Source organism: Streptomyces sp. NPDC085524 (assembly GCF_044541755.1).
GTDB lineage: Bacteria > Actinomycetota > Actinomycetes > Streptomycetales > Streptomycetaceae > Streptomyces.
This window is the reverse complement of sequence record NZ_JBITTH010000019.1, coordinates 1-55,165: the sequence shown is the minus strand read 5'-3', so window position 1 is coordinate 55,165 and position 55,165 is coordinate 1. Positions and strand designations below refer to the sequence as shown.

Below are 55,165 nucleotides of genomic sequence, written 5' to 3'. Positions count from 1 at the left end.
GGTTGCCGAAGTGCCGGATCCCGACCAGGGTGTCGGGGACGGTGGGGCCCTCGTGGTCCTGTCCGTGCCCCGGGACACCGCACGGGATCTCGTGGGGGCGGGCTCCGTGGCGCGGCTGGCGGTGACGTTGTGCTGATTCGCACGCACGCCCAGTCAAGTCACCTCCAAGTGGGCGTCGATTGGACACGCCGGGCCTGGACTGCCGTAGCTTTCGGAACCGTTGACTCCGTGTTCGGCAGATTCGAAGAAAGGCTCAGTGGTGGGCGAGAAGAAGAAGGAGAGCGTCCTGGCGGGCTTCAAGGCCTTCCTGATGCGCGGCAACGTGGTCGACCTGGCGGTCGCCGTGGTCATCGGCGCCGCGTTCACGAACATCGTGAACTCGATCGTCAAGGGGATCATCGGCCCGGTCGTGGGCGCGGTCGGCACGAAGAGCCTGGAGGGCTACAAGACCTGCATCAAGGCGCCGTGCGAGATCGGGAAGGACGGGCAGCCCACGGGCGTCGAGATCCTCTGGGGCTCGGTGCTGAACGCCACGCTGACCTTCGTGATCACCGCGGCGGTCGTGTACTTCCTGATGGTCCTGCCGATGGCGAAGTACCTCGCCAAGCAGGAGCAGCGCCGCAAGGCCCGGGAGGGCGTCCAGGAGACGATGGAGATCACCGAGCTGGAGGTCCTCAAGGAGATCCGGGACAACCTGGTCGCCCAGCGGACCGGCGGCGCCAACGGCACGAGCGTCGCTCCGGGATCGCGCGACGCGTTCTGACGGGCCCGCCGGCTCAGATGTGGTGCGGGGGCTTCTCGTCGAGGAAGCGGGCCAGGTCGGCCGCGCTTCCGCCGGCGGGCGGCCGCTCGCCCCAGCCGCGGTCGGTGTCGTCCGAGGACTGCTGGTCCAGGGGGTCGTCGAAGACCAGCCTGGGCTTGGGCTTGCTCTCCGGCCTGGGCTCCGGCTTCGCGGCGGGCTCGGGATGCGGGTCGGGGGCGGCGGAGGTGCTCATGGCTCCAGGGTACGGCCGCCCCCGGCGCCCGCTCCGCTCAGCTCGGGGCCTCGGCGCCCTTGCGGGCGTAGAACCACCAGCAGACCGCCAGGCACGTGGCGTAGAAGCCGATGAAGATCCACAGCGCGTTGGTGACGGCCATCGCCGCGAACATCGCGGGGATGAAGAAGAAGCCGTAGGCGGCGATGGCGGAGGAGAAGCCGGTGACGGCGCCCGCCTCCATCTCGGACTGCTTGAGCGCTGCCGCCTGCGCCTCGGGGCCCTTGCCCTCCGCCTCGCGCATGTGCTGGTCCCGGAAGATCACCGGGATCTGCCGGAAGGTCGAGCCGTTGCCCAGGCCGGAGAAGGCGAAGGCCGCGAGGAAGCCGATGAAGAAGGCCCAGAAGCTGCCCTGGTCGCCGCCCGAGGGCAGCGCGAAGATCACCACGACCAGGGAGGCGGCCATGCCGACGAACGACAGCATGGTGACCCTCGCACCGCCGATCCTGTCGGCGAGCCAGCCGCCCGCCCAGCGCATGAGCGCGCCGATGAAGGGGCCGATCCAGGCGTAGGTGGTGGCCTGGTAGCCCTGCGACTCGAAGTTGTTCTTGATCAGGAGCGGCAGGCCGGCGGCGAAGCCGATGAAGGAGCCGAAGGTGCCGACGTAGAGCCAGGTCATCAGCCAGTTGTGCTTGCGCCTGAAGATGATCTTCTGCTGGCTGAAGGGGGCCGCGGCCACCTTGAGGTCGTTCATCAGGAACCAGGCGAGCCCCGCCATGATCACCAGCAGCGGCACCCACAGGAAGGCGCCGTTCTGCAGCCAGATGTCCGTGTCGTTCTTCGCGTCGTGCTGCGGGCCGCCCGCCGGGGCGCCCAGCACGGCCGCGGTGACCACCAGCGGAGCCACCAGCTGGACCACGCTCACGCCGAGGTTGCCGAGCCCGCCGTTGAGGCCGTTGGCACTGCCCTTCTCCCGCTTGGGGAAGAAGAAGCCGATGTTGGCCATCGAGGAGGCGAAGTTCGCGCCGCCGATGCCGCAGACGGCCGCGATCAGCGCCAGCTCCCAGTAGGGGGTGCCGTTGTCCTGGAGGGCGAAGCCGAGCCACAGCATCGGCGCGACCAGGATCAGCGTGCTGAAGGCGGTGAACTTCCGCTCGCCGAAGATCGGCCCGATGAAGGTGTAGAGGATCCGGAAGGTACCGCCGGTGATGCCGGGGATCGCGGTCAGCCAGAACAACTGCGACTTGGAGAAGCCGAAGCCGACGTCGTTCAGCTTGACGACGGTCACCGACCAGACCTGCCACACCACGAAGCCGAGCATCAGCGCGGGGATCGAGACCCACAGGTTGCGCTGGGCGACCCTGCGCCCGGTGGACCGCCAGAAGCCGTCGTCCTCGGGCCGCCAGTCGCCGATGGTGGCGCCGGGCTTGTACGTCTCCGCGCGGTGCGAGCGCACCGCGGGCGGGGTGGGCGTGGGCATCGACATGGTCATCGGTCCTTCGGGTCGAGGAGCCACAGTCCGAGCACGACGAGGAAGGACAGGATCAGGAATCCCGCCCCCCACCAGGCCGTTCCGGTGTTGCCCTTCATCCACTCGTTGACGGTCACCGTCAGCGCCCAGAGCTGTCCGATGACCACGGTGAGGGCCAGGGCCAGACGTGCGTTGAGCTTCGAGGACCGCTCCGGTTCCTGCTCGGTGCCGGCTCCCGGGCCGGGGCCCGTGCGGCGGATCCGCGGGTCTCCGTAGCCGCTGGTGGAGCGGATCTGCGGATACCGCTCGTGGACCGGCCGGTTCAGCCGGGGCTGGGCGCTGCCCGGGTGGTACTCCGGGCGCGGAGGCACTTGCGGGGCACTCATGTGTGCTTCCTCTCGGGCTCGGCGGCGCGTTCCGTTCCCGGGCAGCGCAGTTGCAGCGAGTACTCGGGGTGGGAATCGCCGAACTGCCGGCAGAGGGCGTCCTTGGCCGGCTCTCCCGACCGGGCGGTGCCGATGGCCCAGACGCTGCCGTCGGCCTGCTCGGTCAGGAAGACCCTGGGGAGCGGGCGCGGTGGCGGGCCCGCGGTCACCTCACCGGTGCGGGCGTCGAAGACGCCTTCGTGGCAGGGGCAGTACAGCTCCCCTTCGGGGCCCCGGTCCTCGCGCCAGAGCACGGCGCAGGCCAGGTGGGTGCAGACGGCCGAGTAGCCGACGAGCGAGCCGTCGGCGAGCCGGACGGCGACGGCCCGGTCCTCGTCGCCGGGGAACCGGAAGGCCACGGACTGGCCGGGCGCCAGCACGTCGGTGACCTTCTTGGGCTCGGGGAGCTCCTCGCTGTCGCCGTGCCGGTGCAGGATGCCGGCGGCGACGCCGACACCGCCGACGGCCAGGCCGCCGGAGACGGTGGCGACGATCCGCAGGTAGTCGCGGCGGGTGGTGAGGGAGTCGGCGCTGATCCGGTCGCGCAACTGCTCGGCGGCGGCGTCCCCGTCGGGGTCCGGGCCGGGGGTGGAGGCCGGAGGGGGCTGTTCGGTGAGACTCAACGGACATCGACTCCATTCACCTCTACGACGGGCAGACCCCCGGGGACGGGCCACTGGACCTTGTCGGCGGGGACGACCATCGCCACGCCGGTGCTGACCACGACGTCGCCGAAGGCGAAGGAGTCGGCGACCTGCACGCCGGGGCGCTCGGCCTGGAGCTCTTCGAGGGTTCCGTAGAAGAGGGCTCCGGTGGGACAGACGGTGGCGCACATGGGTGCCAGGCCGTAGGCGGTGCGGTCGTAGCAGAGGTTGCACTTCATCTGGAGCTTCGCCTGGAGGTCGATCTTCGGGACGCCGAAGGGGCAGGCGTTGACGCAGTTGGCGCAGCCGATGCAGCGGGTGGTGTCGGCCTGCTGGACCACTCCGTCGGCGGTCACCAGGATCGCGTCGGCGGGGCAGACCTCGGCGCACGGCGCGACCGGGTCCTCGCAGTGCATGCAGACGGTGGGAAGGGAGGCGACGGACATGCCGGGATCGGTGTAGTCCAGGTGGATCATCGACTTGCCGCGGTGGGAGTCGCATTCGCGGCAGGCGGAGACGCAGGCCTGGCAGCCGATGCAGCGACCCGGGTCGATGAAGATCGTGCGGCCCATCATGGCGGGTCAGCTCCTCTCGGCCGTGCCACGGCCCTGGGAGGACGTGGGCGGCAGCGGGTCGGTGCGGGAGACCTGGGTCTCCGGGTAGGCCTCGCGGCCCGGGGCCGTGGGCGGAGCGGGCACCTCGTCGACCCGTTCGCCGGCCTCGATCCGGGCGGCGCAGACCTTGTACTCGGGGATCTTCGAGCGGGGGTCGAGGGCGTCGATGGTCAGCGCGTTCGCGGCCGTCGGCACGGGCCAGTGGTAGGGGATGAAGACGGTGTCCGGCCGGATGGCCTCGGTGACCAGGGCCGGGAAGACCTCGCTGCCGCGGCGGGTGACCACCCTGACCGGGTCGCCGTTGCGGAAGCCGTGCGAGGGGTGGACCTCCACCCAGGGGCGCGGGGTCTGCTCGACGAGGGCGCCCAGGCGGCGGGTCTGGTTGCCGGAGAGGAAGTGGGCGACGGTACGGCCGGTGGTGAGGGAGAGGGGGAACTCCTCGGTGTACGGGTCCATCGGCGCGTGCCACTCGACGACCTGCATGTGGACCTTCCCGTCGGGGTGGAAGGTCCTGCCGCCCTCGAACAGCCGGGGAGTGCCCGGGTGGTCGGTGCTGGGGCAGGGCCACATGATGCCGCCGGTCTCCTCCAGGCGTTCGTAGGTGATGCCGTAGTAGTCGTTGACCGTTCCGGCGGAGGCGATGCGGAGCTCCTCGAACACCTCGCGGGAGCCGGGGAAGTCGAACTTGTCGCCGACGCCGAGGCGCCGTGCGAGTTCGCACATCACCCAGGTGTCGGTGCGCACTCCGGCGGGCGGTTCCTGGGCCTTGTTGTGCTTGACGACGCGCGCCTCGGTGTTGGCCATGACGCCCTCGTCCTCGGCCCACACGGTGACGGGGAAGACCACGTGTGCGTTGGACGCGGTCTCGGAGAGGAAGAAGTCGAACTGGGCGTGGAATTCGAGGCGGTCGTACCCCTCCTTGACCGCCCCGTAGTTGGGGAGGGATACGAAGGGGTTGTTGCAGATGCCGATCAGGCCGCGGATCTCCTGCCGCTGCATCTGCCAGACCATCTCCATCATGGAGGTGCCGGCGGGTGGGAGTTCGGACTCCTCGATGCCCCAGATCCGGCAGATCTGGCGGCGGTGCTCCTCGTTCATGATGGAGCGGCCGCCGGGCAGCAGGTCCGCCTTCTGGCCGTGCTCGCGGCCGCCCTGGCCGTTGCCCTGGCCGGTGATGGTGCCGTAGCCGGCGCCGGGCTTGCCGAGGTTCCCGGTGGCCGCGCACAGGTTGATGATCGACAGGCAGTTCTCGACGCCCTGCGAGTGGTGCTCGACCCCCCGCGCGTGGAAGGCCATGGCCTTCTCCGCGCCGCCGAACATGCGGGCCACCCGGACGATCTGTTCCTCGGGGACCCCGCAGATCGCGGCGGAGCGGGCGGGCGGGTAGTCCTGGACGGTCTTCCTGACCTCGTCCCAGCCGGTGGTGTGGGCGGCGAGGTAGGCCTCGTCCGTCAGGCCCTCGGCGATGACCACGTGCAGGACGGCGTTGAAGAACGCGGAGTCGGTGCCGGGCTTGAGGGCGACGTGGACGTCGGCGGTGCGGGCGATGGCCGTCTCCCGCGGATCGACCACGATCAGCGAGGCACCGCGGTCCCGGGCGCCCCACAGGTACTGGGTCATCACCGGGAAGCACTCCCCCACGTTCGACCCGGCGATCAGCAGGCAGTCGGTGAGGAGGATGTCGGAGAAGGGGTTGGCGGCCCGGTCGATGCCGAAGGACAGCTTGTTGGCACCCGCGGCGCTGACCATGCACAGGCGGCCGTTGTAGTCGACGTGCCGGGTCTTGAGGGCGACCCGGGCGAACTTGCCGACCAGGTAGGTCTTCTCGGAGTAGAGGCTGGCGCCGCCGAGCAGGCCGAAGGCGTCGTTGCCGTGGGCGCCCTGGATGCGGCGGATCTCGGAGACGGTGAAGTCCAGGGCCTCGTCCCAGGAGACCTCCCTGAACTCCTCGTCCCGGGAGCGGCGCAGCAGCGGGCTCGTGAGCCGGTCGGGGTGGTTGACCTGCTGGTAGGCGTTGATGCCCTTCGGGCACAGCCGCATCCGGTTGATGTCGTGGTTGCGGGGCTCGACGCCGAAGACCTTGCCGCCCCGGTCCACGCGCAGGTACATCCCGCACTGCACGCCGCAGAAGCAGCAGTGGGTGGGGACGAGGGTCTCGCCGTTCTGGTCGGCGTGCCACTGGTCGGCGGGGATGCCGCCCGCGTCTCGGAAGTTGCGGGTGCCGGGTGGGGCGATGGAGGGGTCGATGGGCAGCGGGGCGGTCCGGGCGGGGTCCGTCGCGGTCACTTGAAGCCCTTCTTCACGTGGTTCAGATAGGCGCCACCGCGCAGGACCCGCTTGCAGCGCGGGCAGTATTCGACGAAGGCGTTGAAGTCGAGCTTCAGGTCCTGCATCGTGCCGCGCAGGTTCTCCACGTACGGGGTGGTGTCGATGGGCTCCCCGCAGCGCTTGCAGGCGAAGACCTGGTCGTCCTGCCGGGCCGTGTACTTGAACAGCTGCATGCCGACGGCGGCGGGGCGCTGGACGATGTGGAAGAACTTCCCGAACGGGATGTAGATGAGGGTGAACACCACCGACACCATGTGCAGGACGGCCAGGAACTCGTAGCCGCCGCCGTGCAGGAAGATCGACGAGAAGGTCAGCAGCAGCCCGGTCACGGAGATCACGATCAGGCAGATCAGCGGCAGCAGGTCGTAGGCGAAGCGCTGCCCGGTGATGGCGCCCCGGTCCTTCATCCGGCGCCACAGGAAGTACGAGGCGCCGGGGATGACGAGGACGGCGGCGACGTCCAGGCCGTGGAACATCAGCCAGCCAAGGAAGTCCAGCGAGTCGAAGCCGAGGACCTTGAACCCCCAGATCCGCATCTCGTACCCCGGTCCGGAGCCGGTGCTCGAGGTGAAGGTGAACCAGCCCCAGGTCAGCGGGAAGGTGATGAGCGCCGCCAGGATGCAGCCCCAGAAGATGAGCTGGTGGGCGGCCCAGCGGGCGCGTGAGCGGGCGCCGAGGAACTTCTGGAAGCCCAGGTAGGTCGCGATCATCTTCGGCAGTGCGGTGGGCGCCTTGCGGAAGTTCTCCGCGGAGAAGAAACTGCCGAACCCCTTCTTGAAGAGGCGGCGCGCACCGGGTGCGGAGACCCACACGGTGTACCGGTAGGCCACGCCGAAGGCGAGGAACACGGTGGCGACGGCGTACGGCAGCAGCGCCGAGTCGAAGTCGCGCAGGAGGCGGCTGCCGAGCACGATCGCGGCGATGAGCAGCAGTGAGACGACGGTGCCGGCCAGGGTGGCCCGCAGGGCGACGGGTTTCCCGGCCGGCGGCGGGGTCTGGGGCGGCTGGGCCGGCGGCTCCGGCGGTGGGGCTTCGGTGAGGACTTCGGTGGGCTCGGACACAGCACCACGCTAAGTGGTCTGTACCGTTTAGGCCCGTTATGAGGTATTCGCTATTGGGCCGAACGGGTTAGACGGCCTTCAGTCCGTGAGCGGCGAAGACTGCCTTGGCCCCGGCCACCTGCTCCGGCGTGGGCGAGGGGGTGTCGTGCAGGGTGAACTCCATGCCCAGGGCCTGCCACTTGCTCTCCCCCAGCTTGTGGAAGGGCAGGACGTCGACCCGTGAGACGTTGCCGAGGGTGCCGGCGAAGGCGGCGACGCCCTCGATGTTCTCGGGGGCGTCGGTCAGCCCGGGCACCAGCACGAACCGCAGGTGCACCTCCTTGCCGAGGTCCGCGAGGCGGCGGGCGAAGTCCAGGGTGGGCTCCAGCGGGCGGCTGGTGAGGCGCTCGTACGTCTCGCGGTCCCAGGACTTGATGTCGAGGAGGACCAGGTCCACGTCGCGCAGCAGCGCGTCGGTGGCGCGGGCGCCCAGGAAGCCCGAGGTGTCGAGGGCGGTGTGCAGGCCGAGGTCGTGCTTCATCCGGTGCAGGAGCTCGCCCGCGAAGACGGGCTGGAGCAGCGGCTCACCGCCGGAGACGGTGGCCCCGCCGCCCGCCGCGGCGATGAACCGCGTGTACTTGCGGGCCTCGGCGATGACGTCGTCGGCGGAGGTGCGCTTGCCGGCCCGCATCTTCATGGTGTGGGGGTTGTGGCAGTACAGGCAGGTCAGCGGGCACCCGGACAGGAAGGTCACGAACCTCGTCCCGGGGCCGTCCACCCCGGTGGAGAGGTCCCAGGAGTGCACGGAGCCCTCGCTGGTCCGCTGTGTCGCGGCGGCGGCCGGGGTCCGCCCGGCGCTGACGGCGACGGCCGCGGCCTGGCCGACGGGGATGCTCGTACCGAAGAGGACGGTCATGGCAGGTGCTCCAGAGGTGGGTGCACGGCCCCGGGGCCGGGGTGAGGGCCCGGCCCCGGGCCGCGCGGTCCGGGCGGCCCTACAGCGAGCCGTGGAAGGTGCGGTTCAGGACGTCGAGCTGCTGGTCCCGCGTGAGGCGGACGAAGTTCACCGCGTAGCCGCTGACGCGGATGGTCAGCTGCGGGTAGTTCTCCGGGTGCTCCATGGCGTCCATGAGCGTGTCCCGGCCCAGCACGTTCACGTTCATGTGGAAGCCGTCGACCGCCATGTAGCCGTCGAGGACTCCCGCCAGGTTCTTGATCCGCTCCTCGGGGGTGCGGCCCAGGCCGTCGGGGGTGACGGTGTTGGTCAGCGAGATGCCGTCCTCGGCGTCCTCGTAGGGCAGCTTGGCGACCGACAGCGCCGAGGTGACGTAGCCGTGGGTGTCGCGCCCGTTCATCGGGTTGGCGCCCGGGGAGAACGGCTCGCCGGCGCGGCGGCCGTCCGGGGTGCTGCCGGTCTTCTTGCCGTAGACCACGTTCGAGGTGATCGTGAGTACGGACTGGGTGTGCTCGGCGTCGCGGTAGGCCGGGTGCCTCCGCACCTTCTTCATGAACTCCTCGACCAGCCACACGGCGATGGAGTCGACGCGGTCGTCGTTGTTGCCGTACGCCGGGTAGTCGCCCTCGATGAGGTAGTCGGTCGCGAGTCCCGTCTCGTCGCGGACGGGGGAGACCTTCGCGTACCGGATGGCGGACAGCGAGTCGGCCGCGACCGAGAGGCCGGCGATGCCGCAGGCCATGGTGCGGCGCACGTCGCGGTCGTGCAGGGCCATCTCGATGCGCTCGTAGGCGTACTTGTCGTGCATGTAGTGGATGACGTTCAGGGCGTGGACGTAGGTCGCGGCGAGCCATTCCATCTGCTCGTCGAACTTGGCCATGACCTCGTCGTAGTCCAGCACCCCGGCCGTGAGGGCGCCGGTGGACGGGCCGACCTGGACGCCCGACTTCTCGTCGCGGCCGCCGTTGATCGCGTAGAGGAGGGTCTTGGCGAGGTTCACGCGGGCGCCGAAGAACTGCATCTGCTTGCCGACCGGCATGGCGGAGACGCAGCACGCGATGGCGGTGTCGTCGCCGAAGCGCGGGCGCATCAGCTCGTCGGACTCGTACTGGACCGAGGAGGTGTCGATCGAGACGCGGGCGCAGAACTCCTTGAAGCCCTGCGGCAGCTGCGGCGACCAGAAGACCGTCATGTTCGGCTCGGGGGCCGGGCCGAGGTTGTAGAGGGTCTGGAGGTAGCGGAAGGAGGACTTGGTGACCAGCGGCCGGCCGTCCTCGCCCATGCCGGCGATCGACTCGGTGACCCAGGTCGGGTCGCCGGAGAAGAGCTCGTCGTACTCCGGGGTGCGCAGGAAGCGGACGATGCGCAGCTTGATGATGAAGTCGTCGACGAGTTCCTGGGCCTGCTCCTCGGTGAGGCGGCCGGCCTCGATGTCCCTCTGGAGGTAGACGTCGACGAAGGTGGAGGTGCGGCCGAGCGACATGGCCGCGCCGTTCTGCTCCTTCACGGCGGCCAGGTAGGCGAAGTACAGCCACTGGATGGCCTCGCGGCCGGTGGCGGCCGGGCCGGAGATGTCGTGGCCGTAGGAGGCCGCCATCGCCTTGAGCTCGCCGAGCGCGCGGATCTGCTCGGAGAGCTCCTCGCGCAGCCGGATCGTCTCCTCCAGCGAACGGTTCCCGGCGGGGAGGGAGTTCAGCTCCTCCTTCTCCTCCTGCTTGAAGGAGATCAGGCGGTCGACGCCGTAGAGGGCCACGCGGCGGTAGTCGCCGATGATGCGGCCGCGGCCGTAGGCGTCCGGCAGGCCGGTCACGACGCCGGCCTTGCGGGCGGCGCGGATGTCGGGGGTGTAGGCGTCGAAGACACCGGCGTTGTGGGTCTTGCGGTACTCGGTGAAGACCTTCTCCAGCTCCGCGGAGACCGGGTAGCCGTAGGTCTCCAGGGCGCCGGCCACCATGCGCCAGCCGCCGTTGGGCATGATCGAGCGCTTGAGGGGGGCGTCCGTCTGGAGGCCGACGATCAGGTCCTTGTCGCGGTCGATCCAGCCGGGGGCGTGCGCGGTGATCGTCGACGGGATGTCGTGGGCGACGTCGTAGACGCCCTTCTCGCGCTCCTCGGGGAACTTGTCGGTGATCGACTTCCACACGGCGGTGGTGCGCTCGGTGGGACCGGCGAGGAAGGAGCCGTCTCCCTCGTAGGGCGTGTAGTTCTGCTGGATGAAGTCGCGGACGTCGATGGCGTCGCGCCACAGTCCGCCCCTGAAGCCCTCCCAGGGCTCGCCGTTCTTCGTGGTCTCCGCAGGAGTGGCCGTCATCGCCCGCACCTTTCCAGTCGCCTCGTTGCTTGTATCCATTGCACGCCTTCTGATCGATCATTTGCCTCCGCGTTGGTCCTGAGCTGGGGCCCGAAGGTCCCGCCGTTTGCCGCCCGACGGGCACCGACACCGCCCTGACCTGGCATTTCGCACGAGCCGAAAGCCCATCGCGCATTTGTGAAAAGCTTCACAAGAATCTCGCAGCGGCAGGGCGCCCAGGCCGGGCGCCGACGGGGCCGAGTTTTCAGCCCCGCCGGCGTTCGAGGCGCGGGGGTTCGGGGCGGAGCCCCAGGAGGCGGGCCGGGGGCTCAGCTCGGCGCCTCGGCACCTCGGCGGGCGTAGAACCACCAGGCCACGACCACGCAGGAGGCGTAGAAGGCCACGAAGCCCCACATCGCGCTCGTCACCGCGAAGTTGGCGAACATCGCCGGGATGAAGAAGAAGCCGTAGGCGGCGATGGCGGCGGTGAAGCCGGTCACCGCGCCCGACTCGATCTCGGCCTGCTTCAGTGCGGCCGCGTACTGCGGGGTGCCCTCCGTCAGGCCCTTCAGGTGCCGGCCCCGGAAGATGACCGGGATCTGGCGGAAGGTCGAGCCGTTGCCGATGCCCGAGAAGAAGAACGCCGACAGGAAGCAGAAGAAGAAGCCGTAGAAGGAACCGGTGTCCGAGCCCGAAGGGAGGAAGGTGATGACGCCGATGATCGAGGCCGCCATGCCGACGAAGGACAGGATCGTCACCCGCGCGCCGCCCAGCCTGTCCGCGATCCAGCCGCCCGCCCAGCGGGCCAGCGCGCCCAGGGCCGGGCCCATCCAGGCGTAGGTGGCCACCGAGTACGCGGGGAAGGTGGTCTTGATCAGCAGCGGCAGCGCCGCCGCGAAGCCGATGAAGGAGCCGAACGTGCCGACGTAGAGCCAGGTCATCAGCCAGTTGTGCTTGCGCTTGAAGATGATCTTCTGCTGGCTGAAGGGGGTGGAGGCCACCTTCAGGTCGTTCTGCCCGAACCAGGCCACCGCGGCGAGGACGACCAGCACCGGGACCCACACGAAGGCCGCGTTCTGGAGGTGGATCTCCGAGCCGTTCGCCTTCTCCTGGCCCGCGCCGATCGCGAGGACCGAGGACGTGATCAGGATGGGGGTGAGGAGCTGGACGACGGAGACTCCCAGGTTGCCGAGGCCGCCGTTGATGCCGGTCGCGTTGCCCTTCTCCTGCTTCGGGTAGAAGAAGCCGATGTTGGCGAGCGAGGAGGAGAAGTTCGCGCCGCCGATGCCGCACAGTGCGGCGATCGCGATCATCGTCGTGTACGAGGTCGACGGGTCCTGCACCGCGAAGCCCAGCCACAGCAGCGGCACGATCAGCACGATCGTGGAGAGCGCGGTGAAGCGGCGCTGGCCGATCATCGGGCCGAGGAACGTGTAGAAGATGCGGGCCGTTCCGCCGGTGATGCCGGGGACGGCGGTCAGCCAGAACAGCTGGGACTGGCTGAAGCCGAAGCCGACGTCCTTCAGGTTGGTCGCGGTGATGCTCCAGACCTGCCAGACCACGAAGGCCACGAGCAGGGCCGGCACGGCGATCCACAGGTTGCGGGTGGCCACCTTCTTCCCGGTGGTCCGCCAGAAGGACGGGTCCTCCGGCGTCCAGTCGGTGATCGTGCGGCCCGGACGGTACTGCGCCGGATCGGCGAGCTGCGGCCGTACCGCTTCCTGCGTGGCGGAAGTCATGGCTTCGTCCTCAGGTGTCGAGGGGTGTCCTTGCCTATCCAGGTTCCGCCCGGCTGCCGGCCCCGCGGCAGAGGAGAAGGCACTGCGGGCGACGGGACAAGGTCCCGCCGCCCACAGTGCGTTGGTCGGCCGCCGGCCACCTCGACGTGCAGTCCCCGCCCCTCGCCGACGTCGTACGGGCGCACCCGCGCGGCACCTCCCGGCGGTAGCCGGGGGAGAGTCCGCCCGGGGCACGCGGGCGGTGCGGGCTGCGCGTCCGGGCTGCTGAACGGGCGCCCGTCTGCTCTGCTGGCCGGTATGGCCTACCTAGCAATGACCGCCCGCCGCCGCGACGAGCTCCACCGCGCGGCCACCCCGCTGGAACTGTTCTTCGACCTCTGCTTCGTCGTCGCCATCGCCCAGGCCGGCGCCCGGCTGGTGCACGCGCTGGCGGAGGGCCACCCGGGGGCGGGGGTGACCGGCTACTTCCTCGTCTTCTTCGGCGTGTGGTGGGCGTGGATGAACTTCACGTGGTTCGCCTCCGCCTACGACGTCGACGACGTCCCGTACCGGCTCGCGACCTTCGTCCAGATCGTCGGCGTGCTCGTCTACGCGGCGGGGCTCAGCCGCGCCTTCGACGAGAACGACTGGACGGTCCCCGTCATCGGCTACATCATCATGCGCATCGCGCTGACGGCCCAGTGGCTGCGGGCGGCGGCCGGGGAAGAGGGCGCCGCGAGAAAGTCCGCGCTGACGTACGCGGCCGGGCTGGTGATCTGCCAGGCGGGATGGGTGGCGCTGCTGTTCGCCCCGGACGGCGCGAAGCGCTGGCTGTTCCTCGTCCTGGTCGTCGCCGAGCTGCTCGTTCCGGCGATCGCCGAGCACAACCACCAGACGTCGTGGCACGCGCACCACATCGTGGAGCGGTACGGGCTGTTCACCATCATCGTGCTGGGCGAGACGATCTCGGCGGCGACGGTGGCGGTCAAGTCGGCGCTCGACGAGCACGACGCGGTGGGTCTGCTGCTGCCGATCGCCGGCGGCGGGCTGCTGATCGTCTTCGCCGCGTGGTGGATCTACTTCGCGGTGCCGATGCACGAACGGCTGAACACCAACCGGGAGGCCATCCCGTGGGGGTACGGCCACCTGCTGATCTTCGCCTCGGGCGCGGCGATCGGGGCGGGCATCGAGGTGGCGGTCGAACACGCGGTCGGTGCGGCGCACATCTCGCAGGTGGCCGCGAATGCCGCCGTGACGGTGCCGAGCGCAGGGTTCCTCCTGATGGTCTGGCTCCTGCACTCCCGCCACTTCAAGCGGGGGGTGGCGCAGCAGCTGACCCTGCCGGTGTCGTCCGTCGTCGTACTCGCGTGCACGTGGGCCGGCGCGTACGCGGTGCTGTACGCGGGGCTGGTCTGCGCGGCCACCGTCGCCGTCGGCCTGACCCTGTCCACGAGGCCGAACACCGGCTGACCGCCTGCGCCGCCGGAGGCACGTTCAGCCCGCCGGCGTTCGAGGCGCGGGGTCTGGGGCGGAGCCCCAGGAGCGGCGCCGCAGGCGGACCGTCACCCCCGCGCCCCCGGCGGCGTTGGCAGGCCATGACACTCCCCGCACAGCGCACCGCCGGAGCCCCCGGCAGGGAACTGGCCGAGCCAGGGTTCTGGCAACTGCCCCCGGCGCGGCGACTCGCCGCCTTCGCCCGGCTCAGAGAGGCCGGCGGCCCCGTCTTCGTCCCCGAAGGGACCGGCCACTGGGCCCTCGTCCGCCACGCCCACGTGCAGGAGGCCAGCCGCCTCCCCAAGGTGTTCGCCAGTGCCCCCGGCGTGACCACCCCCGAGCCCGCCCGCTGGGTCCGCGCCCTGTTCGGGGACTCGATGGTCAACCTGGACGGCCCCGACCACGCCCAGCTCCGCAGGATCGTGCAGCGTGCCTTCACGCCCCGTCTGCTGGCGGCCGCCGAGGCGGACATCCACGCCGTGGCGACCCGCATCGTGGACGACGTACTGGACGGGCGGCCGGACGAGTTCGTCTCGGCGGTGGCCTCGCGGCTGCCCCTGGAGGTCATCTGCAACATGATGGGCATCCCGGAGCGCTACCGCCCCGAGATCGCCGACCGCGTCAACCACGCCTCCGAGAACATCGGCGTGGAACGGGGCCTGGCCTCCCGGCTGCGGATGCCCGGCCGGGGCCTGCGGGCCCTCGCGCGCATGCAGCGGATGGTGGCGGGCATCGGGCGCGAGCGCCGCAAGAACCCGACCGACGACCTGATCTCGGCGCTGGTCTGCGCGAACGTGGACGGCCAGGCCCTCGGTGCCCGGCAACTCGGCGCCTTCTTCTCCCTGTTGATGGTCGCCGGGGTGGAGACCACCCGCAATGCGATCACCCACGGGCTGACGCTGCTCACCGACCACCCGGACCAACGGGACCTGCTGCTCTCGGACTTCGAGAAGTACGCGGACGGCGCGGTCGAGGAGATGATCCGCCACTCGACGCCGATCATCCAGTTCCGCCGGACGGTGGTGGCCGAACACACCGTGGAGGGGCACCTGTTCCGCCCGGGCGACAAGGTGGTGCTGTACTACGCCTCCGCCAACCGCGACGAGGCGGTCTTCCCCGACCCGGACGCCTTCGACATCACGCGCTCGCCCAATCCGCACCTCGGTTTCGGCGGCGGCGGCCCGCACTTCTGCCTGGGCGCGCACCTGGCCCGGGTGGAGATGCGGGCCCTGTTCCACGAACTGCTGACCCGGCCGGTCGGGCTGCGCGCGGTCGGCCTGCCCGATCTGGCGGGGTCGAACTTCGACAACCGGGTCCGCTCCCTCAAGTTCGCCTTCGAGCGCCCCTGACGGCGCCCCGACGGCCCCGACGGCCCGGAAGGACCGGAAGAAGGGCCGGAAGGGCCGGAACGACCGGAAGGGCCGGCCACCGGGCAGGCTGGGAGCCCGGCGGCCGGAGCGCTGTGCCGCACGGCGGCGGCGCGGCTACTTCTGCAGGCGGCGCACCGAGAGGACGCAGTGGGCGCTGCCCGTGAGCACCGCCTCGTCGCCCGCGAACGCCTGCAGGGTCTCCGGGGAGACCGGCTCGCCGGGGACGGCCTCGGGCCAGGCCCGCGTGGCGAAGAGGAAGTACGCCTGTCCGCTCTCGTCCGCCGCGGCGACCCACTCGTCGGGGGCGGTGCACCGCGCGTTCATCCCGGGCAGGGTGAGCGCGATCTGGTTGCCCTCCAGCAGGATCTGCACCGGGAAGCCGGCCGGGTTGCGGGTGCCGTCCATGACGACGTCGCCGATGGGCAGGCCGATCTCCTCCAGCAGCCCGCGGGCCGCCCTCTCGCCGGCTTCCCGGCCGCCCGGGCCGTCACCGAGGGTGTAGGCGAGGAGGTACGGGATGTCGTGCGCCTCGGAGGGGTCGCCGATCCAGGCGAGCACGGAAAGGGTGCCGAGCTGGGTCCGGTCGATTTCGGCTTGTGTAGAAGTCATGCGCCGCACCCTAGTGGTCCGGCCGCCGAGCATTTCACGGCCTTTCACCCGGGCGGGCTAGACGGCCCAGAATCCCTCTCCGAAATTCGACCGGATGTTCGCGTCCTGGTACTGGAGCCGGTCGATGCGGGCGTTTTCCGGGACTTCGAACACCACCCAGCCCTCGGCCCGTTCACCGACCTCGAGGGAATCGAAGACGAGTGGTTTGCCCGTGGTCAGTTCACCGGCGGACACCACCGGGTGGCGCTGCCCCGCGCTGTCGTGCGCCCACATGCGTCCGAGCGCCCCGTACGAGTCCCCGCCCACGTTGACGAACGACATCGAGGCGGCCACCCACCGCTTCCCGGCAGTCGGGGCGAAGTCCTTCTGCACGCTGACCGCCGGGTCGACGTACGCGGCCAGTACGACCTCCAGGTGGCGGCCGATCCGCTGCCCGCGCACCCGGAGCCGGTCACCCACACGGGCGTCCTTCGCGCCGGCCCGCACGGGTGCCCCCGCGGCGCCCGGGGCCCCGTCGTCCACCGGGACCGCGGGCGCGGCGGCCGGGGCGAGCGCGGCCCCCTCGGGGGCGCCGTCGCAGGCCGTGGCGCCGAGCAGGAGCAGCGGCACGAGGGCGGTGGCGGCGAGTACGGGAAACGGGCGGGGGGAGTGGCGCATTCGGGATCCCTTCGGGATGTATTGCGGCCAGTCTCACGCGCCCGGGCAAGGAATTGCACACACCGACACGAGTGCGCGGAGGCAGTGAGCGCGCCCGCCTGCCAGCACAATTCGTTCCGGCGGATTCCCGCCGCCGCGATCCCTTGGAGGAAGAATGCGCATCTCCGGCCGCCGAATGGCGCTGGCAGCCCTGTCCGCACTGGCCGCGACCGCGGTATTCACCGCCCCTGCCGGGGCCACCGTTTTCAACCAGGGTGTTTCCGTACAGCCCGACGTTCATATCTCCGGGGACGGCACCGTCACCCTTTCCGGCACCTATCACTGCGAACAGGCTTCACCCATGGGAGCGATGCAGATCAAGGCTGCGGTCCTGCAGGAGGGCCACCAGCTCAGCATCGGCGGCGGGCAGGTCGTCTGCGACGGTACGGAGCGCAGCTGGGAGGCGCACGCGCCCGGCTTCGCGACGCGCAGCGTGCGGCCGGGCCGGGCCACGGTCACGGCAGAGCTCCAGGAGATCCACCTGTCGGGCCTCATGCCGTCGGCGGTCGCCACGGTCGCCCAGGACACACGGGACGGCCGGGTCCTGGCGGATCGCTGAGCGGTACGGGCCCGCCACGCACGCCCGCCGGTCCGGCGGCCGCCGCTGCCGGGGCGCGGGCGCTCCGGGCCGGGCCGGGCCGGGCCGAAGCCACGGCCCGAAGCCCGACGGGCCGAGGTCGGGGCCCCGAAGCCCGACGGCGGAGCTCCGAGCCCGGCGGCCGACGGCCGACGGCCGAGCATCGGAAGCGCCGGGCCGGGGGCGCGGGCCCGCACCGGGTGTCCGGGCAGCGCCGCTAGCGGCACTCGGGCGCGACGTCCGTCATCGACATGAACGCCACCGACTGGCACCCGGGGACGGCGTGCGGCCGTCCCGTCGTCCGGTCCACGACCGTCGGCACCCCGACGGCCAGGAGGATCAGGGCCAGGATGCCCGTCACCGCGCCCTTGCTCAGCCCGCGCACAGCGTGGTCCCGCGGAGCCGGTCGCACACAGAAGCTGTCATGGTCCGCATCATCACCCCGCCCCCGCCGTCCCACAACTCGGCGTGACGGCCCGGTCACCCCATGCTCCGGGGGCTGCCGTTCGCGTCGAACTCGCACCACACCGCCTTGCCCTCGCCCCGGGACTCCACGCCCCAGTGCGTGGCCAGCGCGTCCACCAGCAGCAGCCCGCGCCCCGTGGTGGCCGCCTCGCCCGGGGAGCGCCGGCGCGGCCACACGCTGGAGCGGTCCTTGACCCACAGCCTGATCCGCCGGACCGGCTCGGGCAGTACCTCCATGGTCAGCACCGCCCCGCCGTCGGTGTGCAGCAGGGCGTTGACCAGCAGTTCCCCGGCCGCGAGCTCCACGTCGTCCGCGAGTTCCGGCATGCCCCAGTCGCGCAGGGCCTGCCGCAGCGCGTAGCGGGCCTCCGACAGGCCCTCCGGATCGGCCTGGTGCACGTACTGGTGGATGCGCGGGGCCCGGTGGGTGCCCGGGTCGGGGGCCCGGCGCAGCACCAGCAGGGCCACGTCGTCCCCGGAGCCCCAGCGCTCCCACAGCCGGTCGGAGAGGTGGTCCGCGAGCGCCCCCGCACCCTGCGGGCCGCTGCGCACCGCGTGGGCGAGGGCCTCCATGCCCTGGGTGATGGCGGTGCCGGGCTCCTCCACGAGCCCGTCGGTGCACAGCACGAGGGTCTCGCCGGGGACCAGGTCGAGCCGGGTCTCGGGGAACTCCTCCTGCTCGAAGACGGAGGCCAGCCCCAGCGGCAGGCCGCCGCGCACGTTCGGCCAGCCGGTACGCCCGTCCGTGTGACGGATCAGCGGGCCGAGGTGGCCCGCGCGGACCGCCCGTACGCCTCCGGTCTCCAGGTCGACCTGCGCGTACATGCAGGTCGCGAAGCGTTCGGTGTCCAGTTCGGCGAGGAAGCGCGAGGCGCGCGCCAGCACCGTGGACGGCGGGTGCCCCTCCCCCGCGTACGCCCGCAGTGCGATGCGCAGCTGGCCCATGATGGCCGCGGCGTGCGTGTCGTGGCCCTGTACGTCGCCCACGACGAGGCCGACCCGGTCCCGGGGCAGCGCGATCACGTCGTACCAGTCCCCGCCGACCTCCCGCCCGCTCCAGGCGGAGTGGTAGCGGACCGCGATCTCCCCGCCCGTGATCTCGGGGATCCGGCGCGGGAGCATGGCGGCCTGCAGGCCGGTCGCGAACTCCCTTTCCTGGTCGAAGAGGAGCGCCCGCTGGAGCGACTGGGCCACGATGCCCGCGAGGCCCAGGCACAGGTTGCGTTCCTCGGGGCTGAACTCGCTGCGCCGCCGGTAGAAGAGGACCAGCCCGCCGATGGCCTTGGCCTGCGCGATGAGCGGCAGGTAGGCGGCCGCGTCGTAGCGGATCCGGTTCAGGTACTCCGAGAGCAGCGGGAACTCGCCGCCGAGCTCGGTGAGGGAGGTGACGAAACGTGCCTTCCGGGAGAGCACCGCCTGCGACAGCGGGAGCGAGCCGTCCAGCCGGGTGAACTGGCGCTCGCTGAGGATCTCCAGCGTCTCCCCGCTCAACGCAATGATCTTGATGGAGGCGCCCTCGACCAGCCCGAGCGCCAGCCCGTCCGCACCGAGCCGCTCCAGGGCCCCGGCACCGGTCAGCGCGGCCGTCACGTCGTCGACCGTCACCGCCCGCGACAGGGCCTCGGTGGTCCGCTGCACGATCGTGGTCTGCTGGGCGCGCGCCGTCTCCAGCTTGCGCAGCAGGGTGGCGTGGGCCAGCTCCGGGGTGGCGTCCCGGACGATCCCCACGATCCGGTGCGGCCGCCCGTCCGGGTGCCGCAGCACCCGGCCCTGGGTGTGGGTCCACTGGTCGGCGCCGTCGCGCCGGCGCACCGTGAAGTACGCCCCGTACGTGTCCCCGCCCGCGTCGAGGACGGAGGTCACGCTCTCGTTCAGCCGGGCCGCGTCCTCGGGCGGGATCCGCAGCCCGAGCGCCTCCGGCGTGCCGTCGAACTCCTCCGGCGCCACGTCGACGACGGCCATGCCCGCCTCGTCGAGCACCATCGTCCCCGCGTCCAGGTCCCACTCGAAGCTGCCCATGCCGTTCAGCGCGAGCCGCTCCCCCGGTCCGGTCGCCGGGGAGCGCCCGTCGGGCCGCCGGTCCCGCCCGGGGCCGTCCTGCTCCGCCGCTGCCACGCTTCACACCACCTAACGGACGGGCCAGCACGGCTGGGAGATCAGCCGCTCCCACTCCTCGTCAGGATGCCCCGGAAGAGTGCGCCCGGCCTCCCGCCAGCGCTTGACGAGGGTGAGGTAGATCGTGGCGTGGTCGGCGGCCGGCCCCGCCTGGTGTCCTGCCCCGTACCCGGGCCCGTACGCGGATCCGTACGGCGCCCGGTGCGAGGACGGCGCCGGTGGCCCGGCCGGCCCGCGGGCCGGGTCGTACCCCGCGGTCCTGGCCGCCGCGGGCTGTTCCCCGCGGCTGGCGGGGATCCGCACCCAGCCACGGCCCTGTGCTCGCTCCGCGCTCATCGCAGACCTCTCTCACCCGCAGTTCCGGCACTCACCGCAGATACGTCCTCGGCGACCCGGCGGCTGCCCCGCGGGGCGCGATCATGCGCACGCCCGACAGCGGGCCTCCGGCGCCGAGGCGCTTTCGGACTCCTCTCACCAGTCTCCCCGCCGTGAAGCCCGCACCGTGCACGAATCGCATGGAAGGGCCGAATGAGGGAGCGGTCAGCAGCCCCGCGAAGAACAGCCCGGGCCAGGAGGACTCGAACCCGGGGCCGAGCTCCGGAGTCCCGGTGCTCCCCACGGTCGCGAGCGAGGCCCGCAGCCCCGCGTCGAGCAGCTCCAGCCGGGCCAGGTCCGGGGTGAAGCCGGTGGCCGCGATGACGTGCGCGGTGTCCAGGACCACCGATTCACCGGACCTGGTGGTCAGGCCGAGCCTGGTCCGCCCGCCCACGGCCGCCGCCCGGTGCAGTTCGTGCCCGAGCAGCACCGGCACCCGCCGCTCGAACCGCTCGCGCAGCCACCAGGCGCCGGCCGGCCCCAGCGCGGTCGCCGCGATCCGCTCCCGGCTCTGCGCGGGCAGCCGGCGCACCGCCCACGGCAGCTCCGCCCACGCCCAGCTGCGCCAGCCCGTGCCGAGACCGCTGTGCGGATCGCGCAGGGCGCGCAGCGCGGGCCGGCTCAGGGGCTGCGGCACGGTGTTCCAGTTCAGCCGGGAGCGCCGGGCGATCAGGGACGGCCGGGCGCCCTGCTCGGCCAGCAGCGCCGCGGTCTCCAGCGCCGCCTGCCCGGCCCCGAGCACGGCGACCTCCTGCCCGGCGAACCGGGTCAGGTCCCGGTGGCCGCTGCTGTGCGAGCAGTGGCCGGGCGGGAGCCCCCGCAGGGCCGCCGGGAGGTGGACGAACGGCATCACCCCGACCGCGAGGGCCACCGTACGGGCGAGCAGCTGCGGCCCCTCGGCGGTGCGGACGCGGAAGCCGTCGCCCTCGGGGGTGATCTCCGTGACGGTCACCTCCTCCACCTCGGGCGCGGCGTGCCGGGCGAACCACATCCCGTACGAGCTGAACGTGCCGATCGGCAGCGGAGTGCCGTGTTCCGCGCGCAGTCCGCGGGTGGCGCAGTAGTCGGCCAGGGTGTGCCGGCCGTCGGGGGCGGAGAGGTTGGAGGACCAGGGCTCCGACTTCAGGTACATCCCGTCGGGCATGTGGTCGCGCCAGGAGGCCATGGGCCGCCCGAGCAGCCGTACGTCGAGCCCCGCGCCGGCCGCGTGGGCGGCGATCGACAGCCCGTACGGGCCCGCGCCGACCACCACGAGATCGTCCATCCGCGTCACGGGCTCTCCTCCGGTTCCGCCCGCCGGACGGGCCCGGTCACCTGGTCACCAACTCGTCCGGCTCCGCCGGTGCCTCCGGCGGGGCCGGGTGTGCGGGCGGCGTCCGCCCCGTCCGGTCCGCGCCCCGCTGGCGGGGCGCCCGTACCGCCGCGAGCGCGGTGCGCCGGCCGCGCCCCGGGAACCCGCTCAGCACCCGGGCCCCCTTCCCGGCGCCCCGTCCCGCGAAGGCGGCGAGCATCGCCAGGAACGGCCACGGGTCGTCGGCCGCGAACCAGGCCGCCTCGACCGGCCCCCGCCGGGCCCGGGCGGAGCACCGGCCGCCCCGGAGCGCGGCCAGCAGGGCGTAGTTCTCGGCGACGAACACCCGGCCCGGTCCGCCCGAGGGCTCCGGTACCCGCTGGCCCGTCAGATCCAGGTACATCGCCTGTACGACGTCCAGCCCGGCCGAGTCGGTGAACAGCCTGAACTGCGCGCCCGGGCGCGGGTTGAAGTCCACGAGCCGGAAGGCGCCCCGCTCGTCCCTGCGGAAGTCCAGGTCCAGGATCCCCTGGTAGCCGAGCCGTTCGGCGAGCCGCAGCCCCGCCTCCTCCACCGCCGGGTCCGGCAGCCAGCGGCCGACCGCCGTCAGCCCCGTCCGCACCGGCCAGGACAGCTCCTTGCGCCCCGACCCGGTGAACAGCGGCCGCCCGCCACGGCCGAAGGCGCCGTGGAAGAACCAGTCGGTGTCCGGACCGGCCGGCAGGAACCGCTGGAGCAGCAGCGGGCTCCCCGCCTCGGCGGACCGTTCATAGAGCCGGACCGCCTCGGCGGCGGTCCGCACGAGCACGGTGCTCCGCAGCTCCCCGCCCCCGGCGGGCAGCAGCCACGGCCGGCTCCACTTGGCCACCAGGGGCAGGCCCAGCCGCCATGCGGCCCGTGCCGCGCCGGCCGCACTGCGCGGGACCGCCGTCTCCGGGTGCGGGATGTCCCAGCGCGCGCAGAGCCGGGCCAGCTCGGCCTTGTCCGCGACCCGGGCCGGCAGGTCGTCGGGCTGACGGGGGATCCGGAACCGGCCCTCCAGCATCGGCGCGACCCGCGCCACGGCGATCGCGCTCAGGTCGTCCATGGCGATGAGCACCGCCGGCCGCCCGATCCGCTCCGACACCCCGGTCAGACACTCCAGCAACGCCTCCGGCGCCTCCGGGTCCACCCCGCCGGACGGCCCGGGATGCACGGCGCGCAGATACCGCGAACGCCCCATGGGACCTCCCCCGGCCTCGACGACGGCATGGACCTCCACCCCCTTGCGGCCAAGGGATCTGACGGCGCCGAGGGTTCCGTGGTGGAACGGATTGCGGTCGAGTCTCAGCACAACAGCGGGCACATGGGCGGGATTCGCGTGCATGGCAACGGCGTCTTTCACCTAGTCGGACCAAGCGGAGGATGCTACGCAGATGCGAATGGCCTAGGAGGCCGTCACCCGGCAGGCCATTCGTCGGATCTGATGTCTAACGTCTTGGACAAGGACACCGATTCGGGAAAGCCCGGGGAGACGCCATGCGCAGACCACGCCGCCGGCTGGCGACCACCTGCATCGGTACGGCCGCGGCCGGACTGCTCGTCACCGGCGCCGCGCTCTCGGCGGCGCCCTCGAAGGGCTGGTCCGGACACGACGACATCGCCATGGGCGCCTATCTCGACTATGGACCGACCGGAGTCGCCCGGATCCCGCTCCTGTCGAACTGGCTGGGCGGCAAGGAGATCCGGGTGGGCCACACCTACCTGCCCGGCGACCAGTGGGCCGGCATCGAGGGACGGGTCTCGTTCCTGGCCGACTGGGCGGCGTGGCGGCTGTCCCGCTCCGACCGGATGTTCGTCCTCAACGTGCCCATGCAGGAGCGCAACGAGGACCACCTCTCCGACGCCCGGGTCGCCGAGCTGATCAGGGCGGGCGCGCAGGGCGCGTACGACGTGCACTTCCGCAGGCTCGCCGAGCGGCTGGTGACGCTGGGCGTCCCGGACACGGTGATCGTGCTCGGCTGGGAGATGAACGGCACCACCTACTCGCACCGCTGCGGGCCGGACCCGGAGAACTGGAAGGCGTACTGGAAGCGCATCGTCAACACGATGCGCTCCGTCCCCGGCCAGCGGTTCAAGTTCGATTTCGCCCCCAACCGGGGCACGGACGCGATCGGCTGGACCCGCTGCTACCCGGGCGACGACGTCGTCGACATCGTCGGAATGGATTCGTACGACCAGGATCCCGGTGACACCTTCGACGAGCAGATCTCCCAGCCGTACGGGCTCCAGCAGCAGGTCGACTTCGCAGAAGCACACGGCAAGGAGATCTCGTACCCGGAGTGGGGGCTGTTCCGGCGCGGGGACAACGCGGAGTACGTGCGGCGCATGCTCCAGTGGATCGAGCAGCACAAGCCGCTCTATCACACCATCACCGACTACTGCCCGCACGGCGTGTGGCAGTGCAAGCAGAACCCCGAGTCCTCGAAGGCCTTCCGCGAGGCCCTGACCCCCGAGAAGGCCGTCCCGGTCCCGACGCCGGTGGTCCCGACGCCGGTCGTCCCGACCCCCGTGATCCCGACGCCGGTGGTGCCCACCCCGGTCGTGCCCACGCCCGTCGTCCCGACGCCGCAGATCCCGACGCCCGAGATCCCTCCGATCCCGACGCCCGAGATCCCGCCCTTCCCGACGCCCGAGATCCCGCCCTTCCCGACGCCCGAGATCCCCCCGGTCCCGACACCGGTCGCCCCTCCTGTGAGCCCGAGCCCGCTCGTGCCGAAGCCCGAGCCGACCCAGGCCGCGACGCCGAAGCCCAAGCCCACGCCGAAGCCCAGGCCCACCCCCAGGCCCACCCCCAAGCCCACGCCGAAGCCCACGCCGAAGCCCACGCCCGAGCCGGAGGCCCCGCCGCAGAACCCCAGGCAGTGGTGCATGCCGCTGAACTTCGGCGAGTGGCTCTCCAAGCTCGTCGGCAGGCAGTCGGTCTGCGTGAAGGTCGACTGGGGCAAGGACTCCGGCTACTGGCCCTTCTAGACGGGTCATCGCACGCGCAGTTCGCCCAGCCGTGCCCGCCAGTCCCGGGCGGCCGGCAGCGCCTCGCGCAGCGCGTCGACCGCCCGCTCGCGCCCCGTCACCTGCGACTCGTGCAGCCGCAGCAGGGGTGCGAGCGCGGTCGTCGCCAGCAGGAAGCGCTGGTTGACGACCGTCTCGGGCCGCCAGTGGTTCTTGTACGGCTCGTTGCCGCGCAGGAAGCTCACCACCGGGCGGCCGTCGGCCAGCGCCTTCCCGGCCTCGTGGCGCAGCAGCAGCGTCGCCACGTCCACCTTCCGGGCGCGCAGCTCCGGGTCGGCCCCGTACAGGTAGCCGCCGCTCAGCCCGGCCGACAGCAGCGTGACGTTGGACGCCACCACCTTCCCGTCCAGCCGGAACTCCGTCAGCCGGCCCTCCCCCGCCCGCACCATCCGCCGGGTGGCCCGGGTCAGGTGCTCTGCGAAGCGCGGCCTGAGGTGCTCGGGGGTCACCCCGCGGCCCCGCCACTGCTTCTCGTGCAGCCGCAGCAGGGTCCGTACGGCTCGCGGCACTTCCTGTTCGGTGACCTCGTGCTCCTCGATCCCGACGGCGTCGGTCTTGCGCAGCTTGGCCCGGACCCGCTGGGCCCCGGAGGCCGGCATCCGCTTGACCAGCTCGTCGAAGGGCAGTGCGGGCAGCTCCATGCAGGTGGAGTCGGTGAGCCGGGCGCCGGTCCCCGGCCAGTACTTGTAGAGCTGCTCCACCAGGGCCCCGGGGCGGACCTCGCGCAGGTCGACGACGGCTCCCCGGGCGGCCCGGTGCAGCCCGCGGGCCAGCGCCGGGACGACCTGGTCGGCGTGCTCGGCGGCGACGAGCACGTCGAACCAGTCGGTGATGGCGCCGCCGAGCGGCACGAGCAGCGGCATCGGCCGGTGTACGAGCATCAGCGCCGCCGCGCCGACCAGCTCCTCGCCGCGCCGCACGAGGACGAGCCGCAGCCGGCCGTCCTTCCCGTACGACAGCCACCAGGAGTGCAGCCAGGCGTGGCTCTGGAAGGGGGTCGCGGTGGGACAGCCGCGGACGAGCCGGTTCCACGGCCCCTCCAAGGCGGCGAACTGCCGGGGGTCGCGGCACAGGGTCACCGACAACGACTGCCCCGCGGAGCCCTGGGTCATCGGACGGACTCCTTCTCCTTGGCGTCGGCGTGCTCACCCTGGGCCGGGAGGGAGGCGTACCCCTCCGTGCCCGGCTGGGCCTGCGCCTCTTCGGGACGCCGCGCCCGGCCGCCGGGCCGCGCGAGCAGCCACAGCCCGCCGAGCAGGCCGCCGGCGCACAGCCCGACCGCGCCGCTGATGGCGGCGGAGGGGGAGGCGGGTTCGGTCGGGGCGACGGCCTGGCTGAACAGCAGCAGCCTCACCCCGGTGTTCTTGGCGGCCTGGTTGCTGCTCAGCGAGAGCGCGTCGGCGACTGCGTTCGCGATGTCGGCGGCGCCGGAGGGGCTCTTCGAGGTGCCGGTGATGGCGATCATCGGGGACTCGGGGGAGGTCTCGGCCCGCACCTGGGTCCGCAGCTGCCGGGCGCTGACGCCCGCGCGGGGCTGGGCGTAGGCGAGCGTGGAACTGCTGGTGGCGATGCGGGCGTACGCCTGCGCGAAGCCGATGGCGGTGGCGGGTTCGGTGGTGTCGTCCGGGACCGCGACGATGAAGCTGGTGGCGGCGTACTCGGGTGCCTTGAGCACCCCGTACGCCCCACCCGCGGCCAGCCCCACCAGCGCGCACGCGGGCAGCGGCCACCAGGCCGGCAGCCGGCGGCGGCTCGGCCTGCGCCGCCCTGAACGGTGTTCGGATTCCTTCGGATCAACGGCGTCGGCCATGTGCGCGCGCTCGCTTCCTGTGTGTCGGGGAGTTCTTCACGAGCCCTTCCGGGCCCCCTGCGGGGTGCTTCGCTGCAACGCTCAACCGGTACCGGCCTGCCCGGGCGCGGCCCCTTGCCGCCGAACCGCCGGCCCGGCCGGCCCGGGCAACTCCAGCCCGGCCGGGGCCACATCCGGCCCCGCCGCGGCCGGATCCAGCCCCGCCGGCGTTCGAGGCGCGGGGTCCGGGGCGGAGCCCCGGGGGGCCCGCGCCCCGAGCGGCTCCGGCGCAGCCGGGGCCTGGGCCGTCCGCCCCGGCCCGGGCAGGTCAACCACCGCCCCACCGGGGTCCGGGGCGGCGGCCCCGGGGGTGTCGAGGGCCAGGGCGTACACGTCCAGCAGGCTGGCCGCGCTGCGCGCGATGTCGTAGTGGCGGGCCACCGGCGGCACCGGCAGCCGCTTGACCCCCGCCTCCATGTGCCCGCGCAGTGCCGCGACGAGTTCCTCCGTGCCGGTACCGATGCGGCGGGCCCCCGGCGCCTGCAGGGCCGGCAGGTCGTCGATGGCGGGGCAGGTCACGTACAGCCCGGGCAGTCCCGCCGCCAGGGCTTCGACCACCGCCAGCCCGAACGCCTCCTCCCGCGACGGGGAGACGAAGACGTCCATCGCGGCCAGCAGGGCCGGGATCCCCGGCGTGCGCCCGTCCGCGCTGTCGCCCAGCGGGTCCCGCTCCCCCAGGAGGTGGATCCTGCTCTGCGCACCCAGCTCCGCGGCCAGCCGGCGCAGCGCGGCCCGCTCCGGCCCGTCCCCCGCCAGGAGCAGGTGCGCCCCCGGCAGCGCCGCCACCGCCCGTACCAGTACGTCGAACCGCTTGCCCGGCACCAGCCGCCCGACCCCGCCGACCACGAAGGCCCGTTCCGGCAGGCCGGTCCTGGCCCGCGTCCCGCGCCGTACGCCCTCGTCGAAGCGGAACCGGGCGGCCTCGATCCCGTTCGGGACGACGTGCACCCGCTCGGCCGGCACCCCCCACGCCTCCAGGCGGGCGGCGACGGTGTCGGACACCGCGACCGTCGCCGCGCCGAGCCGCTCGCTGGCCAGGTACAGCCCCCGCACGCCGCGCGTCAGCGGCCGGCCCTCGATCTCGGCGTCCCCGAGGGAGTGTTCGGTGGCCACCGTCGCCCCGACGCCCGCGAGCCGCGCCGCGAGGCGCCCGTACACGCAGGCCCGGTACAGGTGCGTGTGCACGAGGTCGTACCGGCCGCGCCGGATGAACCGCACCAGCTTCGGCAGCGCCCCCAGGTCCCGGTTGCCGGTCATGCCCAGGTGCACGACCCGGACCCCGTCGGCGCGCAGCCCCTCGGCCACCGGCCCGGGGTTGGTCAGCGTGAGGACGTCGCACCGCATCGGCAGGTGCCGCAGCAGCAGCCGCAGTTGCTGCTCGGCGCCGCCGACGCCGAGTCCCGTGATGATGTGCAAGGCCTTCACGGCAGCACCACCCGTCGCATCTCCCGCACCTGGTGCCGCAGCTGCTTCACGCGCAGCCGCGCGCCCCCGTCGGCCTGGCTGACGTGGGTGCGCGGCAGGGCGTACCGGCCGGCCAGCCGCCCGGGGTCGATGGCGCAGGCGTACGCGTACCCGGCGGCCCGGGTCGCCTCGACGACCCGGCCGTCGAGGTGCCCGTACGGGTAGCAGAACCCCTCGGGCAGCACGCCGGTGAGCTCGCGCAGCAGGTCGCGGCTGCCCCGCAGCTCCTGCTGGAGCACGTCGTCGGCGGCCGCGGTGAGGTCCTGGTGCAGCAGTCCGTGGGAGCCGATCTCCTGTCCGGAGTCGGCGATCTCCCGTACGCCCTCGGCGGTGAGCAGGGCCTTGCGGGGCCCCAGCGGGTCCCACACGTTGTCCACGCCGAGCCTGCCGGGCAGCACGAAGAGGGTGGCGGTGAAGCCGTGGCGGCGCAGCAGCGGCAGCGCCATGGTCAGGAAGTCGCCGTAGCCGTCGTCGAAGGTCAGCCCGACCAGCCCGGCGCCGCGCCCGGCCGCGCGGGCCCGCAGCAGCTCGCCGACGGACACTCCGCGCAGGCCGCGGGAGCGCAGCCACAGCAGCTGGGCCTCCAGGGCGACGGGGGTGACGGTGATGCCGTACGGGTCCTCGGCGGGGTCGGTGAACTCGGCCACCGAGTGGTACATCAGGACCCACGGCAAGGCGGTCCGGCGGGGTGGGTCCACCACGGCGGCGGGGGCCGTGTCGGTGTCAGCGGACATTGCGGAACCTCTGCGTGAGCTGGGAGATCTGAGCGGGCAGGGCGGTGACTTCGAGGGCTCGTATGGCCGTGCCGGTGGCCCCGAACATGGCCGGGACCAGCAGGCAGCCGAGTCCGGCGCTGAGCAGCGGGTCGGGGATCATCGGCCCGGCGATCCAACCGGTGGCTCCGGCCGCGACGGCCGCGACGCCGAGCCGCCCGATGCTGACGGCGACCCGGCGGACCTGGATGGCGACGATCCGGGAGCCGAGGCCGGTGAGCAGGAGGGCGGCGGTGGTGGTGATGCCGGCCGCGTTGGCGGCGGCGATGCCGTAGGTGCCCCACCAGCGGACGGCGAAGGCTCCGGCGACGATGTTGACGAGGAGCCCGCCGCCCATCGCGCACGCCGGGAACCAGGTGGGCCGGGCGGTCGAGAAGAAGGGCCGGGACAGCGCCCCGACGAGGCAGTGCCCGAGGAGGCCGAGCCCGTACACCCGCATCACGGAGGCGGTGGCGAGGGTGTCCTGGTGCGTGAAGGCCCCCCGCTCGAACAGGACTTGGATGATCTGGGGCGCGTAGCCGATGACGAGTGCGGTGCCCATGAGCACGGCGAGCGAGGCCAGCGCCAGGTCCCGCTCGACGCGGCGCCGGGCCTTCTCGCGCTCGCCGCCGGCCATGGCCTGGGCCACGACGGGGAAGGTGACGGTGCAGATCATCAGCGACAGCACCATCGGCATCTGCGCGACCTTCTGCGCGTAGTTCAGGTGCGAGATCGCCCCGGGCGGCAGGGAGGCGGCGAGGAACCGTTCGACGAGCACCTGCGACTGCCGGGACACCGCGAAGAAGACCACCGGCGCGATGACCCCGAAGGCGATGAGGGTGGGCCGGTCGCGGTCGCGCTGGCTGCGGGCGGCGCCACGGCCGCGGGGGGTTCCGAAGCCGACGTTCCTGATGAAGGAGGGCAGTTGGACGAGGACCATCAGCAGCCCGCCGACGGCGACACCGGCCGCGGCGGCCCGGACCCCCCACAGGGCGTGGAGGGCGACCATCGTGCCGATGATGCCGATGTTGTACGAGACGTAGATCGCGGCGGGCGGTACGAAGGAGCGGTGGGCGCGCAGCGCCGCGCTGAAGTATCCGGCGACTCCGAAGGAGAGCACGGTCAGGGCGGTCAGCCGGGTGCACTGGACGGCGAGTCCGGGGTCGGGCAGCCCGGGGGCGAGTACGGAGACGACGGCCGGCGCGGCGGCGACGAGCAGTACGGCGACCACGGCGAGGAAGAGCACGAGCCGCGGCAGGGTCGCCCCCACGAGCAGCCGTACGGGGTCCTGCGCGCGGGCCTCCTTGCGCGTGAGCCCGGTCCGGGCGGCGGCCCGCCGGGCGAGGGCATGGCTGAAGGCGGGCACCATGAGCAGTGCCATGGCGTCCTCGATGAGCAGCGTCGAGGCCATCTCCGGCACGGTCCAGGCGATCAGGAACGCGTCGCTGTCGTGGCCGGCCCCGAAGAGGTGCGCGATGGTCTGGTCCCGCACCAGCCCGAACACCGCCCCGGCGGCGGTGAGTCCGGCGGTGACGGCCGCGGCCTTCGCCAGGAACCGCCCGAGCGGCTGGCTCCCGCCGAGCGCCTCGGCCGGCGCGGCGGCGGGGGACCCGGTCGTGCGGCCGTCCCGCCCGCCGTCCGTCCCGGCGTCCCCGGGCCGGCCACTGCCGGCTGCCACCGGCCCACCGGCCCACGCGGCGATCCGCACGCTCCGCGGCCCGGGATCACCGCCCGCGTACCCGGCAGGGCCGTACCCGGCCTGCCCGCCGAACCCGCCCGCGTACCCGGCGGATCCGAAGGCCGCCGAGGACGGGACGCCCGACGCCCCCGGGGCCCGGCCCGGCCCGTCCCCGGGCTCCGCAGGGCCGTCGCCGGAACGGGGCGACGCCCCGCCCGCCGGGCCGTCGGGCGGCCGCGGCAGGCCGCCCGTCACGAAGCCGGGGTCCGACACGGCCGGTACGGCCGGGTCCGGGGCCGCCGGGACATGGGCGGGGCCCGCCCCGGCCGGGGGGCCGGAGGCGGGCCGCCAGGGTGTGGTGTCCGTCACGGGCCGTCCGCACCCGGAACGGCGCGCATGCCGGTGCGCCCGCCCGCGGCAGCAACCGCACCGCCGCGCGAGCGGCCTCCCGAACCGCCGCCCTCCGGGGAGGGAAGCGCCCACCAGGCCGCCAGGCCGACGATCACACCGGTCAGGACCGTGGACGGCCCGCCGATGTCCGCGTACAGGAAGTCGACGAGCTGCCACACGAACAGGCCGACCGCGATCAGCCCGCAGTCCCGCATGTGCGCGTCACCCCGCAGGCCCGCGCCCCGCACGCGCCCGCCGGGGGCGAGCCGGCTGAGGCCGGCCACCAGCAGCACCGCCCAGCCGCCCGCCAGCGCCGTCAGGCCGGTCAGCCCCTGCTCACTGAGGACCAGGAGGTACATGTTGTGCGGCGAGAGCAGCGGCTGGCGGAGGAACGCCTGGCCCGCGCCGGCCGTGTCGCTGCCGGAGGACAGCCCCAGCGAGGAGTGCCCGTCCCGGTTGGCCGGGAAGCCCTTCAGTCCGACCCCCACCGCGGGCCGCTCGCGCCACATCGACTCGGCCGCGGCCCACATCGTGTAGCGGTCGGTCACCGACTGGTCGGGCGCGCTGGACACCTGGGTGATCGAGGCCAGCCGTTCGCCGACCATGTCGGAGCCGACCCCGAGCCCGCCCACCAGGACCACCCCGGCGGCGCACAGCGCGACCAGCACCTTCAGGGCCCGCCGGATCCCCGCCAGGACGATGACCAGCAGGGCCGCCCCCGAGGTGGCGATCCACGCGCCCCGGCTGAACGACAGCACCAGCGGCACCACGAGCAGCAGCGCGACGCCCCCGGCGGTCCGCCGGACCCGCGGCGCGAGGCCCGGGGCCAGGGCCAGCGCGGTCGCCGCGATCAGCCCGTACGCCACCACCGTGGCCATGCCCATGACGTCGCCGGGGCCGAAGGTGCCCACGGCTCGGATGTCCTCGCCCTGGTACGAGGCCCCGGTGTGGGTCGCGTACTGCACGACCCCCAGCGCGCCCTGCACCAGCGCCAGCACCAGGAAGCACCCGGCGGCGAGCCGGAACTCCCCCGCGTCGCGCACCAGCAGCACCACCGCCGCCGGGACCAGGACGAAGACCTGCAGGTAGCGCACGAAGCCCGGCAGGGCCGCGTACGGGTCCCCCGCGGTCATCGTCGCCACCGCGAGCCCCACCCCGGGCGCCCCGAGCACGAGCACGCCGAGCGGGCTCAGCACCCGCACCCGGCCGCGCACCGCCTGCACGGCGCACACGGACACCAGCAGCAGCGAGGCCGCGTCGGCCGGGCCGACCTTCCCCGAGGCGGTCGCGTCCCCGGCCGGGAGCGGGGCGAGGAGGAACAGCACGGTCGCGGCGAGCGGAAGCAGCGGCCAGTGCCGCCGCAGCAGCACCGGCAGCGGCCCACCGGGCCGCAGTACGCCCTTCGGGTAAGGGGATACCGCAAGGCTCATCAGCTGCCCCCCAGCCGGAAGCGGAAGAAGGAGGCCGCGGTGCGGGCGAGGATCCACAGGTCCTGCCACAGCGACCAGGTGTCGATGTAGTGGTTGTCGAAGCGGGCCCGGTCCTCGATGGAGGTGTCCCCGCGCAGGCCGTTGATCTGGGCCAGGCCGGTGATGCCGACGGGCATCCGGTGCCGGGCCTCGTAGCCGGGGTGGACGGTGGAGAACTTGGCCACGAAGAAGGGCCGTTCGGGCCGGGGACCGACCAGGCTCATGTCACCCCGGACGACGTTCCACAGCTGCGGCAGCTCGTCCAGAGAGGACTTGCGCAGGAAGGAGCCGACCGCGCTCATCCTGCGGTCGCCCGCGACCGTCCACCGGGTGGCGGCCTCGTGCGCGTCGGCGCGCAGGGTACGGAACTTCAGCAGGGTGAAGGGCCGCCCGTACAGGCCGACCCGCTCCTGCCGGAAGATCACCCCCGGCCCGTCCCCGATCCGCACGGCGAGCGCGCAGGCGGCCATCACGGGGGCCGCCGCGACCAGCGCGAGCAGCGCGAGCACGGCGTCGATGCCGCGCTTCGCCCACCGCTCCAACGGCCGTGCCGGGCGCGGCAGCAGCGGCTGCACGGCGTACCCCCACAGCTGGTCGGCGGGGCACGCCACGCGCATGCCGGTGACCTTGGCGGTGCCGGCCGGGTCGGCGAGCCAGAGCCGGCAGCCGTGGTCGTGGAAGAGCCGGACCAGGGAGGCGGTGCGCTCGTCGGCCTCGGGCGGGCGGGTGAACACCGCGTGCCGGACGGAGTTCTGGATCACCGCGCGCCGGATGTCCTCGTGGGTGGCGAGCAGCGGCATCGGACCTCCCTCCCCTGCGGCGGCGGCCTCGGTGTCGGCGATTCCGACCGGACGCAGGCCGAACTCGGGGCGGGAGTGCAGGGCCGCGGCCACCGCGCCCGCCCCGGCGCCGGGTCCGACGACGAGGGCGGACGCGGGCCTGCGCACGGCCGTGCGGCGCAGGCACTGGTTGACGAACCCGCGTCCCGCGCACGTCAGTACGGCCATGACGCAGACGGCGCTCAGCAGGACGCCCCACCCGAGGGCCCGGCCGGAGCCGGCGGCCCAGACCGCCGCGACCGTGCACCACACCACCGCGGACCGCCCGGCCAGCAAGGGCAGTTCGCGGAGCGCGGAGGGGGCGAGCCTCGGCCGGTACAGCCCGGCCTGCGCGTGCAGGGCCGCGAGGAGCAGGGCCACGGGAACGGGCGCCCCGGCCGGCAGCGCCGGTGCGGGCAGGGCCGCCACGGTCAGTACGGCGGCCAGTGCGTCTGCGGTGAGCAGCGGGAGCACCCGCCCGCGGCGGCGGACCCGCTGCGGGCGCACGGCGGGCCGGGCCCGGTCGGCCTCGGGCCCGCGCGGGGGGTGGATGGCCGCCTGGGCGCGGCGTACTGCGGTGGTGCCGGCCGCCGGCCCGGGGCCGCCCTGCCCGGTGTGCCGCCGGGCGGGTGCGCTGTCCATCGTCATCGGGTGTTGCGCTCCTGGTTCAAGGGCCGGGGCCTGCCCAGCAGTTCGTGGTACAGACCGGTGACCGCATCCGTGGTCCGCCGCACGTCGAATTCGGTCAGTGCGTGCTGCCGGGCCTGCTCTCCGAGTCCGGCGAGCAGCCGCGGCTCGGCGAGCAGCGCTCCCAGGGCCTTGGCCAGGGCCGTCGGGTCCTCCGGCGGTACCAGGCACAGGCGTCCCTGGCCGGGCGGCAGGCTCTCCCGGGCCCCGCTGACGTCCGAGACCAGGACCGGGCGGCCGCAGGCCATCGCTTCGAGCGGGGCGAGCGCCATGCCTTCCCACCGCGACGGCAGTACAACGAGATCGGCGGCCCGAAGCCACGGTCGGATGTCCCGGGCGGCTCCCGCGAAGAGCACGCTCGCGCCCGACGGGGCCGCCGTGCGGCGCAGCCTTTCGGCGTCGGGCCCGTCGCCGACGAGGGCGAGGCGGGCTCCGGGGACGGTGCCGAGCAGCTCCGGCCAGGCGCGCAGCAGGACGTCCTGCCCCTTCTGCTGGCAGATCCGGCCCACGCAGACGGCGAGCGGGCCGTCGCCCCGGAAGTCGGCGGGCAGCGGCAGCCCGGCGCGGGCGAGGGCCTTGTCGTGGTCGGGGTCCGGGGAGCCGGGGCGGAAGTGGTCGAGGTCCACGCCGTTGCGGATCACCGACCAGTGGGCGGTGATGCCCTCGGCCTCGCCGGCGCGGCGTTCGGCCTCGCTGACGCAGAGCACCCGGTCGGCCCAACGGGCTCCGTACCGCTCCCAGCGCAGGGCGAGGGCGGCGGTGGCCCCGCCGACGGCGTCGAAGGACCAGGCGTGCGGCTGGAAGACGGTGGGCAGTGCGCCGCGCGCGGCGAGCCGCCCGGCCAGGCCCGCCTTGGCGCTGTGGGCGTGCAGCACGTCGGGCCGGACGCGGCTCAGCAACCGCCGGGCGCCGAGGAGTTCGGCGGGCAGCCCGGGTCCGGGGGCCCGCCCGGCGCGCCAGGTGAGCACCTCGGCCCCGGCGGCCCGGGCGGCGTCGGCGAGGACACCGCCGCGCGGGCAGCCGACGACGGTGCGCAGGCCTTCGGCGCTCTGGGCGCGGACGAGGTCGGTGACGACCCTGGCCACGCCGCCGTCGACGGGCTGGACGAGGTGGAGGACGGTCGCGGGCCGTGCGGCCCGTGGCTGTGTGGGCACGTGGAGTGCTCCTACGTTCAGCGGCGCGCGTCTGTCTGAACGAAGAGCACACCGAGGAAATGACCCTGACTTTCGCCCTTGAACCTGAAGTGCAGGCTGTGGGCGCCACCGGACAGGGCGGGACTCAGGTCGAACACGTCCGCGTCATATCCGAGGTTGTTGATGTGTTCGGGCTGTCGCGCGAACGAGTGATCCCCGAATTCTGTGATCGTGGAATTCATAACATCATTAAAAGGATTTTCTGCATCGCCGAGGGTGACCCGGCGCCCGCTGTCCGAGGTCACGGTGAGTGAGTCCCCGAGGGTCCCGCGGTCCCCGTCGTAGCCGACCAGCCCGACCTTCCCCGCGGACCCCGCCGGCGCCCTCAGCCCGTCGACCTCGACGATCCCGTCGGCGGCGCGGGCCTCCAGCACCTCGAAGCCGTCCCACAGCGAGATCCGGCGCAGCGGCTCCTTCGGGTGGTCGTAGGCCGCCACCAGCGTCCAGCCGCCCCAGGCCCCCGCCTCGGAGTGGCCCATGGCGACGTTCAGCTGCGAGACCGTCCACACCCCGGCCCCGCCCTTGCGCACCATCGGGGTCACGTCGGCCGAGGCCTGGTAGGCATCGCTGCCGGAGTCCGTGCGGTGGCCCATCACCGTGTCGGCGAGGACCTCCTTGTAGGCGCCGCCGGGCTCGGCGACCAGGACGCGGCCGTTGTCCTCCGGCGGCTTCTGCTCGCCCACCCGCAGGTTCCCGCCCCAGTAGAGGCGGGCGTACGAGACCTTCGCGCCCTGCGGGATCCGGAGCTCGGCCCGGGTGGAGTTGTAGGTGTCCGGGTCCGCGTCGACCTCGTTGTAGAACATCTCGAAGTCGCCGTTGACCCCCGCCGCACCCCGCTCGACCTCCGCACAGGACGCGGCCTGCGGGGACTCCTGCCGCCGGCAGCCGATGGAGGAGTTGGAGGCCCGGACCAGCCCGCCGTGCTGCACGGCCTGGTAACGCTCGGTGAAGGGGACCCGGGGCAGTTCTTTCGGAGACGGGGCGCCCGAGGCCGGTGACGCGGAAAGGACCAGGCAGGACAGCAGACCGAGCGTGCCGAGGATTCTGCGGGAGGAACCCATGACGCAGTCTCCATTTTCGATCAACGGGACAAAACAGGAGTGCACTTTGTCAGAAATCGGGCTGGAAATCACGTCGGACTCGCTCGTACGGCCTTTCGGGCGATTGCGCGCACCTTCCGGACCGGCGGGTCGTTATGGCTTGCACCATTGTTCGAACCGAAAGGAATTACGGAGATGAAGAAGAGGCTGGTGCGCGGCACCACCATGGCCGTCGCAAGCGCCGCGATGCTGATGGGCGGCGCGGGCCTCGCCTCCGCGCACGGCGGGGACGGCGCGACGGCGGACGGATTCGCGGGCGGCTCCCCCGGCGTCCTGTCCGGCAACCTGCTCCAGGTCCCGGTGGACGTCCCGGTCAACGTCTGCGGCAACACCGTCAACGTGATCGCCCTGCTGAACCCGGCGTTCGGCAACACCTGCGTGAACGCCTGACCGTCAACCGTGCCGCCCGAAACGGCTGCATCCGGGTGAAGCCACGCAACCCAAACCGGGGCCGGGCCGTTGATCCGGGTGCTCCACTACCGGGCAATCCTGCAAAAAAGGGACGACAATGATCAAGAAGATGATGGCCTCGGCCGCGGTTGCCGCCTCGGTCGTGGGCATGGGTGCGGCCATGGCGCCGCAGGCGATGGCGATCGGCAACGACCACGGCATCAACACCGTGAACGGCAACGGCGCCTCGCAGATCTACGGCAACCAGGCCACCTACGGCAACATGAGCCCGCAGATGGCCCTGATCCAGGGCTCCTTCAACAAGCCCTGCATCGCCCTGCCCGCGAAGGCCAACGTGCAGTCCGTGCTGGCCCTGGTCAACGTCGGCGTCCAGGACATCCCGGTCCTGTCCAGCCCGCAGAACCAGCAGTGCACCGAGAACTCCACGCAGGCCAAGGGTGACGAGGCCCTCTCGCACATCCTGGACAACATCCCGGTGCTCTCCGGCAACGCCTCCGCCGGCAGCTGACCGAGCCCCGTGCCGCGAGGCCGCCGCACCTTCGGGTCGCGGCGGCCTCGCCGCTTGTGGGTTTCCGGCGCACCCGATCGAAAAGGGTTTCACCGGAAATCCGCCGCCACACCGGAACCGGAATTCCGGCAGGGCATCGGAGTGAATTTCCCGAGCGCCGCCGAAAACAGCCGGTTTCTTTTGCCCCGGACACTCGTTGTTAATTCTGCAGTGGATACGCCTCTGCGGGAAGGATCGAAAACAAATGACGTACAAGAAGGCAGTGGTGCTGGCCGCCGGCGTTCTGATGGCTGCCGGTGCCGCCTCCCCCGCCATGGCCGACTCGGACGCCGCGGGTATCGCGAAGGACTCCCCCGGCGTCCTGTCCGGCAACCTGCTCCAGGTCCCGGTGCACGTCCCGGTCAACGTCTGCGGCAACACCGTCAACGTGATCGCCCTGCTGAACCCGGCGTTCGGCAACACCTGCGTCAACGCCTGACGAAGCTCTTGTGCCCGCAAGGGCAACCTCCTCGACGGTGGCCTCGGAGTGCACGGCGGTGCACTCCGAGGCCACCTTCGATCCAGCACCGGCGCCACCGCCGGTAGACAGGGAAGGACCCATGCGACAGGTACTGAGCCGACAGGTACTGGGCAAGGGGATGCTCACGGCGGCGGCCGCTTCGAGCCTGCTGTCGATCGCGACCGGTGCGGCCTACGCACACCCCGGAGCGACGGCCGAGGCCTCTCATTCGCCGGGTGTGCTGGCAGGCAACAGCGTCTCGGTACCGATCACCTTCGCGCCGAACGTGTGCGGCAACAGCGTGGACGCCGGGGCGGGACTCAACCCCGCGTTCGGCAACACGTGCGCCACCACGACCGGCTCCCACGCCGACGAGGACCACGACTACTCGCGCTACCTCAGCCCCGAGAACGCCGAGGCCCTGGATCGCTACCTCGACGAGCGCGAGGCACGGCACCGGGTCCCGGAGCAGCGCCACGACTCCCCCCGCGACGAGCGCGGCCAGGGCGGCTACGGGGACTCCGGCGAGCAGCAGCAGCGCCACGAGACCCCGCGCGGCCAGGGCGGCTACGGCCACTCCGACGAGGACCGGCAGTCCCACCAGACCCCCCGCGGCCAGGGCGGCTACGACCACCCCGGCGGGCAGCAGCAGGGCGGGGAGGAGTGCGACGACCACCCCCGCCCCGAGGCGGAGCACCCGGCCCCCGTGCCGCACCCGGCGCCTCCCGCTCCCCCGAAGCCGCAGCCGAAGCCGCACCCCGTGGAGGAGCTGCCGCCACCGGCCCCGGTCGAGGAGGCCCCCAAGCCGCTCCCCGCCCCGGCCCCGGCTCCCGCCCCCGAGGCGCCCGTCGCGGAACTCCCCCCGCCGCCGCCGGTCCCGGTGCCCGAGGCGCCCGTACAGGAGGCGCCCGCGCCGCTCCCCGCTCCGGCGCCCGTACCGGCACCGGTCGAGGAGGCCCCGCAGCCGCTCCCCGCCCCCGCACCGCAGGTCCCCGCCCCCGCGCCCGGCGCGGAGGAGGCTCCCGCACCGCGGCCGCCGCACGGGAGCCAGCCCGTGGAGCGTCCGGCCGACCAGCCTCCGGCCGCCCCCGCAGGTGACACCCCGGTCCACCTGCCCGCGGCCCCGGCCCCGGCTCCCGCTCCGCAGGCTCCCGCTCCGCAGGCCCCCGCGCCCGCGCCCGTCCCCGCACCGGCGCACCTGACCGCGCCCGCGCTGGCGGAGACCGGCGCGGGGCAGCCCGCGGCCGCGGCGGCCCTCGCGTCGGCCCTGATCCTGGGCGGCGCCATTCTGTACCGGCGGTCGCGCATCGCCTGACCGGCATTACCGGTAATCCCGGTAATCCCGGTAATCGGAAGAAATACCGGCCGGAGAATCCCCAGCGGATTCTCCGGCCGCTGCCATGTCCGCACTATGCGCCCGCACCCCTCCGCGTTTCCGTACGGGCGGGCGATCGTTACCCATGGAGAAAGCGGCGCGACGGTCGCCGCCGGCACCTCTGTCCACGAAAAGAAGAGGATTTCGACAATGAAGCTCTCGAAGGTCGCCGCTGTCGTCGTCGGCTCGGTAGCCGCGCTCGGCGCCTCCGCCCCCGCCTTCGCAGCCGACGCCCCGGTCGGCGCGATGCCCCCGATGAGCCTGACCGGCGGGGCGACGGAGGTGCTGAACGCCGTCAACCCGGTCAGCGAGGCGCTCCCGCAGACCGCGGGCAACGCACTGGCCGAGCAGGGCGAGGCCGTCAACAAGGTCGTGGGCACGGCGCAGAAGGTCAACAAGGTCCGCAACGACGTGCCCGCCACCGTCCTCGGGCTCGCGAACGGTGCCACCCAGGCGTCCCCGATGCTCGGCGGCGTCAAGCTCAACGGCGGTCAGGGCTGAGCCGCCCGGACAAGACTGTGGGCGCCACCGGCAAGGCCGGGGCGCCCACAGTCGGTTGAGCGGTTGAGCGGTCGCTCCGCAGACGTCAGTCGTTGACGCAGACGTTGCCGAACGCGGGGTTCAGCGCACCGATGACGTTGACGGAGTTACCGCAGACGTTGACCGGGACGTGGACCGGGACCTGACCCAGGTTGCCGGACAGGACACCGGGGGAACCCACGGCCGCGCCGTCGGCCGACGAGTCGGCCATAGCGGAGCCGGCGGCACCGGCCGCAGCGAGACCAGCGGTGGCCAGGACCAGGGCGGCCTTCTTGGCAGAGTTCATGGGAAGTGCACCTTCTGTTCGATGTTCTGCCCCGAACCGGGGCTCACATCGAGCGAAACGGTCCAGCTTCCCGGACGACACGGCTTGGCGCCGGATCAGACCTGTTCAGCTCAATAGTCGTAGTCGTGCGACGGGCTCCAGCCGGCCTTCCCCACGCCCCGCAGGTCCGGGAGATCGGGGATGTCCGGGACGTCGGGGATCTCGGGCACGAGCTCCGCCGGAGGCTTGAGCGGCGTCGCCGGCAGGTCCGGCAGCAGCCCGTCCACCGGCGGGACCTCGACCGGCAGCTTCGGGACCTCCACCGGCAGCTTGGGGATCTCCACCGGCAGATCGGGCACGATGTCGGACAGGTCGGGGAGCTTGAGGTCCGGGAGTTTGATCTCCGGGATCTTCGGCAGCGTCACCCCGGGCGGCAGCAGGCCGCCCAGCGACTTGAGGAGGTCCCCGAGGGTCTTGGTGAGGCCCGCGAGGAGGTCGTCGATCGGACCGGCCGCGGCCGCCCGTTCCTGCACTTCCTCGATCTGCTGCTCGACGGCTGCCGATCGCCTGGCGATCTCGGCGGCGCCCTGACCGTCCGCGGCGCCGGCGGGGGCGGCCGCGCCGGTCAGTATGACGACGGCGAGGGCCGACGGGACGAGCATCCGGGCGCGGGACGGCTTGGTGCGGTGCATGGGTGTTCCTTCTGGTGGTGGCATACAAGCGGAACAGAACGATCCGCTTCCTCACTCACCGTGCGAACACCTCGCACGGAGCGCAACCGGATCATGAACGGCTGAGGGGTTCGTACGGGCTTCGCGCACGCGTCCGCAGAAGGCTCACCCCCTCCGGGGAAAACCCTTCGGCAGGCGGGCCGTTTGAGTGAAGCACCGGAACCAACCCCCTGGTGGGGCAGTTGACCAGGGCGCTCCATCAGCGGGCACTCGTGCGACTAAAGGATCAAGATGTTCAAGAAGTTCATGACCGCCGCCGCGGTCTCCGCCGTTGCGGTCGGCGCGGGCGCCGCTGCCGCTGCCCCGGCCATGGCCATCGGCAACGACAACGGCATCAACACCGTCAACGGCAACGGTGCCACGCAGATCTACGGCAACCAGAAGACCCACGGCGACCAGAGCCCGCAGCTCGGCCTCGTCCAGGGCACCCTGAACAAGCCCTGCATCGGCCTGCCGGCGAAGGTCAACGCCCAGTCCCTGGTCGCCGTCATCGCCAACGTCGGCGTCCAGGACATCAACGTCCTGTCCAACCCGCAGAACCAGCAGTGCACCGAGAACTCCACCCAGGCCAAGGGCGACGAGCCGCTCTCGCACATCCTGGACAACATCCCGGTCCTCTCGGGCAACGGCTCCGTCGGCAGCTGATCCCAGCCCCCGCGTCGAGCGACGAGGGCCCCGGCAGCGTCCAGCTGCCGGGGCCCTCGCACGTCCTGCCGCACGCGGCTGAGTCACCCGGTCCAGAAGTCCCACCACCGGGTGAGGACGAGCATCCCGATCACCCCGGTGTGCAAGGCGGGCGGCGCCCAGGCGAACTCGGCGAAGAAGCCGCGCACCGGGCCGGGGGCGGGGAGCGCACCCGTACGGACGTTGTGCGCGGTGACCGCCCAGAACATCAGCAGCGTCGCCAGCCAGGCCAGGCAGCACCACAGGCAGAGCGCGTTGATCTCGTACAGCGACTGGATCATCAGCCACGTGCAGAACCCGACGCCGAAGACCGTGCCCGCGTTCAGGCCGAGCCAGAACCAGCCGCGGTAGCGGGCACCGGCCAGCAGGCCCGCGGCCACGCACACCACGACACCGTACGAAACAAGCCCGAGCATGGGGTTGGGGAAACCGAAGGCGTGCGCCTGCTCGCTCTGCATCACACTGCCGCAGGAGACCACCGGGTTGAGGCTGCAGGCGGGCTTGAAGTCCGGGTCCTCCAGCAGGAGGAACTTGTCGAGGGTGATGACCCAGGAGGCGAGGAGTCCGGCCGCCCCGGTCAGGGCCAGCAGCCAGGCCAGGCCTTTTGGCGCCGCCGGCCCGTCCTGCGGCCCGCCCTCGTGTCGACTGTCGGGCCGTCCCTGCTGGCGCGGGACGCCCACTGTATTGGTTGCCATGCGGCCCATAGTCCCGCGCTCCGTCACAGAGCGGGCCGAACCATGCGCATCCGTACGCAAGTTGACCTGAAGGTGTGGCGGGAACCACTGATGGTTCCCGGACGTTTTACCGAACCCCGGACGTTGTGTCAGAGCCAGGGGCTACGTTGAGCATCCGCGAAGTGACTAGCTGCGACGGCCTGGAGACCCACCTTGAGCGATCCGTACGAGACAACCGAGGCGCACCTCGACCGCCTCCTCGGCCGCACCCTCAACTCCTTCGACCTGCCGGACAGGTTGGTCGAACGCCTCGGCGCGGCCCTCGCCCACAGTTCTTCGCTGTACACCACCCACCACAGCCCGGCGACGGGCGTGTGGCGGGAGACGCACCGGCACACCTACCTGCTGGCGGACGGCGGTTCGGTCTCCCTGTGGGAGCTGACGTACCGGCTCGGCGGGGGCGACCGCACGGTCCGGCACGAGGTGTTCGCGAGCAAGGCGGAGACCTGCCTGGCCGTGGCCCGGCTGTTCGGCGGGGCCGCGTCGGACGCGGCGCTGGAAGCGGCGTTGCTTCCGGGCGAGGAGGAGCCGGAGACCGACGTCGCCGTGCTGACCGCGCTCTTCGCGGGCTCCGCCCCCGCGCAGCGGCACCGGGAGTACGCGGTGGAGCAGTCCGCCGACCACGCCCGGCGGGTGCTGCGCCGGGCGGAGAACCCGGACCGCCCCGGCGAGGAGGTCGCGGCGCTGCTGCGGTCGGCGTACGCACACCACATCACGCAGGCGTTCGGCAGCACCCGGCAGTGCCGCCCCGACGGGCGGGACGCGGGCTTCAGCCTCTACGAGCACGCCTTCGTGCTGCTGGACGGCACGGAGCTCAGCCTGTGGGAGGTCGAGCACACGGCCACGCCGGACGGACGGCACATGTGCGAGGTGTACGAGAGCGAGGCGGCCGCGCGCGGAGCCATGGAGCAGCACCGCTCCCGGGTGCGGTGACGCTGCCGCCCTGGCGGCCCGGTTTCGGGTCAGGGCGTCGCGGGTTCGGACAGCGGGAGGTCCAGGGGCGGGTCCTGGGTGGTGCGGACCGCGTCGGGGTCCAGGTCCGCCGGGCTCGGCATGACGCTGCCCGGGAGCCGGACCGCGGCCGCGCCGTGGGCCAGGGCCGAGGCGAGCGCGGCCGGACCGGCGCCTCCCGCTGCGAGGAAGCCGGCCAGGGCGGCGTCGCCCGCGCCGACGTTGCTGCGGAGCCGGTCCGCGGGGACCCGCGCGGTGCCGTAGTGGATGCCCTCCCCCTCGACCAGGAGCTGGCCGTCGGCGCCCAGTGAGGCGAGCACTGCGCCGGCACCCCGCGAGCGGAGCTCCTGCGCCGCGTCGAGGACGTCGCCCAGGGTGGCGAGCGGGCGGCCCGCCGCCGCGGCCAGCTCGCAGGCGTTCGGCTTGACGACGTCCGGCCGGGCCGGGAGCGCCGCGAGCAGCGCCGGGCCCGAGGTGTCGAGGGCCACGCGGGCGCCGCCCTCGCGGGCGCGGGCGACCAGGTCGGCGTACCACTGCGGTTCGAGGCCGCGCGGGAGGCTGCCGCAGCAGGCGATCCACTCCGCGCCGCCGGAGCAGCCGCGGACGGTGTCGAGGAGGAGTGCGGATTCCGTCGGGGTCAGCTCCGGGCCGGGCGCGTTGACCTTGGTGAGGGTGCCGTCCGGTTCGATGAGGGAGATGTTCGAGCGGGTCTGGCCGGAGATGGAGACCGCGGTGACGTCCACGCCCTGTGCGACCAGGAGTTCGGCGAGCAGGGTGCCCGGGGCGCCGCCGAGCGGGAGGACCGCCGTCGTGCGGTGGCCCGCGGCGGCCACCGCGCGGGAGACGTTGACGCCCTTGCCCCCGGGGTCGACCCGGTCGCCGGTGGCGCGCAGCACGTCGCCCCGGGCCAGGGCGGGGACCTCGTAGGTCCGGTCCAGGGAGGGGTTCGGCGTGACGGTGAGGATCATACGAGCACGACTTCCGTACCGGCGGCCTCGATCGCCGCCTTGTCGGCGGGGCCGAGCCCCGCGTCCGTGATGAGCAGGTCGATGTCCGCGAACGAGCCGAAGCGCGCGAAGTGTTCCTGTCCGGCCTTCGCGGAGTCGGCGAGCAGGACGACCCGGCGGGCGGCGGCCATCGCGGCCCGTTTGACCGCGGCCTCGGCGAGGTCGGGGGTGGTCAGGCCGCCCTCGGGCGTGAAGCCGTTGGTCGCGAGGAAGAGGACGTCGGCGCGGATCTCGGCGTACGAGCGCAGCGCCCAGGCGTCGACGGCGGCGCGGGTGCGGTGGCGGACGCGGCCCCCGACGAGGTGGAGGTCGATGCCGGTGTGGTCGGCGAGCCGGGCGGCGACGGGCAGCGCGTGGGTGACCACGGTGAGCGCCGCCTCGACCGGGATGACGGCCGCGAGGCGGGCGATGGTGCTGCCCGCGTCGAGGACGACGCTGCCGCCGCCGGGGAGTTCGGCGAGGGCGGCGGCCGCGATGCGGTCCTTCTCGTCCGCGGCGGTCGACTCGCGCTCGGTGAGGTCCGGTTCGAAGTCCAGGCGCCCGGCCGGGATGGCCCCGCCGTGCACGCGGCGGACCAGGCCGGCCCGGTCGAGGGCCTTGAGGTCGCGGCGTACGGTCTCGGCCGTCACCTGGAACCGGTCCGCGAGGGAGAGCACGTCGACCCGGCCGGCCTCGCGGGCGAGACGGAGGGTCTCCTGCTGGCGCTCCGGCGCGTACATGTGGGTTTACGTCCGTTCCGTGCCCGAATGCGTGGACTCGTCCACCATACGCCCGGTTCCTGACGCCAACAAAGAGAAACGGACATGCCCGCAGGTGAAGGCGGGCATGTCCGTGGGCCGTGCGCCAGGCGGGCCGGGCCCGGCCCTGATCCGCCGGACACCCCCTAGGCGACCGGGGCCTTCTCGGCGGCGGGCTCCGCGGGGGCCGTGTACTCGGAACCGCCCTCGCGCTGCTCCATCGGGACGGGCCTCCGCGGCAGCAGGAACATCACCGCGCAGATCACGACCAGTACGCCCGCGATCGACCACAGCGCGCCGCGGAAGGCCTCGACGTACTGCGGGCCGAAGACCATGTCGTCCTCGATCAGCCCGAAGAAGACGACGGAGGTCAGGGCGAGGCCCAGGGCGTTGCCCATCTGGCCGGTGGTGTTGATCAGGCCGGAGGCGGAGCCGGCGTGCTCGCGCGGCACCTCGGACAGCGTCGTGTCGTTGAGCGGCGCCACGATCAGGCCCATGCCGATGCCCATGAGGACCAGCGGGGCCGCCATCTGCCAGGAGGCGATTTCCATGCCGTAGTGCGCGGACTCCCAGATGTAGAGGAGCAGGCCGGCGGCCATCGTCAGTGCGCCGGCCTGGAGCACCTTGCGGCCGAAGCGCGGCACCAGCTTGCCGACGGAGATGCCCGCGGCGGCCGAGACGGAGAGGGAGAAGGGGATGCCCGTGAGGCCGGCGTGCAGGGCGCTCCAGCCGAGGCCCAGCTGCATGTACAGCGTCCAGACCAGGAAGAAGATGCCGGTCGCGATGCCGAAGGTCAGCTGGACGGCGATGCCGCCGGCGAAGCTCTTGACCTTGAAGAGGGAGAGCTCCACGAGCGGGGAGCCGTCCTTCTTGATCTTGTACTTCTCGTAGGCGATGAACGCGGCGAAGACGAACGGCGACGCGATCATGCAGACGAAGCCCCACACCGGCCAGCCGTTCTCGCGGCCCTGGGTGAGCGGGAAGATCAGCATGACCAGGGCGAGGGTCGCGAGGACGACGCCGACGAGGTCGAGGCGCAGGGCCTTGGGGGCCTTGGACTCGCTGATGAAGATGCGGCCCAGGATCACGGCCGCGATGCCGACCGGCAGGTTGATCAGGAAGATCGGGCGCCATTCGAGGCCGAAGAGGTTCCACTCGCTGAGCAGCGCGCCGAGCATCGGGCCCGAGACGGCGCCGAGGCCCACGATCGCGCCGAACATGCCGAAGACCTTGCCGCGCTCGTGCGGCGGGAAGGTGACGTGGATGATCGCCAGGACCTGCGGAACCATCATCGCCGCCATGCCGCCCTGGAGCAGGCGGGAGGCGACGAGCATGCCCGGGTTGGCCGCGATGCCGCAGAGCAGCGAAGCGGCGGTGAAGCCGGCGACGCCGAGGAGGAAGAGGCGCTTGCGGCCGAAGATGTCACCGAGACGGCCGCCGGTGATCAGGCCGGCGGCGAAGGCGAGGGCGTAGCCCGCGGTGATCCACTGGATCGCGCTGGTGGATGCGCCGAGGTGCTCGCGCATGCTGGGGATGGCTATGTTGACGATCGTGACGTCGACCAGGTCCATGAAGGTCGCGGTCATCACGATGGCGAGGGCCAGCCAGCGGCGTCGGTCGGCGTGCGTGGTTGCGGGTGCCGTTGCCCCGCTCCGCTCTTCTCGTGCGGGCCCGCTCGGTCTCGCGGGCGATTTCTTGGACGTCTCGGTGCTCATGAGGAGAAACCTAGACGGGATGTAGGTCAGGGTGTGTCCTCTTTCGCTGGCAACCTGGTGCCATGACCGACACACCGGCACGGCTGCTCTCCCTGCTGTCCCTTCTCCAGACCCCGCGCGAGTGGCCGGGGAGCGAGCTGGCGCAGCGGTTGCGGGTGAGCTCGCGGACCATCCGGCGGGACATCGAGCGGCTGCGGGAGCTGGGATACCCGGTGGAGGCCACGCTGGGCGCGGAGGGCGGCTACCGGCTGGTGGCCGGCGCGGCGATGCCGCCGCTGCTGCTCGACGACGAGGAGGCCGTGGCGATCGCGGTGGGGCTGCGGGCGGGGGCCGGGCACGCGGTCGACGGGATCGAGGAGGCCTCCGTGCGGGCCCTGGCGAAGCTGGAGCAGGTGCTGCCGTCGCGGCTGCGGCACCGGGTGGGCGCGCTGCAGTCCGCCACGACCGCGCTGACGCGGGGGGACGGGGCGAGCGTCGACCCCCGGACGCTGACGACGATGGCCTCGGCGGTGGCGGGGCCGGAGCGGCTGCGGTTCGCGTACCGGGCGGCGGACGGGGCGGAGTCGCGGCGGCTGGTGGAGCCGTACCGGCTCGTCAGCACGGGGAGCCGGTGGTACCTGGTGGCGTACGACATGGAGCGCGAGGACTGGCGCACCTTCCGGGTGGACCGGGTGCGGGAGCCGTTCGCGACGGGTGCGCGGTTCGCCCCGCGGGAGCTGCCGGTGGATGCGGAGGAGTTCGTGCGGCGCGGGCTGCGGGGCCGGGAGACGACGTACGTGGTGGAAGCCGCCTTCGCGGCGGGCGCGGAGCAGCTGCCGCCGTGGCTCCGGGCCTTCGCCCTGCCGGGCGGGGGGCGGCCGGAGACGGTGGTCCGCTTCGACACGGGGGACGCGCCGGAGTGGATGGCGGCGAGGCTGGCGCTGACGGGGCTCCCCTTCACGGTCCGGGAACCGGCGGAGCTGCGGGTCGCCGCGGCGGAGCTGGGGGCACGGCTGTCGGGCGCGGTGGGCGCGGCCGAGTGAGACCCGCTCCGCCGAAGCCACGGGGCCGGGTGCGGCGCCACTGCCGGGGGTTCTGCCCCCGGACCCCCGCGCCTCAAACGCCGGCGAGGCTGGAATTGCCCGCGGCAAACCAGCCGCGGGAGCCGAAATCAAGCCCCGCCGGCGTTTGAGACGCGGGGGGGCGGGGCGGGAGCCCCGGGGGTTTGAGCTGTGCGCGGCACGCGGGAGCCCCGGCGCCTGGGGGGGATAGGCACCGGGGCTCGTTCAGGGGGGTGGGCCGGCCGCGCTAGGCCACGGCGTCGAAGCCCGTGTCCCGCGCCATCCGCTTCAGCTCCAGCAGCGCGTGCTTCTCGATCTGGCGGATCCGCTCCCGGGTCAGGCCGTGCTGCTTGCCGACCTCCGTCAGGGTCCGCTCGCGGCCGTCCTCGATCCCGTACCGCATCTTGATGATCGACGCGGTGCGCTGGTCGAGCTTGCCGAGCAGGTCCTCCAGCTCCTCGCTGCGCAGCAGCGAGAGCACGGACTGCTCGGGGGAGATCGCGGCGGTGTCCTCCAGGAGGTCGCCGAACTGCGTCTCGCCCTGGTCGTCGACCGACATGTTCAGGCTGACCGGGTCACGCGCCCAGTCCAGGACGTCGCCCACGCGCTTCTCCGTCGAATCCAGCTCGGCGGCGATCTCGGCGTGCTCCGGCTCCCGGCCGTGCTCGCGGTTGAACTCGCGCTGGACGCGGCGGATCCGGCCGAGCTCCTCGACCAGGTGCACGGGGAGGCGGATGGTGCGGGACTGGTCCGCGATGGAGCGGGTGATCGCCTGGCGGATCCACCACGTGGCGTACGTGGAGAACTTGAAGCCCTTGGTGTAGTCGAACTTCTCGACCGCGCGGACCAGGCCGGCGTTGCCCTCCTGGATGAGGTCGAGGAGCGGCAGACCGCTGCGCGGGTAGCGGCGGGCGACCGCGACGACGAGGCGGAGGTTGGAGCGGATGAAGACTTCCTTGGCGCGCTCGCCTTCGGCGGCCAGCGCCTCCAGCTCCTCGCGCGCGGGGGCGTCGCCCTCCCGCTCGATCTCGCCGTCGAGGATCTGCTGGGCGTACACGCCCGCCTCGATGATCTGCGAGAGCTCCACTTCCTTGGCGGCGTCGAGCAGCGGGGTGCGCGCGATCTCGTCCAGGTACATGCCGACCAGGTCGCGGTCTGCGATCTCCCCGCCCGCAGCGCGTGCGCTGCTCGTGGACTGACGGCGGGCGACGGCGCGGGTTGCCATGCGTGCTCCCTTGCAATGAGTTCGGTCGCGGTGCGGCTGCCGGACGGCCACCGTGGTGCGGTGGAACGCCCTGGTCGGACACTCTCCCGAGTGCCCGCTTCCGAAGGAAACAACGACTGGAATCGGGACAGAATTCCCACGCTGCTCCCTCTTTTTCGAGATCTTGCAGTATCCTGCCCCGCCGCGAGAGGGGACCGAATGCCGCAGGACATCGAAGAGGTGCAGGTCAGGCCCGGGACGGAGGCCGATCTGGCATCCCTCACGGACGTGTACAACCACTACGTCCGTGAGACCGCCGTCACGTTCGACACGGCCGTCTTCACCCCGGAACAGCGCCGCCCATGGCTGCACTCCCACCCTGAAGACGGCCCTCACCGGCTTCTGGTTGCCTGGAGTGGCGACCGAATCGCCGGATACGCCACAACCAGCCCATTCCGTCCCAAACCGGCGTACGCCACATCGGTGGAGGCGAGCGTCTACCTGGCCCCGCGCGCGGTCGGCCGGGGCATCGGGACGGCGCTGTACGAGGCGCTCTTCGCGGAGCTGGCCGAGGAGCCGGTGCACCGGGTCTTCGCCGGGATCGCCCTGCCGAACGAGGCCTCGGTGCGGCTCCACGAGCGCTTCGGCTTCCGGCGGATCGGGGAGTTCACGGAGGCGGGGTGGAAGTTCGGACGGTACTGGGACGTCCGCTGGTACGAGAAGCGCCTGGACCGCCACCCTTCCGGGTGAGGTTCCGGCATATTCCAGATGCATGTGACTCACCGCCTCCAGCATCGGGGAGTCGCTTGTGCCACCCGGCCGGCGACGCCCACACTCAGAGGAGGTGCTGCACATGACCGCTCTCGCCCACGAGACGCTGGAGGCCGTAATGCCGAAGGTCGCGACTCCCCCGTCGGACCTGGACGACGTCCTGTGGCAGGCATGGAAGGCCATGGAACTCCCCGAGGGCTATCACGCCGAGATCGTCGAGGGGTTCATCGAGGTGTCACCCACGGGCCGCTACTCACACGGTCGGATCGCCAATCGACTCCGGGACCAACTGGTCGTCTTCCTCGCACAGAGCGAGTTCGTCGCCCGCCAGGACATGAACATCATCCACAAGCGCAAGGTCTGGATCCCCGACCTGTTCATCTCCCTGGAGGACGCCGAAGAGCACGTCACCGAGGACGGCCTCGGGATCCAGGCCTCCGCCGTGCTGCTGATCGCCGAAGTCGTCTCGCCCGGCAAGGACAGCATCGAGCGGGACCGCGAGCGCAAGCGGCGGGCCTACGCACGGGCCGGGATCCCCGTGTACGTGATCATCGACGACTACGACGGGCACGGCACCGTCAGCCTGCTGACCGGCCCCGTACCGGGTGAGGCCCGGTACGCGTCCGAGGTGCGGATGCCGTACGGCACCGCGGTCACCGTCCCGGAAGGGCCCGCCAAGGGGTTCGTCATCGGCGAGGAGATCACCGGGCCGCTGCGCGACGGCACGGTCTAGCCGAACTGAAGGGAGCGCTTCGAGAGGCCCATCCAGAAGCCCGTCACCGGGTCGCGGCGGGCGGCGAGGTCGCCCGTGGCTTCGGCTGCGCCGAGGGTGACGAAGAGGGGGGCGAAGTGTTCGGTGCGGGGGTGGGCCAGGCGGCCCGAGGGGGACTTGGCCTCGAAGTCGAGCAGTGAGTCCAGGTCGCCCGCGGCGAGGGCCTCGTGGCCCCAGGCGTCGAACTCCGCCGACCAGGCGGGCGTGCCCGCGTGCCGCAGGGCCGCCAGGTTGTGGGTGAAGAAGCCGCTGCCGACGATCAGGACGCCCTCGTCGCGCAGGGGTGCGAGCTTGCGGCCGATGTCCATCAGGCGGCGCGGGTCGAGGGTCGGCATGGATATCTGGAGCACCGGTATGTCGGCCTCCGGGAACATCTCGACGAGGGGGACGTACGCGCCGTGGTCGAGCCCGCGGTCCGGGATGTCCTGGACGGGGGTGCCGGGGGCCCGGAGGAGCCCCCGGACCTCGGCGGCGAGCTGCGGGGCGCCCGGGGCCTCGTAGCGGACCTGGTAGTAGTGCTCGGGGAAGCCCCAGAAGTCGTACACGAGCGGGATCGTCTCGGTCGCGCCGAGGGCGAGGGGCGCCTCCTCCCAGTGGGCGGAGACCATCAGGATCGCCCGGGGGCGGGGCAGGCCGGCGGACCAGGCTGCCAACTCGCCGGGCCAGACCGGGTCGTCGGCGAGCGGCGGCGCCCCGTGGCTGAGGTAGAGGGCCGGCATGCGGGTCCCCTGCGAGGGCGTACCCGTGGGGGTCGGGGTCATGGGAGCTCCTCCATCGGGGATGCGCGGCGGTGCACGGTCGTACGGGGTCGTACGGGGTCGCCCCAAAAGACTAACCCCGCTTGGTTCAAATTTGAACCAAGCGGGGTGGTCAGTCATTCCCGGACGGGCACCGCCCCCGTCAGTGGGCGATCACCGGGACCTTGACCTCGGCGTCCTCGGCGGAACCGGAGGCCACCACGGCGCCCGTGCCCGGGCGGCCCGTGTTGATCAGCGTGAGGGCGATGGCGGCGCTGGCGATCAGGATGCCGACCGCCCACCAGATGGCGGAGGAGTAGCCCTCGACCATGGCCTGCGCCTGGACGAGCTTGGCCGCGCCGCCGCCCGCCGCGGCCTCCGCCGCGTGGTCCGTCAGGTACGCGGTGGTCGCCGAGGCGGCGATGGTGTTCAGCAGCGCGGTGCCGATGGCGCCGCCGACCTGCTGCGAGGTGTTGACCATGGCGGAGGCGACTCCGGCGTCGGCCGGGTTCACCCCGTGGGTGGCCAGGGACATGGCCGGCATGAACGCCGTACCCATGCCGAGGCCGAGCAGCAGCTGCGCGGGCAGGATCAGCGCCGGGTAGGAGGACCCGACCTCCAGCTGCGTCAGCAGCAGCATGCCGGTGGCGGCGAGCAGGAAGCCCGGACCCATGAGCAGGCGCGGCGCGACCCGGGTCATGAGGCGGGCGCCGATCTGGGTGGAGCCCGTGATCATGCCCGCGATCATCGGCAGGAAGGCGAAGCCGGTCTTGACGGGCGAGAAGCCCTTCACGACCTGCAGGTAGTAGGTGAGGAAGAGGAACAGGCCGAACATCGAGATGACGGCCAGGCCGAGCGAGAGGTAGACGCCGCCGCGGTTGCGCTCCAGCAGGACGCGCAGCGGCAGCAGCGGGGACTTCACCTTGGACTCGACGAAGACGAAGGAGGCGAGGAGCACCGCCGAGGCGATGAACATGGAGACGGTGACCGCGTCCGACCAGCCGGCGGACTCGGCGCGGGTGAAGCCGTAGACCAGCGCGACCAGGCCGAGCGTGGACAGGACCACGCCGGGGACGTCGAGCCGCGCGCGGTTGCGGCCGCCCGCGGGCTCACGGATGACCAGCCAGGCACCCACGGCCGCGATGATCGCGAACGGGATGTTGACGAAGAAGGTCCAGCGCCAGTTCAGGTACTCGGTGAGGAAGCCGCCGAGGATCAGGCCGACGGCGCCGCCGCCGCCCGCGATCGCACCGTAGATGCCGAAGGCCTTGGCCCGCTCCTTGGCGTCGGTGAACATGACGGCCAGCAGCGACAGGGCGGCCGGTGCGAGCAGCGCGCCGAAGGCACCCTGGAGGGCGCGGGCGCCGAGCATCATGGCCTCGCCGTTGGCGGCGCCGCCGAGCGCGGAGGCCAGGGCGAAGCCGATGAGGCCGACGACGAAGGCGTTCCTGCGGCCCCACTTGTCGGCGATGCGGCCGCCGAAGAGGAGCAGACCGCCGAAGGCCAGCGCGTACGCGGTGATGACCCACTGCCGGTTTCCGTCGGAGATGCCGAGGTCGGTCTGGGCGGAGGGCAGGGCGATGTTCACGATGGTCGCGTCCAGGACGACCATCAGCTGGGCCAGGGCTATGAAGACGAGCGCCTTCCAGCGACTGGGATCAGCGGCGGCAGCCTGCGGGGGTGTCGCGGCTGTTTTTGACATGGGGGTACCCACTTCGCGGTGCGGAATGAATGACTTTGGACGACTTGGGGCGGGAAAACTACTGAAAGAACATATTTGGGACCGGTCTTCGCGTCACATGGTTTTCCGCCTCAGGTCCTCGAGCGTGGCCGCCGAACCGGGCAGCACGGAGGGGGCCGGAGCCCGCAACCCGTCGAGGAAGAGCTGGATGTGACGGTGGGTGAAGCGGTCGACGTCGAGGCAGTCGGTGCCGGGGAGGGGGCGGCTGAGCTGGGACAGGGCGACCATCAGGTCGCCGACTCCGATGTCCGTACGGATCAGACCCGCCTCCTGACCGGCGGTCAGCAGGGTTTCGACGGCGGCCTCCAGGGAGGCCCGCGCGTCGAGGAGTTCGGGGTGGTCGCGGTCGAAGCCCTCGGCGAGCATCGGGCACAGGGCGCCGATCCGCTCGTCCGCGGCGGCGTGCGTGAAGCGGCAGAGGGCGGCGAAGGCGTCGGGCTCCTCGGCGAGGGAGGCCTCGGCGGAAGCCGTGACCCGGGCCATCACGAAGAGCACGACCTGGTGGATGAGGGTCGGGCGGTCGGGAAAGTGCCGGTAGAGGGTGGCGTTGCCGACGCCCGCCCGGCGGGCGACCTCGTCGAAGGGGGCGTTGCAGCCGAACTCGACGAACATCTCGCGGGCGGCCGTCAGGATCCGCTCGCGGTTGCGCACGGCGTCGGCCCGCGGCCGCGGAACGGCGCGAGGGCCGGCGGGCACCGACGCGGGGGTCTCGGGTGCCGCTGCCGGTGTGGTGCCGTGGCGCTTCATTCCGGGGCCTCCCTGGCGCTTCGGTCCGTACCGCCTCCACCAAACGGGGAGCCGGTCCCCACTTCGCGGGACTCACGTTGAAACGGGGATCCACTCCCCGGTTATTTCACCCCTGAGTGTGAGCTGGGTCATACCGCACCGTGGGGCCCGTCACCGTTTGGCCGCTCCCGGCGCGCGGGCGCGTCGCGGCCGTCGGAGGGTGATCGAACAGAGCGCAGACCGGGCAGGGCCGGCTGCCGCGGACCCGAAGGCGATCTCCAATGCCGCAGACGCGCCACCGGATACGCAAGCCACGCCGCACCAGCGCCTACATCGGCCTCACCGCGCTGGCCCTCGGCGTCACGGCGACCGCGAGCGCGGGCATAGCCAGCCACGACCACTCCGCGGCCGGCCCCGTCGCCACCAGTGCCGAGTCGGCCCTGGCGCCGTGCCGGATCGCCGGCACGATGGGCGTGCAGATGTCCGAGGGCATGCCGACCCCGCCGGGGTACTCGCACTCGACCGGCGAGGTCCGCGCACTGAACCTGATGATCGACTTCCCCGACGCGAAGGGCGAGGGGACGGCCGCGGACCGGCTCGCGGAGTTCTTCCCGCAGACCTCCGACTGGTTCCGCACCAGCTCCTACGGGCGGCTCACCTACCGGGCCGAGGCGCCGATAAAGAACTGGCTGCGCATGCCGATGCCGTTCGCCTCGTACGGGATCGAGCGCGGGTCCGCCTACGAACCCGGCTACCGGCAGCTCGTCGAGCACATAGCCAAGGCCGCCGACCCCGAGGTGGACTTCACCCGGTACGACCTGATCAACGTCCTGGTCACGCCGAACGCCGGGCCGTCCGCCCTGGACACCGTCCTGTCGGTGACCTTCTCGGGCAACGGCGAGGCGCCGACCGCCGACGGGGTGCCGCTGGCCAACACGTCCTTCGTCTACAGCCGGCAGGACGACGGCTCCGGCACCTACCGGGAGACCGGCTACCGGGTGCTCCCCCACGAGAACGGGCACGTCTTCGGGCTGCCCGACCTCTACACCTCCGACGGCGGGGGCACGGTCGGGCACTGGGACATCATGAGCGAGGACTGGGGCGCCAACAACGACCTGCTCGGCTGGCACAAGTGGAAGCTGGGCTGGCTGGACAGCTCGCAGATCAGCTGCGCCGCCAAGTCGGGCACCAGCGACCACATCCTGTCGCCGCTGGCCGTGGAGGGCGGCAGGAAGCTGGCCTTCGTCCCCATCTCGGAAAGCGTCGGGTACGCGGTGGAAGTGCGCACCCAGGCCGGGAACGACGAGGCCGTCTGCAAGCCGGGCGTCCTCATCTACAAGGTGGACTCCGGCGTGGACACCGGGCACGGCCCGGTGACGGTCTCGGACAGCTCCACCGCGAGCGGCGGCTGCACCCGGCGGCCCAACGTGCACTCGGAGCTCTCCGACGCGCCGTTCCGCCCGGGCGAGACCTTCACCGACGAGAAGGCGGGCATCAGCATCTCGGTGGTGGGCGAGCTGCGCAACGGCGACTTCCAGATCCGCGTCATCCGCCCCTGACGGCCCGCGGCCGGAGCCGTCCGCGGCGGGCCGACCGCGGACCGCGCACGGAGCCGCATTCCGGTTCCTCGGCGGGGCCGCGGATTTCCCTGATCGGTACTCGACCGAGCATTCCAAGCGGGACGTTCCACATTTGCGTCCCGCCGGAGATGCCTGCGGCTGGAGCATTCACCATGGGAGGCGCCCGGAGCGGAATGGTTCCCGTAGAAATCTACGAAGAGCCGTTCTCAGCCAGGGGAGTTTTCATGTCTTCGGTAGCTAGCTGACTCCGCCGGGCTGCATGTGTACTCCTCACTACAAGTTGCAACAGCACGGGGGATTGCGCTTGTTGAGTCCGTACGCCGGCCACCGCGTTTCGTGGGGCCTTCATGTGCTGCCGGATTTCCGGCCGGACCATCGATCCCCCCTGACGTTCGTCGAACGAAGGGGACAGTCATGAGCAAGAAGTTATCCGCACGCAACATCGAGATCGTCTGGCCCGACCTCGGTATCACCGTTACCGCCGAACTCGACGGCCGTAACCCCGAACTCGCCGACGCACTCTGGGACTCACTGC

At 72.4% G+C, this 55,165-nt stretch carries 52 protein-coding genes and 1 pseudogene (1 of these 53 cut by a window edge); 17 read left to right on the top strand and 36 right to left on the bottom strand.

The annotated features are described in order from the left end of the window. Together ACIGFK_RS27025 and mscL are read left to right on the top strand one after the other, a co-directional pair. Positions 1-136, top strand: the final stretch of a protein-coding gene (locus tag ACIGFK_RS27025; protein WP_376657467.1) for a hypothetical protein. It extends 386 nt beyond the left edge of the window; the window shows 136 of its 522 coding nt (coding positions 387-522); its start codon lies beyond the left edge, outside the window; it ends in the stop codon at positions 134-136. A gap of 123 nt (positions 137-259) precedes the next feature. After that, entirely contained in the window at positions 260-763 is a 504-nt protein-coding gene (mscL, locus tag ACIGFK_RS27020; protein WP_376657468.1) for a large conductance mechanosensitive channel protein MscL, read from the top strand. 13 nt (positions 764-776) lie between these two features. On the opposite strand, the gene ACIGFK_RS27015 is transcribed toward mscL, so the two are convergent. The 10 genes from ACIGFK_RS27015 to ACIGFK_RS26970 all read right to left on the bottom strand — a co-directional run bounded on the left by ACIGFK_RS27015 (position 777) and on the right by ACIGFK_RS26970 (position 12,480). Next, positions 777-995, bottom strand: a complete 219-nt coding sequence (locus tag ACIGFK_RS27015) for a hypothetical protein (protein ID WP_376657469.1) — start codon at positions 993-995, stop codon at positions 777-779. A 37-nt stretch (positions 996-1,032) separates the two neighbouring features. Continuing rightward, entirely contained in the window at positions 1,033-2,460 is a 1,428-nt protein-coding gene (locus ACIGFK_RS27010) for a NarK family nitrate/nitrite MFS transporter (protein WP_376657470.1), read from the bottom strand. A 2-nt stretch (positions 2,461-2,462) separates the two neighbouring features. Beyond that, complete coding sequence (locus ACIGFK_RS27005; protein ID WP_376657471.1) at positions 2,463-2,831, bottom strand: hypothetical protein; 369 nt, start codon at positions 2,829-2,831, stop codon at positions 2,463-2,465. Then, on the bottom strand, positions 2,828-3,493 hold the full coding sequence (locus tag ACIGFK_RS27000; RefSeq protein ID WP_386465000.1) for a ubiquinol-cytochrome c reductase iron-sulfur subunit: 666 nt from the start codon (positions 3,491-3,493) through the stop codon (positions 2,828-2,830). The genes ACIGFK_RS27005 and ACIGFK_RS27000 overlap by 4 nt, the downstream gene beginning before the upstream one ends. Beyond that, positions 3,490-4,089 carry a 4Fe-4S dicluster domain-containing protein gene (locus ACIGFK_RS26995; protein WP_365170396.1) on the bottom strand — a complete coding sequence of 200 codons (600 nt, stop codon included), beginning with the start codon at positions 4,087-4,089 and terminating at the stop codon, positions 3,490-3,492. The genes ACIGFK_RS27000 and ACIGFK_RS26995 overlap by 4 nt, the downstream gene beginning before the upstream one ends. A 6-nt stretch (positions 4,090-4,095) precedes the next feature. After that, entirely contained in the window at positions 4,096-6,414 is a 2,319-nt protein-coding gene (locus tag ACIGFK_RS26990) for a molybdopterin oxidoreductase family protein (protein WP_400053903.1), read from the bottom strand. Then, positions 6,411-7,517, bottom strand: a complete 1,107-nt coding sequence (locus tag ACIGFK_RS26985; RefSeq protein ID WP_400053902.1) for an MFS transporter — start codon at positions 7,515-7,517, stop codon at positions 6,411-6,413. The genes ACIGFK_RS26990 and ACIGFK_RS26985 overlap by 4 nt, the downstream gene beginning before the upstream one ends. A gap of 67 nt (positions 7,518-7,584) precedes the next feature. Beyond that, the gene (pflA, locus tag ACIGFK_RS26980; RefSeq protein ID WP_400053900.1) at positions 7,585-8,412 is read right to left on the bottom strand and encodes a pyruvate formate-lyase-activating protein; all 828 of its coding nucleotides are present in this window, start codon (positions 8,410-8,412) and stop codon (positions 7,585-7,587) included. A gap of 79 nt (positions 8,413-8,491) precedes the next feature. After that, positions 8,492-10,762: a formate C-acetyltransferase gene (gene pflB / locus ACIGFK_RS26975; RefSeq protein WP_400053898.1), complete on the bottom strand. Its 2,271-nt coding sequence runs from the start codon at positions 10,760-10,762 to the stop codon at positions 8,492-8,494. Positions 10,763-11,070: 308 nt separating this feature from the next. Beyond that, a complete protein-coding gene (locus tag ACIGFK_RS26970) occupies positions 11,071-12,480 on the bottom strand; it encodes a NarK family nitrate/nitrite MFS transporter (protein ID WP_376657477.1) in 1,410 nt (469 codons plus the stop codon). Positions 12,481-12,777: 297 nt separating this feature from the next. On the opposite strand from ACIGFK_RS26970, the gene ACIGFK_RS26965 reads away from it, so the two are divergent. Both ACIGFK_RS26965 and ACIGFK_RS26960 read left to right on the top strand, forming a co-directional pair. After that, complete coding sequence (locus ACIGFK_RS26965; protein WP_376657478.1) at positions 12,778-13,929, top strand: low temperature requirement protein A; 1,152 nt, start codon at positions 12,778-12,780, stop codon at positions 13,927-13,929. A 125-nt stretch (positions 13,930-14,054) separates the two neighbouring features. Continuing rightward, positions 14,055-15,302 carry a cytochrome P450 gene (locus tag ACIGFK_RS26960; RefSeq protein ID WP_400053896.1) on the top strand — a complete coding sequence of 416 codons (1,248 nt, stop codon included), beginning with the start codon at positions 14,055-14,057 and terminating at the stop codon, positions 15,300-15,302. A 135-nt stretch (positions 15,303-15,437) separates the two neighbouring features. Here ACIGFK_RS26960 and ACIGFK_RS26955 read toward each other — a convergent pair whose 3' ends face one another. Together ACIGFK_RS26955 and ACIGFK_RS26950 are read right to left on the bottom strand one after the other, a co-directional pair. Continuing rightward, entirely contained in the window at positions 15,438-15,932 is a 495-nt protein-coding gene (locus tag ACIGFK_RS26955; protein WP_376657480.1) for a DUF5949 family protein, read from the bottom strand. A gap of 57 nt (positions 15,933-15,989) precedes the next feature. Continuing rightward, the gene (locus tag ACIGFK_RS26950) at positions 15,990-16,589 is read right to left on the bottom strand and encodes a hypothetical protein (RefSeq protein ID WP_400053893.1); all 600 of its coding nucleotides are present in this window, start codon (positions 16,587-16,589) and stop codon (positions 15,990-15,992) included. A 154-nt stretch (positions 16,590-16,743) separates the two neighbouring features. On the opposite strand from ACIGFK_RS26950, the gene ACIGFK_RS26945 reads away from it, so the two are divergent. Beyond that, complete coding sequence (locus tag ACIGFK_RS26945) at positions 16,744-17,187, top strand: DUF6299 family protein (protein ID WP_376657482.1); 444 nt, start codon at positions 16,744-16,746, stop codon at positions 17,185-17,187. A gap of 235 nt (positions 17,188-17,422) precedes the next feature. Here the strand turns inward: ACIGFK_RS26945 and ACIGFK_RS26940 are convergent, their stop codons facing one another. From ACIGFK_RS26940 to ACIGFK_RS26920, 5 genes are all read right to left on the bottom strand, one after another. Next, a complete protein-coding gene (locus tag ACIGFK_RS26940) occupies positions 17,423-17,590 on the bottom strand; it encodes a hypothetical protein (protein ID WP_376657483.1) in 168 nt (55 codons plus the stop codon). 95 nt (positions 17,591-17,685) lie between these two features. Beyond that, entirely contained in the window at positions 17,686-19,785 is a 2,100-nt protein-coding gene (locus ACIGFK_RS26935) for a SpoIIE family protein phosphatase (protein ID WP_376657484.1), read from the bottom strand. 12 nt (positions 19,786-19,797) lie between these two features. Continuing rightward, positions 19,798-20,121, bottom strand: coding sequence for a hypothetical protein (locus ACIGFK_RS26930; protein ID WP_376657485.1), 324 nt, complete (start codon positions 20,119-20,121; stop codon positions 19,798-19,800). A gap of 31 nt (positions 20,122-20,152) precedes the next feature. Continuing rightward, complete coding sequence (locus ACIGFK_RS26925) at positions 20,153-21,424, bottom strand: NAD(P)-binding domain-containing protein (RefSeq protein WP_376657491.1); 1,272 nt, start codon at positions 21,422-21,424, stop codon at positions 20,153-20,155. 46 nt (positions 21,425-21,470) lie between these two features. Further along, a complete protein-coding gene (locus ACIGFK_RS26920) occupies positions 21,471-22,817 on the bottom strand; it encodes an ATP-grasp domain-containing protein (protein ID WP_376657486.1) in 1,347 nt (448 codons plus the stop codon). Positions 22,818-22,969: 152 nt separating this feature from the next. Here ACIGFK_RS26920 and ACIGFK_RS26915 point away from each other — a divergent pair, with 152 nt between their 5' ends. Further along, entirely contained in the window at positions 22,970-24,463 is a 1,494-nt protein-coding gene (locus tag ACIGFK_RS26915; protein WP_400053890.1) for a glycoside hydrolase family 26 protein, read from the top strand. A gap of 5 nt (positions 24,464-24,468) precedes the next feature. Here ACIGFK_RS26915 and ACIGFK_RS26910 read toward each other — a convergent pair whose 3' ends face one another. From ACIGFK_RS26910 to ACIGFK_RS26870, 9 genes and pseudogenes are all read right to left on the bottom strand, one after another. Then, positions 24,469-25,614 carry a GNAT family N-acetyltransferase gene (locus ACIGFK_RS26910; RefSeq protein ID WP_376657488.1) on the bottom strand — a complete coding sequence of 382 codons (1,146 nt, stop codon included), beginning with the start codon at positions 25,612-25,614 and terminating at the stop codon, positions 24,469-24,471. Continuing rightward, a complete protein-coding gene (locus ACIGFK_RS26905; protein ID WP_400053888.1) occupies positions 25,611-26,312 on the bottom strand; it encodes a lipopolysaccharide biosynthesis protein in 702 nt (233 codons plus the stop codon). Before ACIGFK_RS26905 ends, ACIGFK_RS26910 begins: the two co-directional genes overlap by 4 nt. 348 nt (positions 26,313-26,660) lie before the next feature. Continuing rightward, positions 26,661-27,776 (bottom strand): annotated as a pseudogene (locus ACIGFK_RS26900) (glycosyltransferase); the annotation flags it as partial. Continuing rightward, complete coding sequence (locus ACIGFK_RS26895; protein WP_376661553.1) at positions 27,773-28,549, bottom strand: polysaccharide deacetylase family protein; 777 nt, start codon at positions 28,547-28,549, stop codon at positions 27,773-27,775. The pseudogene ACIGFK_RS26900 and the gene ACIGFK_RS26895, both read right to left, overlap by 4 nt. Further along, a complete protein-coding gene (locus ACIGFK_RS26890) occupies positions 28,539-30,614 on the bottom strand; it encodes a lipid II flippase MurJ (protein ID WP_376661552.1) in 2,076 nt (691 codons plus the stop codon). Before ACIGFK_RS26890 ends, ACIGFK_RS26895 begins: the two co-directional genes overlap by 11 nt. Then, entirely contained in the window at positions 30,611-32,065 is a 1,455-nt protein-coding gene (locus ACIGFK_RS26885) for an O-antigen ligase family protein (RefSeq protein WP_386464974.1), read from the bottom strand. Before ACIGFK_RS26885 ends, ACIGFK_RS26890 begins: the two co-directional genes overlap by 4 nt. Next, positions 32,065-33,570 (bottom strand): exopolysaccharide biosynthesis polyprenyl glycosylphosphotransferase, encoded by a 1,506-nt coding sequence (locus tag ACIGFK_RS26880; protein ID WP_376661550.1) that lies wholly within the window; start codon positions 33,568-33,570, stop codon positions 32,065-32,067. Before ACIGFK_RS26880 ends, ACIGFK_RS26885 begins: the two co-directional genes overlap by 1 nt. After that, entirely contained in the window at positions 33,567-34,763 is a 1,197-nt protein-coding gene (locus ACIGFK_RS26875; protein WP_376661549.1) for a glycosyltransferase, read from the bottom strand. The genes ACIGFK_RS26880 and ACIGFK_RS26875 overlap by 4 nt, the downstream gene beginning before the upstream one ends. 17 nt (positions 34,764-34,780) lie before the next feature. Next, the gene (locus tag ACIGFK_RS26870; RefSeq protein WP_376661548.1) at positions 34,781-35,863 is read right to left on the bottom strand and encodes a DUF3344 domain-containing protein; all 1,083 of its coding nucleotides are present in this window, start codon (positions 35,861-35,863) and stop codon (positions 34,781-34,783) included. Between the two features lie 174 nt (positions 35,864-36,037). Between ACIGFK_RS26870 and ACIGFK_RS26865 the strand changes: the two genes are divergently transcribed. The 5 genes from ACIGFK_RS26865 (at position 36,038) to ACIGFK_RS26845 (ending at position 39,196) form a co-directional block, all read left to right on the top strand. Continuing rightward, complete coding sequence (locus ACIGFK_RS26865; protein ID WP_376661547.1) at positions 36,038-36,292, top strand: chaplin; 255 nt, start codon at positions 36,038-36,040, stop codon at positions 36,290-36,292. A 118-nt stretch (positions 36,293-36,410) separates the two neighbouring features. Beyond that, positions 36,411-36,821: a rodlin gene (locus ACIGFK_RS26860; protein WP_376661546.1), complete on the top strand. Its 411-nt coding sequence runs from the start codon at positions 36,411-36,413 to the stop codon at positions 36,819-36,821. 244 nt (positions 36,822-37,065) lie between these two features. After that, on the top strand, positions 37,066-37,299 hold the full coding sequence (locus tag ACIGFK_RS26855) for a chaplin (RefSeq protein WP_386464966.1): 234 nt from the start codon (positions 37,066-37,068) through the stop codon (positions 37,297-37,299). 121 nt (positions 37,300-37,420) lie between these two features. Next, on the top strand, positions 37,421-38,635 hold the full coding sequence (locus tag ACIGFK_RS26850; RefSeq protein WP_376661681.1) for a chaplin: 1,215 nt from the start codon (positions 37,421-37,423) through the stop codon (positions 38,633-38,635). Between the two features lie 210 nt (positions 38,636-38,845). Next, positions 38,846-39,196 (top strand): hypothetical protein, encoded by a 351-nt coding sequence (locus ACIGFK_RS26845; RefSeq protein WP_376661682.1) that lies wholly within the window; start codon positions 38,846-38,848, stop codon positions 39,194-39,196. Positions 39,197-39,281: 85 nt separating this feature from the next. Here the strand turns inward: ACIGFK_RS26845 and ACIGFK_RS26840 are convergent, their stop codons facing one another. Together ACIGFK_RS26840 and ACIGFK_RS26835 are read right to left on the bottom strand one after the other, a co-directional pair. Then, on the bottom strand, positions 39,282-39,521 hold the full coding sequence (locus tag ACIGFK_RS26840; protein ID WP_376661683.1) for a chaplin: 240 nt from the start codon (positions 39,519-39,521) through the stop codon (positions 39,282-39,284). A gap of 110 nt (positions 39,522-39,631) precedes the next feature. Continuing rightward, positions 39,632-40,192, bottom strand: a complete 561-nt coding sequence (locus tag ACIGFK_RS26835) for a hypothetical protein (RefSeq protein WP_376661684.1) — start codon at positions 40,190-40,192, stop codon at positions 39,632-39,634. 270 nt (positions 40,193-40,462) lie between these two features. Here ACIGFK_RS26835 and ACIGFK_RS26830 point away from each other — a divergent pair, with 270 nt between their 5' ends. Then, complete coding sequence (locus ACIGFK_RS26830; protein WP_376661685.1) at positions 40,463-40,876, top strand: rodlin; 414 nt, start codon at positions 40,463-40,465, stop codon at positions 40,874-40,876. A gap of 83 nt (positions 40,877-40,959) precedes the next feature. Here ACIGFK_RS26830 and ACIGFK_RS26825 read toward each other — a convergent pair whose 3' ends face one another. After that, positions 40,960-41,619: a vitamin K epoxide reductase family protein gene (locus tag ACIGFK_RS26825; RefSeq protein ID WP_386464959.1), complete on the bottom strand. Its 660-nt coding sequence runs from the start codon at positions 41,617-41,619 to the stop codon at positions 40,960-40,962. A gap of 183 nt (positions 41,620-41,802) precedes the next feature. On the opposite strand from ACIGFK_RS26825, the gene ACIGFK_RS26820 reads away from it, so the two are divergent. After that, positions 41,803-42,582, top strand: coding sequence for a DUF6227 family protein (locus ACIGFK_RS26820; protein WP_400053881.1), 780 nt, complete (start codon positions 41,803-41,805; stop codon positions 42,580-42,582). A 29-nt stretch (positions 42,583-42,611) separates the two neighbouring features. On the opposite strand, the gene pfkB is transcribed toward ACIGFK_RS26820, so the two are convergent. From pfkB to ACIGFK_RS26805, 3 genes are all read right to left on the bottom strand, one after another. Next, a complete protein-coding gene (pfkB, locus tag ACIGFK_RS26815) occupies positions 42,612-43,568 on the bottom strand; it encodes a 1-phosphofructokinase (RefSeq protein ID WP_400053879.1) in 957 nt (318 codons plus the stop codon). Further along, on the bottom strand, positions 43,565-44,326 hold the full coding sequence (locus ACIGFK_RS26810) for a DeoR/GlpR family DNA-binding transcription regulator (RefSeq protein WP_376661689.1): 762 nt from the start codon (positions 44,324-44,326) through the stop codon (positions 43,565-43,567). Before ACIGFK_RS26810 ends, pfkB begins: the two co-directional genes overlap by 4 nt. Before the next feature lie 164 nt (positions 44,327-44,490). Continuing rightward, on the bottom strand, positions 44,491-46,059 hold the full coding sequence (locus tag ACIGFK_RS26805) for an MFS transporter (RefSeq protein ID WP_400053877.1): 1,569 nt from the start codon (positions 46,057-46,059) through the stop codon (positions 44,491-44,493). A 62-nt stretch (positions 46,060-46,121) separates the two neighbouring features. Here ACIGFK_RS26805 and ACIGFK_RS26800 point away from each other — a divergent pair, with 62 nt between their 5' ends. Next, positions 46,122-47,081, top strand: coding sequence for a helix-turn-helix transcriptional regulator (locus ACIGFK_RS26800; protein WP_386464954.1), 960 nt, complete (start codon positions 46,122-46,124; stop codon positions 47,079-47,081). A gap of 265 nt (positions 47,082-47,346) precedes the next feature. On the opposite strand, the gene ACIGFK_RS26795 is transcribed toward ACIGFK_RS26800, so the two are convergent. Next, positions 47,347-48,324: an RNA polymerase sigma factor RpoD/SigA gene (locus ACIGFK_RS26795; protein ID WP_376660670.1), complete on the bottom strand. Its 978-nt coding sequence runs from the start codon at positions 48,322-48,324 to the stop codon at positions 47,347-47,349. A gap of 198 nt (positions 48,325-48,522) precedes the next feature. Between ACIGFK_RS26795 and ACIGFK_RS26790 the strand changes: the two genes are divergently transcribed. Both ACIGFK_RS26790 and ACIGFK_RS26785 read left to right on the top strand, forming a co-directional pair. Next, complete coding sequence (locus ACIGFK_RS26790) at positions 48,523-49,053, top strand: GNAT family N-acetyltransferase (protein WP_376660671.1); 531 nt, start codon at positions 48,523-48,525, stop codon at positions 49,051-49,053. Positions 49,054-49,156: 103 nt separating this feature from the next. Further along, positions 49,157-49,807, top strand: a complete 651-nt coding sequence (locus ACIGFK_RS26785) for a Uma2 family endonuclease (protein WP_376660672.1) — start codon at positions 49,157-49,159, stop codon at positions 49,805-49,807. Here the strand turns inward: ACIGFK_RS26785 and ACIGFK_RS26780 are convergent. From ACIGFK_RS26780 to ACIGFK_RS26770, 3 genes are all read right to left on the bottom strand, one after another. After that, complete coding sequence (locus ACIGFK_RS26780) at positions 49,804-50,607, bottom strand: dioxygenase (RefSeq protein ID WP_376660673.1); 804 nt, start codon at positions 50,605-50,607, stop codon at positions 49,804-49,806. The genes ACIGFK_RS26785 and ACIGFK_RS26780 overlap by 4 nt on opposite strands. A 139-nt stretch (positions 50,608-50,746) precedes the next feature. After that, the gene (locus tag ACIGFK_RS26775; RefSeq protein ID WP_376660674.1) at positions 50,747-52,285 is read right to left on the bottom strand and encodes an MFS transporter; all 1,539 of its coding nucleotides are present in this window, start codon (positions 52,283-52,285) and stop codon (positions 50,747-50,749) included. A gap of 93 nt (positions 52,286-52,378) precedes the next feature. Further along, entirely contained in the window at positions 52,379-53,071 is a 693-nt protein-coding gene (locus tag ACIGFK_RS26770; RefSeq protein WP_376660675.1) for a TetR/AcrR family transcriptional regulator, read from the bottom strand. Between the two features lie 260 nt (positions 53,072-53,331). On the opposite strand from ACIGFK_RS26770, the gene ACIGFK_RS26765 reads away from it, so the two are divergent. Then, positions 53,332-54,609: a M6 family metalloprotease domain-containing protein gene (locus tag ACIGFK_RS26765; protein ID WP_400053873.1), complete on the top strand. Its 1,278-nt coding sequence runs from the start codon at positions 53,332-53,334 to the stop codon at positions 54,607-54,609. Positions 54,610-55,165: the final 556 nt, after the last annotated feature.

Excerpts from the sequence above, each read along its gene's own strand:
- ACIGFK_RS26955 (WP_376657480.1), bottom strand. The coding sequence starts at position 15,932 with ATGACTTCTACACAAGCCGAAATCGACCGGACCCAGCTCGGCACCCTT.
- ACIGFK_RS26970 (WP_376657477.1), bottom strand. The coding sequence starts at position 12,480 with ATGACTTCCGCCACGCAGGAAGCGGTACGGCCGCAGCTCGCCGATCCG.
- ACIGFK_RS26795 (WP_376660670.1), bottom strand. The coding sequence starts at position 48,324 with ATGGCAACCCGCGCCGTCGCCCGCCGTCAGTCCACGAGCAGCGCACGC.
- ACIGFK_RS26895 (WP_376661553.1), bottom strand. The coding sequence starts at position 28,549 with ATGTCCGCTGACACCGACACGGCCCCCGCCGCCGTGGTGGACCCACCC.
- pflA (WP_400053900.1), bottom strand. The coding sequence starts at position 8,412 with ATGACCGTCCTCTTCGGTACGAGCATCCCCGTCGGCCAGGCCGCGGCC.
- ACIGFK_RS26855 (WP_386464966.1), top strand. The coding sequence starts at position 37,066 with ATGACGTACAAGAAGGCAGTGGTGCTGGCCGCCGGCGTTCTGATGGCT.
- ACIGFK_RS26780 (WP_376660673.1), bottom strand. The coding sequence starts at position 50,607 with ATGACCCCGACCCCCACGGGTACGCCCTCGCAGGGGACCCGCATGCCG.
- ACIGFK_RS26865 (WP_376661547.1), top strand. The coding sequence starts at position 36,038 with ATGAAGAAGAGGCTGGTGCGCGGCACCACCATGGCCGTCGCAAGCGCC.
- ACIGFK_RS26870 (WP_376661548.1), bottom strand. The coding sequence starts at position 35,863 with ATGGGTTCCTCCCGCAGAATCCTCGGCACGCTCGGTCTGCTGTCCTGC.
- ACIGFK_RS26770 (WP_376660675.1), bottom strand. The coding sequence starts at position 53,071 with ATGAAGCGCCACGGCACCACACCGGCAGCGGCACCCGAGACCCCCGCG.
- ACIGFK_RS26950 (WP_400053893.1), bottom strand. The coding sequence starts at position 16,589 with ATGCGCCACTCCCCCCGCCCGTTTCCCGTACTCGCCGCCACCGCCCTC.
- ACIGFK_RS27005 (WP_376657471.1), bottom strand. The coding sequence starts at position 2,831 with ATGAGTGCCCCGCAAGTGCCTCCGCGCCCGGAGTACCACCCGGGCAGC.
- ACIGFK_RS26930 (WP_376657485.1), bottom strand. The coding sequence starts at position 20,121 with ATGAGCGCGGAGCGAGCACAGGGCCGTGGCTGGGTGCGGATCCCCGCC.
- ACIGFK_RS26805 (WP_400053877.1), bottom strand. The coding sequence starts at position 46,059 with ATGAGCACCGAGACGTCCAAGAAATCGCCCGCGAGACCGAGCGGGCCC.
- ACIGFK_RS26910 (WP_376657488.1), bottom strand. The coding sequence starts at position 25,614 with ATGACCCAGGGCTCCGCGGGGCAGTCGTTGTCGGTGACCCTGTGCCGC.
- ACIGFK_RS26885 (WP_386464974.1), bottom strand. The coding sequence starts at position 32,065 with ATGAGCCTTGCGGTATCCCCTTACCCGAAGGGCGTACTGCGGCCCGGT.
- ACIGFK_RS26785 (WP_376660672.1), top strand. The coding sequence starts at position 49,157 with ATGACCGCTCTCGCCCACGAGACGCTGGAGGCCGTAATGCCGAAGGTC.
- ACIGFK_RS26810 (WP_376661689.1), bottom strand. The coding sequence starts at position 44,326 with ATGTACGCGCCGGAGCGCCAGCAGGAGACCCTCCGTCTCGCCCGCGAG.
- ACIGFK_RS26945 (WP_376657482.1), top strand. The coding sequence starts at position 16,744 with ATGCGCATCTCCGGCCGCCGAATGGCGCTGGCAGCCCTGTCCGCACTG.
- ACIGFK_RS26960 (WP_400053896.1), top strand. The coding sequence starts at position 14,055 with ATGACACTCCCCGCACAGCGCACCGCCGGAGCCCCCGGCAGGGAACTG.
- ACIGFK_RS26850 (WP_376661681.1), top strand. The coding sequence starts at position 37,421 with ATGCGACAGGTACTGAGCCGACAGGTACTGGGCAAGGGGATGCTCACG.
- ACIGFK_RS26925 (WP_376657491.1), bottom strand. The coding sequence starts at position 21,424 with ATGGACGATCTCGTGGTGGTCGGCGCGGGCCCGTACGGGCTGTCGATC.
- pfkB (WP_400053879.1), bottom strand. The coding sequence starts at position 43,568 with ATGATCCTCACCGTCACGCCGAACCCCTCCCTGGACCGGACCTACGAG.
- ACIGFK_RS27015 (WP_376657469.1), bottom strand. The coding sequence starts at position 995 with ATGAGCACCTCCGCCGCCCCCGACCCGCATCCCGAGCCCGCCGCGAAG.
- ACIGFK_RS26845 (WP_376661682.1), top strand. The coding sequence starts at position 38,846 with ATGAAGCTCTCGAAGGTCGCCGCTGTCGTCGTCGGCTCGGTAGCCGCG.
- ACIGFK_RS26915 (WP_400053890.1), top strand. The coding sequence starts at position 22,970 with ATGCGCAGACCACGCCGCCGGCTGGCGACCACCTGCATCGGTACGGCC.
- pflB (WP_400053898.1), bottom strand. The coding sequence starts at position 10,762 with ATGACGGCCACTCCTGCGGAGACCACGAAGAACGGCGAGCCCTGGGAG.
- ACIGFK_RS26965 (WP_376657478.1), top strand. The coding sequence starts at position 12,778 with ATGGCCTACCTAGCAATGACCGCCCGCCGCCGCGACGAGCTCCACCGC.
- ACIGFK_RS26790 (WP_376660671.1), top strand. The coding sequence starts at position 48,523 with ATGCCGCAGGACATCGAAGAGGTGCAGGTCAGGCCCGGGACGGAGGCC.
- ACIGFK_RS27010 (WP_376657470.1), bottom strand. The coding sequence starts at position 2,460 with ATGTCGATGCCCACGCCCACCCCGCCCGCGGTGCGCTCGCACCGCGCG.
- ACIGFK_RS26765 (WP_400053873.1), top strand. The coding sequence starts at position 53,332 with ATGCCGCAGACGCGCCACCGGATACGCAAGCCACGCCGCACCAGCGCC.
- ACIGFK_RS26840 (WP_376661683.1), bottom strand. The coding sequence starts at position 39,521 with ATGAACTCTGCCAAGAAGGCCGCCCTGGTCCTGGCCACCGCTGGTCTC.
- ACIGFK_RS26995 (WP_365170396.1), bottom strand. The coding sequence starts at position 4,089 with ATGATGGGCCGCACGATCTTCATCGACCCGGGTCGCTGCATCGGCTGC.
- ACIGFK_RS26825 (WP_386464959.1), bottom strand. The coding sequence starts at position 41,619 with ATGGGCCGCATGGCAACCAATACAGTGGGCGTCCCGCGCCAGCAGGGA.
- ACIGFK_RS26775 (WP_376660674.1), bottom strand. The coding sequence starts at position 52,285 with ATGTCAAAAACAGCCGCGACACCCCCGCAGGCTGCCGCCGCTGATCCC.
- ACIGFK_RS26905 (WP_400053888.1), bottom strand. The coding sequence starts at position 26,312 with ATGGCCGACGCCGTTGATCCGAAGGAATCCGAACACCGTTCAGGGCGG.
- ACIGFK_RS26920 (WP_376657486.1), bottom strand. The coding sequence starts at position 22,817 with ATGCACGCGAATCCCGCCCATGTGCCCGCTGTTGTGCTGAGACTCGAC.
- ACIGFK_RS26830 (WP_376661685.1), top strand. The coding sequence starts at position 40,463 with ATGTTCAAGAAGTTCATGACCGCCGCCGCGGTCTCCGCCGTTGCGGTC.
- ACIGFK_RS26880 (WP_376661550.1), bottom strand. The coding sequence starts at position 33,570 with ATGACGATGGACAGCGCACCCGCCCGGCGGCACACCGGGCAGGGCGGC.
- ACIGFK_RS26835 (WP_376661684.1), bottom strand. The coding sequence starts at position 40,192 with ATGCACCGCACCAAGCCGTCCCGCGCCCGGATGCTCGTCCCGTCGGCC.
- ACIGFK_RS26860 (WP_376661546.1), top strand. The coding sequence starts at position 36,411 with ATGATCAAGAAGATGATGGCCTCGGCCGCGGTTGCCGCCTCGGTCGTG.
- ACIGFK_RS26800 (WP_386464954.1), top strand. The coding sequence starts at position 46,122 with ATGACCGACACACCGGCACGGCTGCTCTCCCTGCTGTCCCTTCTCCAG.